Raw genomic sequence first — 57,671 nt, forward strand, 5'->3', positions numbered from 1 at the left:
ATTCTGCTGCGACGCACGATGACACCGACGCAAGGGGCGCGCATTCTCGCGCGGCGGCGTGAACAGGGGTGCGCCGCTCACTCAACGTAATCGCAGGGATCTCGATGAATCGTCGACAGACGCAGGGCCGTGTCGTGCCCGCCACCCCACGCCGGCCATTGGCCGTCGCATGCGCCGCCGCGCTCTCGCTGCTGTGCGGCGGCGTCGTCACCGCCCAGGAGCAAACGCCCACGGCGCAGGATACGGCGAAGCCGGCCGTGAAGGCCGCCACGAAGCCGGCAGCCACGCCGGCTACCGCCGCGCAGGCTCCGCAGAGCGAGAAGGAAAAACGCGCCGCCAATCCGGATGCCGCAAGCAACCTCGACGCGGTGGTCGTTACGGGTATTCAGGGCAGCATCCAGAGCGCACTCAAGGCCAAGCTCAATTCGGACAACATCATCGAGGCGATCTCCGCCGAGGACATCGGCAAGCTTCCCGACAGCAGCATCGCCGAGAGTCTGGCGCGCCTGTCCGGCCTTGCGACGCAGCGTGTCGATGGGCGCGCGAACCAGATCTCCATTCGCGGCCTGTCGCCCGACTTCGCCGGCACCACGCTGAACGGCCGCGAGCAGGCGACGATCGGCGAAAACCGTGGTGTCGATTTCGACCAGTATCCGTCCGAACTGATCAGCGGCGCCGCCGTCTACAAGACACCGGATGCGAGCCTCATCGGCCAGGGCCTCTCCGGCACCGTCGATCTGCACACGATCAAGCCGCTGGATCTGCCGAAGCGGACGTTCGCCGCCAACGTGCGCGGGGAGACCAATTCCAACGGCAGCCTCAATCACGGCTCCGGCGTGGGCGATGCGGGTCATCGCGTCAGCTTCTCGTATATCGACCAGTACTTCGACCACACGCTGGGACTGGCGGTCGGCTTCGCGCAGCTGGATTCGCCCGTACAGGAAAAGCAGTATCAGGCGTGGTGGTGGAGTCTCAACAATGGATCGCAGGGCGCGGAGAACAACTGGGGCGCGCCGCATACACCAGGCTTGCCGGACAACGTGCTTTCTCAGGAAGGCGCGCAGTTGCGTGCAAAATCGGAGAACCAGCTGCGTAACGGCCTGATGACCGTGCTCGAGTGGGCTCCGGACGACCACTATCACTCCACGCTCGATCTGTACTACTCGACGTTCAATCAGAAGACGTACCTCAATGGTGCGCAGTGGTCGAGCAGCCCTTACGACAACGTCTCGTATTCGAACGTGGGCGTGGTCCCCGCACTGCCCTATCCGATCGTTACTACCGGCCACATCGACGGCCTCAAGTCGATCCTGCAGAACGACTACACGAAAGAACACGACAAGCTCTTCTCCGCGGGCTGGAACAACCAGTACGACTTCGGCAACGGCTGGGCCCTCACGGCCGATCTGTCTTATTCCAGCGCGAAGAAGGACCTGCACGACGCCTACCTGTTCGCCGGCCTTCCGGATCAGGCGACATCGTCGACCGATTTCGCGACGCCGATCCACGAGCACTTTCCGGATTTCCGTCCCGGGGTGAATTTCGCCGATCCCTCGGCGATGTTCTTCACCGATCCCAACAACTACGGCTATGACGGCCGCGAAGAATTCGACAAGCAGAAGGACACGATCAAGGCGTTCCGCCTCGAGGTGAGCCATCCCGTGGGCTGGATCTTCAGCGACGTCAACATCGGCGTGAACTACTCCGACCGCAAGAAGACCAAGCAGGCCGACGTGTACTTTGCCTGGCTCAACGGTAACGGATCGACGTCGGCCGATTACGTGCCCGGTTTCGCGGCTCCCATCGATCCGTCCGCGCTCAGCGGCATCACCGATCTCAGCTATGGCGGCTTTCCCGGCGTCGTCAACTACGACGTATTGCAGGCCCTCAACAGCCAGTACTACAAGACCCAGCGCAACGGTCAATCGGACTGGAGTCGCAACTATTCGGTCGAGGAGAAAGTCCCTGTCGCCTACGTCAAGTTCAACATCGACACGCATCTGGGCGATATCCCGCTGCGTGGCAACGTCGGCGTGCAAGGGGTGAAGACGGACCAGTCGTCAGAGGCCCTGCAGACGAATGGTGACGCGCTCGTGGGGCGCATCTCCGATGGCGCGAAGTACAGCAAGATCCTGCCCAGCCTCAACCTCGCCGCCGAGATCGCCGACAAGCAGTTCCTGCGTTTCGGCCTGGCCAAGACCATGGCGCGCGGACGCATCGACGACGAAAAGGTCGCCACCTCGGCGGGCGTTGCGGAAGTCCTCGACGGTCCGGGCGCGGGTCAGGTGCTCTGGTCCGGCAGCGGCGGCAACCCGAAGCTCAAGCCGTATATCGCCGTGGGTGCGGATCTGTCATGGGAAAAATACTTCGGCACGGCGAGCTACGTCGCCGCCGCGGTGTTCAACAAGAATCTGCTGAATTACATCTACAACCAGACCACGCTGGATTACGACTTCTCGCGTTACGTCAACGACAACCCGACACTCACGCCGACCAGCACCATCGGCTCGTTCACACGCCCGGAAAATGGCACCGGCGGCAAGATGCAGGGCCTGGAATTGTCCGGGTCGCTGGAAGGCGGTCTCGTCACCCAGGCTCTCGACGGCTTCGGCGTGCAGGCCAATTTCTCGCTGACCAACAGCACCCTGCCGGTCAGCGCCGTGTCGAGCATCCCGGGCAGCCCGTCGACCCTGCCCGGTTTGTCCCGCAAAGTCGCCAACCTCGCCCTGTACTACGAGAAGTACGGCTGGTCGGTACGCGTGGCGGAACGTTACCGCTCGTCCTTCACCGGTGAGGCCGTCGCCCTCTTCGACCAGCTGGGATACACCCAGGTGCTGGCGGACAAGCAGACTGACCTGCAGCTCGGCTACGCCTTCGACCATGGCACATGGAACGGGCTGTCGATTCTTCTTCAGGTCAACAACCTGACCGATTCGCCGATGAAGACGCAGCAGATAGCCGCGTTGCCGAACAACGTGAAGGTCGCACGCCCGCTGGAGTTCGATACGTACGGGCGGACGGTGATGTTCGGGCTCAACTACAAGCTCTGATCTTCGCTTATCCGACGCGGTCGATCCGCGCGGCATAGCACCCGTAAGCCGCGTAATGCGCATGGATGTAGCGCACCGCGCCGCGGTTGAAGAGGCGTTCCACCGCCTCTTCAACCGCGGTACCCGGTACGAGAAGCGCATCGGCGATATGCCCTCGTTCGTCGAAGGCGCGCAAGGAAATATGCCGCGTGCGGATCACGTCGGGAACCTCGTCCACGGCGTCATGAGCGACCGTCGCGCCCTCACGGACGAAGATGGCATGGCTCGCGCGATAAGGCCCCGGCGCGGGCTGGTGAACGTAGTTCAGGAGGATCAGCGCCTCGCCCTTGCGCGCGGCGCGAAGTTCGATGCGTTCAGGGTACCCGGTGTCATCGCCGGCAATAACGCGTAAGGCGTTGCGCGCCTCGAGTGATCGGTCATCAAGGCCGTAGAGGGACTGGAAAGGTGCGGGATCGAGACCACTGATTCGAAACGACATGGATTCACTCCGGTGTGGGAATGAATCCATGGTGCTCGCGGCCTGGACTCGCCAGCCATCCGGATCTTGCCGTCAGAAGTGATACCCAAAGCTGAAGCCATACACCCACGGGTCGATATGCGCGGTACCCACCGAGGCCCCGCCGACCTTCACCTTTGAATCGATGTCCATGTAACGGGCGTCGAGCGTCAGAGTCCAGCGCGGGTCCAGCGTGATATCGACGCCACCGTGCCACGCGATGCCCCAGCTGCTGTCGAGGTCGACGTTGGCGCCCTGCAAGGCGCCGCGACCCTTCGTGTCGAAGAAGCGCGTGTAGTTCACGCCGACGCCGACGAAGGGCGACACCGGGCGACCCGCGAGAAAGTGATAGTTTACGCCGACCGTCGGCGGCAACTGCTTCACGGTGGCGGCGCGCTGGCCGCTGAGGCGGACGCTGTGCTGGAACGGCACGGCAGCGAGCACGTCGACGCTCCATTCGGGAGTGAACAGGTATTCGAGGCTCAGCGTCGGACGCGTGCTGCTGCCGACGCTGGCCTTCATGCCCGCGAGGTGGCCGTTGTCGGAGCGCGGGTCGACGACATGGGCTCCAATGTGCAGGATCCAGGGATTATCGACGGACTGGGCGATCGCACCGGTGACGGGAGCCATGCACAGCAGGCCGGCGATGGCGACGTTCTTCAGGTTACGCACGGAAAACTCCTTCATTCTGTCCCGACCGCAACCGGTCGGCAGACAAAGGTTAGGAATTCATTGCCGCGCGTTTCCTGATCGCGGTCAGTTTTTCCTGCGATCGCAAGGGCGCCGCGGAAACCATCGCCGACAGCATCGCGCGGTCGAGGATGCGCAGCGTGCGACCACTGGCCTGCAGCATACCCGTCTCCTCCATGCGCCCCAACGCACGACTTACGGTTTCCACCGCAAGACCGAGGTAATTGGCGATGTCCGCACGCGACATCGACAGCCGTAACCAGTCGCCCTGCCGCGACAACCTGCCCTGCTTCTCGACCAGACCGTGCACGAACAAGGCGACGCGTTCGACAGCCGACTGACGTCCCATCGCCACGAGATGATCCTGATCGGCGGCGACCTCGCCGCTGAGTACGCGCAACATGCGCCGGTGCAACGACGGCACTTCGGTCAGAGCCGCTTCCATCCGGGCGAACGGTACCTCGCACAGCGTGCTGCGCTCCAGCGCGATCGCCTCGGTGCGGTACGCCTCGTCGAGCAACCCGTCCACGCCAAGAATATCGCCCGGCGACCCGAAGCCGATGACCTGATGCACGCCTTCGGCATCGGCGATGGTGCTGCGCGTCGCGCCCGACCGGAGGACGTAAAGCGAGTGGAACACCTCGCCCTGACGAAACAGCGGCTCGCCCCGGACCAGCGTGCGGCGGTCCCGGGTCATGCGGTCGACGCGCGCGAGCGCCTCGCCCTCGATACCGGCGGGCAGGCAGACGTCGTGTAGCCCACAGGCCACGCAGCCGTGGCGCGTGGCGACGTCGTGCAACTCGGTCATCTCAGTTACCCCGATGCGATAGGTCGAACGGACGGTAACAGGCGCGCGCGTGTGGGGAGGCCGGATGCGCGGTGCCTGCGACGATAGGTCCTCCTACATCCGCAGCGGCACGTCGATACCCAGCAGGTCGAGGCAGCGGGTGAGCACGCGCTCGGTCAGCGCGCAGAGTGCCAGCCGGGCAGCACGCACGGCGGGATCCGGCTCCGACCGCACCGGACACTCGCCGTAGAAGCGGCTGAAGTGCTGGGCGAGCGTATACGCGTAGGCCGCTAGTACACCGGGCTGGTAGAGCCGCGCGGCTTCCGACACCGTGTCACCGAATGACAGGCAATGCAGCGCGAGGTCGCGCTCCACCGGCGCCGACGCCTGCGCGGGCCCCACGACCTCACCGGCGGCCCTGGCGAGCAACGACCGCAGGCGCACGCAGGCGTATTGCAGGTACGGACCCGTGCGCCCCTCGAACGCGACCATGCGCGCGGGGTCGAAGACATACCCCGAGAGACGATCCCCCGACAGATCGGCGAACTTCACGGCGGCGACGCCCACCTGGCGCGTGAGGGCCTCGCGTTGCGCACCGTCCAGGTCCATGCCGTAGCCGGAAGAGGAAAGGCGCTCCGCGGCGCGGGCGACGGCGTCGTCCAGCAGATCGGCCAACCGCGCCACGCCGCCCGAGCGCGTTTTGAAGGGTTTACCGTCAGGCCCGTTCACCGTGCCGAAACCGGCGTGCACCAGTTCGACATCGTGCGCGATGCCCGCCTTGCGTGCCGCGCGGAAGACCTGCTCGAAATGCAGTGCCTGCCGTTGATCGACGACGTATACGACACGCGCCAACCCGGGCACCGACGCACGAGCCTCGAGCGTTGCCAGATCGGTCGTCGCATAAAGGGCGGCGCCGTCGCTCTTTGCCAGCAGCAACGGCGGCACCGGTGAGCTGTCCGTGGGCTCGGCGACTTCAATGACTACGGCGCCCTCACTTGCTGTCGCGACACCGCACGCCCGCAGCCGGGCGACCAGCGGCGCGATCGCGTCCCGCACGTCGCTCTCGCCATCCAGAGCGTCGAAGCGCACGCCCAGCCGCTCGAAGTCGGCTGCCTGAGAGCTCAGGCTAAGCGCACGCAACGAACGCCATAACGCCGTGAGTCCCGGGTCGGCCGCCTGCAAGGCCGCCGTATCCGCGCGGGCTTCAGCCATACGGCCAGGGTCCTCCCGGCACGCTGCGGCGGCTTCGGGATAGAGCCGTTCGAGTTCACGGAGCGTGACCGGCGCGGTCTCGGGAAACGGTACCACCGCCTCGGAATCGAAGAACGCCAGGGTCGGGTCCGTGCGGCGTATCGCCGCGCTCAACATGCCCATCTGCAAGCCCCAGTCACCGAGATGCGCATCCGCATGCGTCGACCAGCCCAGTGCCGCATGAATCCGCCGCAGGCTCTCGCCAAGCACGAGGGAGCGCAAATGCCCTACGTGCAGCGGTTTTGCGACGTTGGGACCACCGAAGTCGAGCACGACACGCCGCGCACGGCCTTCATCCGGAATACCCAGCCGGTCATCCGCGGCCACGGCGTCAAGACCCTGCGCGATGAACGCGGCGGATAGCCGCAGGTTGATGAAACCCGGACCGGCAACGCTAACCTCGGCAAAAGCCGGTTCCTGGCGCAGGTACGCGGCGATGTCTTCCGCGATGGCGCGCCCCGTCCGGCCGACGAGCGCCGCGGCAGCAAGCGCGCCGTTGCACTGAAAATCGCCGAGGTCCGGGCGTGTGGCAGGCACCGCCCTGGCGAGAGCCACAGGCAGGTCGAGCGACAGGAAGGCAGCGGTAAGCAGGACGTCGATCCGCGACGCTGGGGACAGGCACATGGGTTTCTCCAGGGACGATGAAAGGCGGCGCAAGGCGCGCCGTCGGCTCAGCTCAGTGCGAGCTGGGCGATTCGTCGTCGGAGAAGGATGCGCGGGGACATGCGCTTTGTTTACACGACACGGTGGGTCTTCGCAAGCCGCGAACGATACGCTGGGTATGCTCGTTTCAGACTGATACGGAGACTTCGCAATGAACTCAACCAAGCGGCCGGGCGCACATCGCGTCGTGATCGTCGGCGGCGGCGCCGCCGGCATCGAACTGGCCACCCGGCTGGGCAAGAGCCAGGCCTTCGATGTCGCGCTCGTCGACCGCGATTCCAGCCATTTCTGGAAGCCGCGACTGCACGAGCTTGCCGCCGGCCTGCTGGGCGACGGCGAAGAGGCGGTGCCCTTTCTTGCGCACGCGCAGGCGCATGGTTATCGCTTCGAGCCAGGGGCCCTGCTGGGCCTGAACGCCGTGGAAAAAACGATCGACCTCGAAGCGGTGCACCTGCCCAACACGGACGAGCTGATCCTGCCACCGCGGAGCCTGACCTACGACACCCTGGTGCTGGCGTTCGGCAGCCGCGTGAACGACTTCGGCACGCCCGGCGTGCTCGAGAACTGCGACATGCTCGACAGCCCGGCCCAGGCCATCGCGTTACGCCGTAAGATCCTGGCCCTCGCGCTGCGCAGCGCAGGCGACCCGGAAAAGCGCATCCGCGTCGGCATCGTCGGCGCGGGCGCCACCGGTGTCGAGCTCGCGGCCGAGCTGCACCACGCCTTCAACGACATGCATCGCTATGGCGGCCTGGATTCCGCCGCGAAACTCGACGTCACCCTGATGGATATGGCGCCACGCGTGCTGCCCGCCGTGGATCCGGACACGTCGGCGTCCGCGCAGCAGATCCTGGAGCGCATGAAGGTCAACCTGCGCCTTGGCGTCGGCGTCAACGCCGTCGAGTCCGACGCTTTCCACCTGTCCGATGGCAGCGTCATTCCCTGCGACATCAAGGTCTGGGCCGCGGGCGTCACCGGGCATGACATGGTGAAGGGCCTCGGCCATTTCGAGCTGTCGCGCGACCGGCGCATCGTCGTCGATGAGCACCTCGCGGCGAAGGGCGTCGAGGGTATCTACGCTCTCGGCGACTGCGCGTTCACCGCCACGCCCGACGGAGGCAGCGTGCCGCCGACGGCACAGGCCGCGCATCAGCAGGCGACGTATCTGTCGGACGCGCTGATCAAGGTGTCGCGAGGCGAAACGCCCGCAGCGTTCGCCTTCCATTCGAAGGGAACGCTCGTCTCCCTGGGCGTACGCCAGGCGACCGGCGAATTGCCGTCGGGCCGCCATAAGTCGGTGATCCCGATGCGCGGCTGGCTGGCGAAGCTGGTGTACGTGTCACTGCAGCAGAGGCATCGCGCGACGCTGCACGGCTGGCCCCGTGCGACGGCACTGTGGCTGGCGGACTGGCTGCGGAACACGACGCTGCCGCCGGTGAAGTTGCACTGAGGCCAGCGGGCTCCGCTGGCGGAGCCGACTTCCACCTGGGCCGGGCGGCCTGGGTGGAAGCCAGTCCTGCTGGCGGTGGCCGGATCCCTCAACTCACCCGAAGCACGTCACTTCACCGCGTGCTCGAGCGCCTCGAAGTCTTCCTGCGACAGCTCGATGCTCGCACCCTTGACGTTCTCCTCGAGGTGGCCCGGATCGCCGGTACCCGGGATCGGCAACATCACCTTTGAACGCTTCAACAGCCACGCGATAGCCACCTGGCCGTCCGTCGCGCCGAGCTTCTTCGCGATCTTCGACAGCAGCGAGCCCTCTTTCGCCAGCTCACCCGCCGCCAGCGGGTACCACGGAATGAAACCGATGCCGTTTTTCTCCGCGTAGTCGAGCACCGCTTCGCTCTGGCGGTTACCGAGGTTGTAGAGGTTCTGCACCGTCGCGACCTTGAAGAATTTCGAGGCGGCTTCGATTTCCTCGACGTTGACCTCGGACAGGCCGACGTGGCGGATCAGCCCTTCGTTCTGCATGTCCCTGATCACGCCGAACTGCTCATCGCGCGGCACTTTCGCGTCGATGCGATGCAGCTGCCACAGGTCGATGCGTTCGACGCCGAGACGGCGCAGGCTCATCAGAACGCACTGGCGCAGATATTCCGGTCGGCCCAGCGGGGGCCAGACGTTGGGACCGTGACGCGTAAGGCCGCCCTTGGTCGCGATAACGAGGCCTTTGTACGGGTGCAGCACCTCGCGAATCAGATCCTCGCTGACGTAGGGGCCGTAGCTGTCCGCCGTGTCGATGAGGTTGACCCCGAGTTCGGGAAGCTTCGCCAGCGTGGCCCGCGCCTTGACGGGATCGGCCGGGTCGCCCCAGATGCCCTTGCCGGTGATACGCATGGCGCCGAAACCGAGGCGATTGACCTCGAGATCACCGCCGATGCTGAACGTGCCGCTTGCTGCTGCGTTGGGGGTTGTCATCGTATGACTCCATGAGTGGGACGAGGAAAGTCACAGACACACATTGGTACGCGATGAGACGTTTAAAGGGCGTGGTGGCGGCTCAGTCACCGTCGAGGTGCCGCGCGATGGCTTCCATGAAGGGCTCCGCATCGGCAAGGCCCCCACCCGCCCCCAGCGACTCTTCCAGCCCCTCGGCAATGTCCGCGATCGCCACCATGCCGCAGACCAGCGCGGCCCCTTTCACGCGATGGACGTGATGCAGCGCTCGCGCGAAGTCGCCCCGCTCGAGCGCATCGCAGGTCAGCGCAAGATCGTGCCGGGTCTCCTCACGAAAGGCGGCCTGCATGGCGGGCGTGGGCGAAACCGCCTGCTCCGCCATGGGCGAGACGGGACCGGCCAGCGCCGACTTCAGCGCATCCAGCGAAAGCGGCTTTCCCAGCACGATGTCGATACCGCTCTCCGCGCAGCGGCGCACATGATCGCTGCCCTGATTGGCCGAAATGGCGATAAAACGAGTGGGAGTGACGCGAGCCTCGGCCTCGCGCGCGCGCAATTCGGAAGCGATGTCGTAACCCTGCATGTCGGGCAACTCACAGTCCAGGAGAACGCCCACGAAGCGCCCGGGCACGAAACGGTCGATGGCCGCCTGGCCATGATCCACGGCTTCGGTGGCGTAACCGAGGAACTTGAGCTGGGCAACGATGATCTGCCGGTTGGCCGGGTGATCCTCGACCAGCAGCACGATGCCGCCCGGTTCACCGCACATCGACGTGTCGGCGGCTGGCGACGGTGGCGACGAGGTCGTGCGGGGCACCAGACTCGTCGGCAAGGTGACGCGGACGGCCGTACCCACGCCCGCCTCGCTGTTGAATTCGAGGGTGCCACCCAGGTTGGTCGCGATATCCCTGCAGATCGCCAGGCCGAGGCCACTGCCGCCAAGACGGACGTCGAGACGCCCACGCGCCTGGGCGAACGGCTTGAACAGCTGACGCTGCCGGTTCGCGGGGACACCGATACCCGTGTCGAATACCTCGATCAGCAGGCGACGCACCCCGTCTTCGTTTTCACCGGCACCCTGCCAGAGAGCGATTCCCACGTGGCCGCGCTCGGTGAACTTCACCGCGTTGGCGAACAGGTTTTCCAGAAGCTGCCTGACCCGGACTTCGTCGACCAGCAGCCACGGCAAGGGCCCCATCGGCAGATCCAGACGCACCGCGAGGCCCTTGGCCTCGATCGCCAGACGCTGTGCCTCGATCGCGTCACGCGCGATCGCCTGCACGTCGCAGGGCACCGGGTCAGGGGTGAAACCCTCAACTTCCGAGCGCGTGTAATCGAGGGCACTCTTCAGAAGGTTCTGCAGGTTCCGGCTGCTGACCTGTGCGATCGCCATGAGGTCACGCTGGGGACCATCCTGAGGTTCGCGTGCCATGAGGTCGATCGACGACGTGACCGCATTGACCGCGTTGCGCACTTCATGACTCATCACCGCCAGCAGCATGGTCTTCTGCTGCTCGCCGCGACGGGACGCCAGCTGCGCACGGCGCATCTGCCATAGCGCGAAGACCAGCGCGGCTATCAGTGCGACACCCAGACCCAGCTCGCCGCGAAACGCCGAGAGTACCTGCGACACGGTAGGCTGACGCAGATACGCCGTCTCGAGCCACCGCTCGATCACCGCCATGTTGTCCGCCGAGGACAGCCCGCGCATGCTCTGCTCCAGAATGGCGAGCAGCTCGGGCTCGTCGCGCTGGACGGCGACGCGGACCGACACCGCCATGTCCGGCACCGTCCCCGCCACGCGAAGGCTCATGGCGTAATCGCGGCGCACGATCGGGTAGTAGGCCACGTCCACACCGATCGCCGCGTCGGCCACGCCGCTCTCGACGGCGGCCAGCACCTGATGGATATCGGCCAGGGGAAGTCGGGTGATGGAGGGATGCTCGCGCTCGAGCCACGCCTCGTACTGGCCTCCGCCCTTGAAGGCCACCGTGCGCCCCTGCAGATGCCAGAGGTCCATTTCGGCGGGTCCGACCGTCCGCGTCACGATCAGCGTACGGCCAACATAGAAAGGCGACGACAGCAGCGCCGAGCTGCCCAGATCGGCGGTCAGCATACGATCGGCGGTGGACGGAAGCACATCGACCCGATGCGCCCGGAAGGCGGCGACCGACTCCGCCCAGGAGCGCGTGCGTACCGCCTCGAAGCGCATGCCCGCCTTACGCGCCGCAAGCGCGAGGTACTCCGTCACCAGGGGGTTCGCTTTGCCGGCACCGATCTCGGCGCCCTGCTGAGGATCCAGGGCGATACGCAGCACGGGGTGCGCTTTCACCCAGCGCGCGCGCGTCTCCTCGTCCGGCACGTCCTGGGCGACCGCCACCGCTGCGACCATGCAGCCAACCAGCATCCATGCGAAACGGCGCATCACGGCGGCTGGTTCGCCAGCGCGCGGATGTGTTCCTTCAGGCTGTGAAACTCACTGTCCGAGCGGACGCCTAGTTTCTGGTACGCCGCCGACTTCTGTGCGCTGATGGTCTTCATGCTACGGCCGAACTTCACCGCGATCTGCGTCACGCCCAGTCCGTCGAGCAGGCAGCGGACCACTTCCCACTCGCGCAGCGACAGCTGCTTCCCTGTCTTGCTTCCCGCGGCGCCCTCGCCCGGTATGCCGACACGCTGCGGAGGCCGGTAGACGCCGCCGGTCATCACCACGTCGATCGCATGGATGATCTCCGAGGGATCCTGGCTTTTCGCCACGAAGCCATCCGCGCCGGCCTGAAGCAGGTTGCGCACGATCAGGCCTTCGTCATGCGCCGAGACGATGAGAATCTTCATGCGCGGGTACGCCTTGCGCAGCAGCCGGATCAACGCGACACCATCGAGGTCGTCGAAAGCCAGCGAATAATCGAGCAGCACGACGTCAGCGGGCGTCTCGGCCAGCAAGGCACGGAAAGGCCGGCTGCTCGAAAAGCTGCCGAGAATCACGATGGAGGGGGACGTCTCCAGTTGCGCGACCAGCCCTTTGAGGACGAGCGCATGGTCGTCCAGTAAGGCCACGCGCACCGAGCCCAGATAGCTTCGCGCGGACATGAGTGGACCAGATGGGGAGAGGCTTGTAGTCATACGCCCACCGATACGTAGTGGGACCGACGGCAAGATATCGCGGCGACCGAGCCTTGTAAACGCTTGCTTCACACGTCAATCGATGTCGCGCTAGCCCTACGTTCAGGCATGGTGCCATCGGCCATTCGTCCACCCACGTAAGCCATACAGGCAAGGCGAAGGCGCGTTGCTAACCTTCTCTGGCCTCGTTTCACGGGGTTTCCGGGCCATCAGGGGAAGGACGCGTATGGACATCGTTAGCCGCAGACAGGCCGGTAGCGCCGTACACGAGGCGTCGGCCGAAGCTCGTCCCTATTCCGAAGCCGAGACCGCGCCACCACGCGCGCTGGCTACCGCCCGCATCGGCGTGGTCGGCCTCGGCTACGTCGGTCTCCCCCTGGCAGTCGAATTCGGCAAGCAATACGCAACCCTCGGTTTCGACATACATTCCCGCCGCATCGATGAACTGCGCGCCGGTTGCGACGTCACGCTGGAAGTCGACGCGGGCGAACTGGCGGCCTCGAAGCGCCTGCGCTTCTCGGACGCGCTGGATGAACTGGCCGATTGCGACATCTACATCGTGACCGTCCCGACGCCGATCGACGACGCGCGTCGCCCCGACCTCGCACCACTGCGTCGTGCCAGCGAAACATTGGGCAAAGTTCTCAAGCGCGGCGACATCGTTGTCTACGAGTCCACGGTGTATCCCGGCTGCACGGAAGAGATCTGCGTCCCCATTCTCGCCGCCGTGTCGGGCCTCGTCTTCAACAAGGACTTCTTCGTCGGATACAGCCCGGAACGTATCAATCCGGGTGACAAGACACACCGAGTGACCAGTATTCTCAAAGTCACGTCGGGTTCGACGCCGGAAACCGCCGATACCGTCGACGCGCTATACCGTTCGGTCATCACCGCCGGCACGCACCGCGCGAGTTCGCTCAAAGTCGCCGAAGCCGCCAAGGTCATCGAAAACACCCAGCGCGATCTGAATATCGCCCTGGTCAACGACCTGGCCATCCTGTTCAACAAACTGGGTATCGACACGCTCGAAGTCCTCGAAGCGGCCGGCACCAAGTGGAATTTTCTGCCGTTTCGCCCCGGCCTGGTCGGCGGGCACTGCATCAGCGTCGATCCTTATTACCTGACCCACAAGGCGCAGCAGGTCGGCCACCACCCCGACGTGATCCTGGCAGGTCGCCGCACCAACGACGGCATGGGTCCGTATATCGCCAGCGAGCTGGTCCGTCTGATGGTTCGCAAGGGCATCAACCCCGTGCAGGCGCGTGTGCTGATCCTGGGCCTCGCCTTCAAGGAAAACTGCCCCGACCTGCGCAACACACGCGTGGTCGATATCGTAGGCGCCCTCGATGGCTACGGCGTGCATGTCGACGTACACGATCCCTGGGTGCGGGCCAGCGAAGCGCGGCACGAATACGGAATCACCCCGGTCGAGGTACCTGAGGCCGGCAGCTACGACGCCGTCCTGGTCGCGGTGGGCCATAAGGAATTCATCGCATGGGGCGCGGAAGGCATCCGCGCGTTCGGCAAGCCGGCCTCCGTCGTTTACGACGTCAAGTACGTACTGCCGCGGGAAGCGGTGGACGGGCGCCTGTGACCGCGAGACGGCATCCATGAGAGTCCTCGTCACCGGCACCGCGGGCTTCATCGGCTCCCACCTCGCCCTGCGGCTGCTCGCGCGGGGCAACGAGGTGATCGGGCTGGACAACCTGTCGGATTACTACGACGTGGGGCTGAAGAAGGCACGTCTGCGACGCTTCGCGGACGACCCGGGCTACACCCATATCCACGCCGATCTCGCCGACCGCGACGCGGTGGAAGAAGTCTTCGCCACCTATCGCCCGCAACGCGTCGTCAACCTTGCGGCACAGGCAGGCGTACGTTACGCCGCCACCAATCCGCACGTGTACATGTCCAGCAATGTCACCGGCTTTCTGCATGTACTGGAGGGCTGCCGCCATCACGACGTGGAACATCTCGTGTTCGCGTCGACCAGTTCGGTCTATGGCGCCGACACGCGGATGCCGTTTTCCGAGCATCAGCCGACCGAGCACCCGCTGACCCTGTATGCCGCGTCGAAGAAAGCCAATGAGCAGATGGCGCACAGCTACGCGCATCTCTATGGCCTGCCCTGCACCGGCCTGCGCTTTTTCACGGTGTACGGCCCCTGGGGCCGACCCGACATGGCGCTGTTCCTGTTCACCAAGGCCATCCTGGCGGGCGAGCCGATCCGGGTGTTCAATCACGGGCACCACAAGCGCAGCTTCACCTACGTGGACGACATCGTCGAGGGGATCCTGCGCACGCTCGATCAGCTGCCCGGCAGGAACGAACAGTGGTCGGGCGATCGCCCCGACCCGGGCAGCAGCGGCGTCGCGCCCTACCGCATCTACAACATCGGCAACGAGAAGCCGGTGGAGCTGCTGCAGTACATCCACACGCTGGAAGAGTGTCTCGACCGAAAGGCACGCATGGAGATGTTGCCCTTGCAGGCCGGCGACGTACCCGACACCGAAGCCAATGTCTCGGCGCTGGTGCAGGCCACGGGGTACGCGCCGCGGGTGGATGTCCGCTCCGGCGTCAGACATTTCGTCGACTGGTACCGCGCGTATTACCGGGCCTAGCGCGGCGACGAAGATTTTCCAACGCGACGCGACATTTCTGGGAGATGCGCCGTGCTCATCGATTACCTCGACCCGTCGGCACCTGCCGATCTTCAGGCGGACCTGTGCGTCATTGGCGCGGGACCGGCCGGCATCGCCATCGCGCAGTCCTTCATCGGGTCGTCGATCACCGTCTGCCTCGTCGAGGGCGGCGGCCTGACGGGTGAGGATCGCAGCCAGGACCTCTACAACGGCCGCTCGGCCGGCGACATGCCTTTCGATGCCGGCACCTCGCGCATGCGCGTGTTCGGCGGCAGCTGCACCCTTTGGGGCGGCGGCTGCATACCGCTCGGCGACGACGACATGGCCCCGCGCGACTGGGTGCCCGGGAGTGGGTGGCCGCTGCGCTACGCCGAGCTGACACCCTGGTACGAGAAGGCGCGAGCCTTCTGTCACATCGACGCGTCGTACCGTTTCGGCCAGGGGTCGTTCGAGGGTCCGGTGGCACGCAAGCCGCTCGACCTCGATCCGGACGTGATGACCAACTACATCTTCGCGCGGAGTCCGATCCTGTTCGGGGAAGCCTACCGCGAGCCGCTCGGCCAGGCGGCCAACATCACCGTTCTGCTGCACGCCAACGTGATGGAGCTGCGTTCCAACGACACGGCGAGCCACGTGACCGAAGCGCGCATCGGCTCGCTCGACGGCCGCCGTGGCCGTATCCGCGCGCGGCGTTACGTCCTCGCCGCCGGTGGCATCGAGAATGCGCGCATCCTGCTGCTGTCGGACAGCGTGGCGACCCGCGGCCTGGGCAACGACCGCGATCTGGTCGGACGGTATTTCATGGATCATCCCAGCGGCACGCTCGGCAGCATCCGCTCCGACACGCCGGACCGGCTCACGCGGCCCTACGAGCGCACCATCGGCAAGGCACGGGCACCCGTGTCTCCCGAGATCGGCTTGTCGATGGCGGCCCAGAAACGTCACGAAACCCTGAACGGCCGCGTGCATCCCTTCGCGGTGGAAGGCGAGGTACCGCGCGGTATTCGCGCCCTGCGCGATCTTCGCGCCGCCTTACGTGGTCCCGTACGCGACGAAGGCTCGCTGCTCCAGGCCCGGCTCAACGCCGCGCTGCAGAACGGGCCCGGTGGCGCGGTCGCCGTCTCACCGCGGAACCTGGCGCTGAGCACGATGCGCCTCGGCCTGCATATCGGCGACATCGTCCGGGCGGCCGCCCAGAAGGCGAACGACCGCCCCACCGTCCATAGCGACCGCGTCGCCCTGGTCGGCTTCTTCGAGCAGGCGCCCAACCGCGACAGCCGGATCACCCTGGATACGAGCCGCGACGCACTGGGGTTGCGACGGGTGAGCGTGGACTGGCGACTGACCGACCTGGACCGACACACCTATCGCACGCTCACCGTGCTGACCGGCGACCGGCTGGCCCATGCCTGCGACGGCCGGTTCGAACCGGCCGCGTGGGCGATCGATCCCGCCCTGCCACCGGATGTACATGGCACGGCGCACCACATGGGTACCACACGCATGGCGAACGATCCGGCTCAGGGTGTCGTCGACCCGAACGGCAAGGTCTTCGGCGTCGGCAATCTCCATGTCGCGGGGAGCTCGGTGTTCCCCACCGGCGGCTGGGCGTTTCCGACCTTTACGCTGATCGCGCTGAGTCTGCGCCTTGCCGGTCAGTTGCGGACCTTGCTGCAAGCCTGCGAAACGGGCGGACTCGGATAGCCGGATGACCGCACTGGCCCACGCGTCCCGAAGGGACACCTTCTCCGGTCGGGTCGTCGCCCGCCTTGCCGACACGGGCTTCGATGCGCCGCGCGCCGATCAGGCCCGTGTCCTCGTGTTCGACGCCCTCGCTCTCCGCGACGACGTGTGCGATGCCACCGCCCTGCTCGACCGGACCGAACGGGCACGGGCACTTCGCTTCCACTACCCCCGCGACCGCGACGTCTACGTTCTTGCGCATGCCGTGTGGCGTATCGTGCTCGGCGAGTGCCTGCGCCTGGCGCCATCGGACGTGCCGCTGGCACGCACCGCCGATGGGCAGCCCCGCCTGCCCGGAACCGCGTTGTCGACCAGCCTCAGCCATAGCGGCGATGTGGTGGCACTGGCGGTCTCGCCGGCAGCGACGATCGGCGTCGACATCGAGACGTACCCTCCGCGCGTGGATCTGGACACGCTGATGCCGGTGTTCTGTACCCGAGCGGAAATCGCACAACTGTCGGTTCTCGACGATGTCGCGAGGCGCTGGGCACAGATGGAACTATGGACGCGGAAAGAAGCGCTGCTGAAAGCCTTCGGTGTCGGACTGCTGACCGATCCCGCCACGACACCGGCGCCCGCGACGCATCTTCTGCTCCCGCCCCCGGAGGCGGCGCACTACCCGCCATGCATCACGCGCAACCTCGAGGGCTGCGATCGCTGGGTCGCGGCCTTCGCCGCTCCGCCGGCGATCCGGGACATTCGTCTGCACACGCTGTAACGATGACGTTACACACGGCCATACGGCCTAGCCGCGTCACGACCGGAAGTGCAATCGACACTCCCGGCGCACATGCCTAGCCTTCCGTCATCGGCACGTCGACACGCGGCGTGCAAGGGGAACACGATGATTCGTTTGCTTCGACAGCCGATCGTACGCTGGCTCACCCTGATGGGTGGATGCGAGCTGCTCCTGCTTGCCGCGTCGCTCAACGTCGCCACCTACATCCGCTTCGCACCGTCACCGGACGACCTCGAAGCATCGATGCAGATGCTTACCGCACGCGCGGTGATGTTCGCGCTGGTCATCTTCCTCGGCATGGCGGCACTCGGCGAATACCGGTCCACGTTGCGCATGAGCTGGCGAGGTCAGCTGGCGAGACATGCCATCGCCTTCGCACTGGGCGGCCTGGTGCTCGTGGTCGGTTATTACGTGGTACCGCAGGCGTACGTGGGACGCGGCGTGCTCGGCATGGCGCTGGCGATGGGCTTTATCGCCACGGCCGCGTTCCGTGCGCTTTTCATGCGGCTGGTCGAGCTGGAAGCCCTGAAACGGCGCGTGATCGTGCTGGGCGCCGGACAACGCGCGGCGCAGATCCATAATCGCATGCGCCGCCGCTCGGACCGTCGAGGCTTCTGCCTGCTCGGATATGTGCAAGGGCCCAACGAAAACGTCCTGGTGCCCGCCGAACTGCTGCTCGACACGCGTGAGTCACTGGCAGGCTATGCGCGCCGTGTGAAGCTCGACGAAATCGTCGTCGGCGTGGACGACCGGCGTGGGAGCCTGCCCATGGACGACCTGCTGGCCTGCCGCCAGCTCGGCGTGCAGATCACCGACCTCACCACGTTCGTCGAGCGCGAAGCCGGTCGCGTGCAGCTGACCATGCTCGATCCGTCATGGCTGGTGTTTTCAGGCGGCTTCAACGCGTCGCCTTTCGCGCTCTTCGTGAAACGCGCCTTCGACATCGGTGCATCGCTGACGATCGCCCTGCTCTGCTGGCCGGTCATGCTGGCGGTGGTCGCCGCCATCCGCATCGAATCCGGTCGCGGACAGCCCATTCTGTACCGCCAGGAGCGCGTCGGCGAACACGGGCGCTCGTTCTGGCTGTACAAGTTCCGCAGCATGCGCACCGATGCCGAGATGGACGGCGTGGCACGCTGGGCGAAGAGCAACGACGATCGCGTGACGCGCGTGGGCCGCATCTGCCGCAAGCTTCGTTTCGACGAGCTGCCGCAGCTGTGGAACGTGATCCGTGGCGACATGAGCATCGTGGGCCCGCGACCCGAGCGCCCGCAGTTCGTGTCGGACCTGGAAACCAAGATTCGCTATTACAGCTTGCGGCACAGTATCAAACCGGGCCTGGCGGGCTGGGCGCAGCTCAGCTATCCCTACGGAGCTTCCGAAGAAGACGCTGCCGAGAAGCTGAAATACGACCTGTTCTACGTGAAGAACCACAACCTCTTCCTCGACATGGTGATCCTGATCGAGACGGTGGAGGTGGTGCTGTTCGGCCGTGGTGCGCGTTAGTGACGCGGGCGCGGGCTCTCGCTGTGCAGACCGCGAAGTGGCGAGCTGTACCAGTCGCTGACCGCGTGGTTGTCGAAGCGGACCCAGGAGGGTCCGTATTCCCAGCGACCGTCCGCGCGTTGCGTGGGTTCGCCCTCGAGTGCGATGACCTCGTCTTCGCTCATGCCCAGCGACAACGGTCCGCTGACCGCGAAGGCGGAGTTCGCCGCCGGTACGCCGGTCGTTCGAACGATGGCCGCTTCCGTGTTGTCTTCTGCGTCGGATTCGCTGACAGCGGGCATCAGCGACCAGGCGAGCACCGCGATGCCGATCGCGCCGATCGCGAGCCACCACCAGGCGCCCAGCGTTCGCGGTGGCAACGACTCCGTATCGGCGATCACCGTGGTGGCCGGCGTACCGTCCTCGATCGCGGCAGCGGGTTCCGGCGTCGCGACGGCTACGCCTGGCAGCGGTGCGCCGCCCGGCAGACGGCCATGTCGCCGGTGGAATTCCATCGCCGCGCCATATTGCCTGGTAAGCCGTTGCAGGCGACGTGCGGCCAGCGCGTCGGCATGACCGTCGGCACGGCGGTCCGGATGCCACTGTGCGACATGGCGCCGGTAGGCTTGCTTGAACTCGGCCAGCGAGCATCCAGGCTTCAGCCGGAGCCGTGTGTAGAGATCCAGAAAATCGGTTTCGTCCGCCACCGTCGAGCTCCCCTTGCTCCGCAGCCAAGAGCGTGGCGCAGCACCCACGGCGTGACAAGTACAACTTATGGAGAATACGCATGCGCCTGCCCCACAGCGCCGCCCTCCCCGCCACGCTGCTGCTCGTCCTGAGCACCGCCGCCGTCACCGCCGCAGACATGCCGCCGCCCGCCTTAGGCGCGCACGTTTTCCTCGGCCAGGGCGAAGGTCTCGGGGTCACCCCCGCGACCACCGCTCCGGTCGACACTCAGGCCAGCGGCAGCGTTTTCATCGCTTTCAACGCGGGGTATGCCAGCAACGATGCCACGCCGCGCGATACCTACGGGAACCGTTGGAAGCCCCTGGGCGGGGCGCAGACGTACGCGAACTACGGTGACCGGTTCACGGTACAGGGCTATGTCGTCACCGACGGCAAAGGCGGCGCGGCGCATTCGGTATCGATCGACAAACGCGGCGAACCCCGCGGCGAACTCTCCCTGCCCTTCGTCGAAGTACGACACGGCACACGCGTGGCTGCCGTCGCACGTTCCTACGCCGATGGCGCATTGCAGGTAGCCAGCGACACCGTGACGGTGAACGGACCCGCCACATTGCTGGCGTTCTGGTGGGGCGACGGTGGCGTCAAGCGCATGACCGTGAGTCCGGGCGACGGCTTCCAGCTGATCGATGCCTTCGTCACGTTGCCCGACGAGAGCGGTGTGCAGGGAGCGGTGGCATGGCGACAGGTGGAAACCGCGGGCACCTATCGCGTGCACTGGACCGCGGCACCGGTTCAGGGCGCGGCGTTGTGGCTGATCGCCATCCAGTGACGGCATTTCACTGTCCGGATCCGGACAGTGAAAAACGGCAAGTCGAATGTAAGCTTTCGACCCTGCTCGCAACCCGGGTCACGCCTGTCCGCAAAGGCGGCAAGAAGCGCTCCGGGGTGTCCGGAACCGGACGTTCACCCCTACAACAAAAGACCTATTTTTCTATGCGAAACAACACGATAGCCTAAGTCCTCGATACCACTGAACCGCGACGAGCCAGATGACAGGGACCGTGCAGGGAGCACGTCCACGCAAGCGACATGCATGTCGCCCCGGTGCACGGATGCACAGCGCGGAGTGTCACGAGGAATGCGAGGAATGTCGCAAGACTCGTCAGCGGTTTAGCGGTATCGAACTGGGGAACCGCAATACTTCCACGGCATGTCGTCAACGCGACATGCCGTGGTCTTTTGTGGCCGCGCGTCAGAACGACACGCGGACACCGACGTTGCCGGCCCAGCCGCGCATGCCGTAGCTGCCGACGAAGTGCTGGTAGGTGCCTTCGCCATACACTTGCACATGTTCACCGAGCTGGCTGACCGCACCCGCGGCCACACGATACGCATTACCCACACGACCCGAGCCGAAGCGGTCGCCGGTATGGAAGGCTTCGCTGGAGACGTCCACGCCCGGATCGCCATTGCTCGTATGTGTCAGGTCCAGGCTGGCATAGGGCATGAATCGCGGCTGCGCCGTCCGGGTAACACGACCGCCAAGCGTGGCGCTGGTCTGCTTCGCCGTGCCTAGCTGCACCTCGAGTCCATCGGTGTCGCTGAAGTCCCGGAAGTTCAGCTGTTGGTGCTTCAGCTGGAACCGCGGCTCCACCGTCCAGTCGCCACCGATCGCGATCGGCAGACCCGCCTCGATCGACGTGGTCCAGCCATGCGCGCGGAGATTGCCGACATCGGAGCCGCGCAGATCCGTACCTACATCGCCGCGGTACCGCGTGGCGCCGATGACGCCGTCTACCCAGAAGCCGTTGCCGTGCTGCCAGGTGATCCAGCCGGATACACCATTGGCATGGTATTTCGCGCTGCTGTTGCCATCGACCGCGTTGGGGGTAACGCGCGTGGTCCCCTTGTCGGCGGCCCAGCCCGCACGCAGCGAACCGTTGTCGCCATCCAGCGCGATCAGGCTGCCGCCGAGCTGCAGCGCGTTGATCTGCTGATCGAAGTCGTAGCCGTAACGCTGAAACGACAGGTTGGAGCTGTAGCGCAGCTGGCCACCGAGGTAGCGCGCGAATACCTCGCCCCCGACCCGGTTGTCCGATGCGCCCTGGCGGATGTCACCTAGCCGCTGGTGCAGACCGTCGTTCATCATGTCGCCATAGGTGAGCAGCGCGGCTGGGGCGGAGAGATAGGAAGGCAGCTGCGGAGCCACGGCGAATCGCTCACGCGGGGTTTCGGGGATACCGGGGTCGCCGCCGTCACCCGGAACACCGGGATCCTCGGGATTGCCCGGGTCGCCACCATCACCGGGGCCCGGACCACCCGGATCCACCGGTGTACAGCCTCCTTCGCACACCACCTGGTTGGCGAGACGGTAGTCCCAGTTCAATGGTGCACCACCCAGCTGGTTCTGCGCCGGATCGGCCTGCCCTGGGCCGAACGCGTGCAGGGTGTACTGGAATGGACCGACGGCGACATAGCCCCCGCGAAGCCTGAACGCATCGGCCCGCGAAGCGCCGCCCACCTGCACCAGTGAAGTGCCCTCGTCAGCCTCGATCACCCCGTTGCCGTTGGTGTCGGTAGCGGCACCGGCGCCGCCCGGCGTCACAACGATATCGGTCACGCCCGTCGTGGTCACGTTACCCAGGATCAACAGCCGGTCCGTCTGCTGATGGGACGAAGCCCCGCCCTCATTCAGGAGGACGTTGAGCCCGATGGCGCCGCCGCTCCCCGAGAAGTCGCCACGCACGGTCGTGCTTCGATAGGCCGCGCCGCTGACCGGCGTAAAGGATGCGCTGCCGCCGTTCAGGGCGAGCGAAGCGATCGTCGAGTTTCCCGTCGAGGCCCATGCGGTGCCCGCTGCCAGCGTCATCGTCGCGTCGCCCGTCACGCTACCGGTAAGCGTCGCCGCATTGGTCAGCGAAACGTCCGCGGAGGCACTGCCCGCCAGCTGGAAGTCACCGGCGATTCGACTATCGTCCAGCTGGATGGTCGCGTGCGTCCCGTCGTTCATGCCCAGCGCGACGCCGTTGGCACCTTCGAGCGATGCACCGTTACGCAGAATGATCGTCGGATCGACTGGCGTGTCATCCTGACTGAACACCTGGATGGCGCTGCCGCCCAGGCCACGTACCGTGGAGCCGTCCACGATGAGGGTGCTGCCGACGGAGGGCGCGTAGACAGCGCGCGTTGTCGTCACCTGCAAGCCCTGACCTTGCCCCTGCACCAGACTGCCGTCGGTCAGCGTCAGGCTGCCGTTGTACATCGCGATACCGGCCGAACCGGCACCCTGACCGATGAACCGGGTGGCCGAAGCGTCAATGACACCGTTACCCGCGATACTGGCGGCGTAGTCATTTCCGTTGATGACGCTGCGTGCGACGGACACGTGTGCCGCCATGCCCTTGCCTTCGGGCAGGTTGCTTTCCGACAGCAGGAGGCCTCGCTGGAAGCGACCCGTCGTTCCCGGGGAAATCGTGGAATCGGTGATCGTCAGGTTCGATCCGTTGTATCCATCCACGCCGACGCCCGACGCGGACGTGATCGTCGAGCGGTCGATGACGAGCGTACCGAACGTCGTATGCACGGCGCCGGCGGTCGACCCATTCAGCACACGCAACGTACCGGACGCCCGCACATTGAAGACCTCCGGCGAGGCGTTCTCGTTATCGAGCACGACGGTCTGGCCCGCGCCGACATCGCGCGCGATCGCATAGGAAGACGTCGAAAGTGCCGCGACGATAGCGGCCGAAAGCGTCGCGCGGCGCGCAACTCGGGACAAAGTGCAATGCATGGCGTTTTCCTGCTTCGGAACCAAGACAAGGAGTCGCCGGACATGAGGTCCTGGCGACGGACGCGGCGGACACAGGTCGACGCCACGAGAGAGGGCATTACAGCCACTCGCGGCCGACCTCGCTATTGGGCGTGGTCCTAAAAGTGGATGCGGTGTGGTGCGGCCCTCCCAGCCTTTCCGATCTCGTTGCGATGACCGGGCGCGGTTCCGGCGCGTGATCCGGCAAGAGTCGCATCCTTATCGCTGTACACGTCCATGTGACGTGAAGCGCGTCGGTCCTCCCAATTTAAGCTCGAAAATGCCGATTTCCGGCACACCGCGCCTACGACGTCCGGACTATCGAAGCAGCACTATACGGGCGAGTAGCATCGAAGCCGCGCCATTATTCGAATCACAGGAGTGATACAACATGCAAGGAAAGCCCACCGCAAACGCTCCGCGTCGCGCCCAGCTTATGCTCGACACCATCGCACAGCCTTCCATCGGCAATAATGCCGTGGCTGGTATCGCCGCCGCTTCGCCCCAGGACGAAAACATCGGCCTGCCCACTCTGGTGCCCGACGCGTTACCGAACGATAAGATTCCGCGCACAAAGATGCTGTCTCCTCTTCTGGTCACCTGCGAGACCTGGACCAACTCGAAGCCAAACGACCTTTACAGTCTGATGTACGGCGAGACGGAGCTTGATTCGTTCGAACTTCCTTCGAGTCCACCGTACCCCCCGACGATCGAGTTGCATGTGCCGGTGGCTTTTATGGCTGCCATCGCTGAGGGAACCGTGCAAACGGTTCCCCTTCGCATGCAGATCGAAACCCTGCTCGGCATCAAGTACTACTACAAGTTCGTTTCGCCCATCTTCGACAAGCAGCCACCGGGCGGCGATCTGCCGCCGGCGATCGATTTCGACGAGGACATCGACAATAACGGCCTGACCCTCGCCAAGTTGCTCGGTCAGCTCGGTGGTGTGCTCGAAGGTACGATCCCCAGCTACGAATTCCAGGAGAAAGGCGACACCATCAACCTCTTCATGAAGCTTCGTAGTGACGGCATTCAGATTGACGCCGGAACCGTCGTCACCACGAGTAAAAGCGGTGGCACGAAGGTCACCTACGACCGCACGGTACTCGAGAAGGTCGATGGGGCCGGTATTGTCGATTTTTACTATGCCGCGACGGACGACGTCGGCAATCAACACGGGCCGGCTCCGGGAACCCCGGTCAACATGCTGATCAGGGACGCTCCTGAGACCATTCCGGCACCGCTGATCCCCCGCTTCGACCCCGAAGAAGACAAGCTGATCACCGATCTTGACGCTCGACCCGCCATGGTGATTCAGATTCCCAGGTACACGCCAACGCCTAAGGAAGGCGATTACTTCATCGTCAGTGTCGGCGACCAAAGCGTCGTCACCAGCCCGCTGAAGGCTTCAGACATCGACAACGATCCGCTACTCGAGCTGGGTTTCCCTTACACGCTGCTGTTTCCGTCCACCAACGACGGCAGCCCGCCCGCACCGATTTTCACGGCCGATGTCCGTTATCAGGTCATGCGAAGCGGTCTGTCGAGTCCGTCCGAGATCAAACCGGTTGACTTCGATCTTTCATTGCCCGGCAATCCCGACCCCAATCCTGACCCGCTGCCGAACCCGGATCCAGGTCTGCCTGCCAATCCGAACGAGAATCTGCAACGGCCTACCCTCCGGGGTGAGAGCGGCGCGGACAACGATCTTCCGGCGGACGATGCCGAGAAGGACGCTACCGGCATCGTGCCCTGGTTCGACCTTTCCGCTACGCCGGTTGCAGCGTTCAAGGAAGACGATGTCATTCAGCTCTACATCGACGCCAAAGAAGGCGGCGCCGTGGGTGCCGCATACAAGGTTACCGGCGACGACGTCACCAAGGCTGCCGATCTCGAGATCACGGTTCAGAGTGCCGACCTCCAGAGCCATTCCGGCGCGCACCAGTTTTATTACGGTGCGACCCGCAAACTGGAGAGCGGCGAGGATATCCCGGCGTTCTCCCCGTCGCGGGCCATCACCATCAAGACCGCCGGCGAACTGCCCGGAGGAGGCACGCTCTATGCCGCCACCTTCGTGAATGCAGCGGGCAGGCGGGCCTATGGCATCAACATCGACGACGCCCGAAACGGGACACTCGTGCGCATTCGCCTGGACCAGACCAATGTCGGCGAAGGCGATACCATCACGTGGAAATTCGTGGGAACGCCGGACTTCGAACCGCCGGGACAGCCGACAAGCGACAGCGGATCGCACATCATCACAAAGAACGATCTCGTCGAAAGGGACGACAGTTCGCTTCCCAAGCCACCGGCAAAACCAATCACGGAGAAGCGTGCTTTCGTCGACATCCTGCTGGCCCCGGGCGTTCTTCTGCCCGTCAATTTCGGTCACGGTTATTTCGACTATACGATCGAAAACCAGGCCGGCACGGTAGAGGCCGTTCAGGACAACGTGCTGATGGATGTACGCACGGGAAACTGATGCGTTACGAGCGACGGTGGATCAAGGAGGTTCCATGCAAACCGAACACGAACGCCCGGACTCACCGCCGCTCGCCGACGGTGGCGCCGCCACAGACACAATCGTGCCAGATGCGGCGCTCCCGCCCCCGCTCATTCACGAGGTCGACGCCAACGGCGGTCTCGGGTACGACCTGGTGGGCCCTAACGCCGCGGGAAGCATTGGCGTGATCGTCGGCCCGTGGGATGGCTTCGCCGATGGAGACATCGCCCGTATCCGCTGGGGCGGCACGACGGGACCGGTCGTCGGGAGCCGACTCGTTAACGCCGAGGACAACGGCAAGGCCATTCCGGTCACCGTTCGTGCTTCGGCCATCCATGCCATCGGCGCAGGCATCTACGATGTAGTGCACGAAAATGTGGGCGCATCGGGCACGGTGGTTTACTCGCCTTCCCTTTCGGTCGAAGTCAAACTGAGCGTCCCGGGCGGCCTCGACCCCGACCCGAGCACCGAAACCATCAATGAGGGACTGAAACCGCCGGAAGTCCTCCCCTGGCCGCTCGGGGCGGACCTGAGCAACGTGCGCGTCGTCGTGGCCAGGTACCTCAACATCGAAGCAGGCGACAGGGTCACGGCTTCGTGGCATGGCTTCTGGCATGAGATCACGGTGTCGTCAGCGGACGCGACGGCGCCGTCGGTCGAAATAGATATACCCGAGGACGAGATCAGGCAGGTCGGCGAGGGTCCGGCGACCGTCACGTACCGCATCCTAGACCGCGTGACCAACAGTTCGAAGTGGGCGCCGCATAAGCAGGTGCAGGTGCCCCTGCCCGATCCGGGTGCGCTGCCCGCGCCTCGCGTGGAGGAAGCCGACATCGATCAGACGGTTATCGACCTGGGCAAGCTGGGTACCGGTGACGTTACCGTCCAGCCTGTCAACAACGGCGGCCTGAAGGGCGCGAGCATCACCGTGACATGGACGGGCGTGGCGGAAGACGGGACCACGCCCCGCCCTTATTCGCCGCCGCCCCAGTTGCTCACCTACGACTACCAGGTACCTGAATTCATCATCCCGAATGCCGAAGTCGCAGCGCTAGGCGGCACGGCCGGCGGCGGCAAGGCCAGTGTCGCGTACAAGCGGACCAATCCCGGGGACACGCCGGTTCAGTCGAAACGCAGGGATCTGCGTGTCATCGGCAGCGAGCTACCCGCTCCTAAGGTGGATGAGGCGATCAACTACACGATTCCCGCCGAACTTGGCGTCGCCCACTTGGTCATTCCGCCGCAGACAAGGGGCGACCGGGTCACCGCCAATATCGCCGCGCCTGTGCCGTTCACAGATTCCAAAGCCATGAGCGATCCGTCGAAACCCCCTGAATTCACGCTGACGGGAACGGCGTTCATCGCGCCGAACGCCGGCTCGCCCGCCACGGCGACCTATACGGTAACCGGGCCCAACTACTCCGCGACGTCGCTTCCCTATCCATTCGGCATCCTGCCCCCTGCGGTGCCGAACCTTCCCCTTCCCGGCATCGTCGAAGCGGTCGCTAATCAGATCGATCCGCCCGCGGCGCCCAACGGAATCACCGCCTCCATTCCGGCGTCCTCCGATATCCGCGCGAGCGACGATGTGATCGTGACTGTGGCGGGTCCAGGTGGGCAGGAGACCACCGCCGCGCAAACCGGCAACCCGTCAGGCATGAAGATCGACATCGGGCCGGCGGTCGTGGCGAAGAACCTGGCCCATGCGATCACTGTGCAATACAGCGTCACGCCCAAGGCCGGCGGCGCAGCGAAGTCCTCGCCGATCGCAAACTTCAACGTGATCGACTTCCAGCCGAACGACCCGCGCGTCAACAAGCCTGTCATCCGGCAGGCGCTAGGTACGAGCGTCCTCGATCTCAACCAGTTCGTCGGCGACGCGCTGATCGACATACCTAAATGGCCATTGATGGCCACCGGGCAGCTGTACTGGCTTACGGCGTCGACGGCAAACGGTTCGCAAGTCATTGCCACGGCCAAACCGGTCACCGGCGGGAGCGCGTTCTCGGAGCCGCTGCCGCGCCTGTGGCTGAACACCCTCTCCGACCAGACACCGCTCGTCCTCACACTGGAAGTCGCCTTCGATGGCGGCGCGCAGGCGACGGCACGAAAATTCACCTCGCTGGCCTATACGGTTCGTGCCACGGTCGCGCCACCGGCCTTCCCGGCGCCGGTCATTCCGCAGGCCATCGCGTCGCGGCTCGACGGCAACAGAACGTCCGCAGACCTGGAGGTCCCGCCCACCGCGCCCTTGCTGAGCGGTGACAGCGTAGCCGCGTCATTCGGTACCCATGCCTTGCCGACAAAGACGGCCTCGCCGGCCCTGGATCCGTTTAAGATCACCGCCGCCATGATCGCGGCGGAGCGCGGCAGGACCGTGGTGAGCACGTACACCGTCACGCGCGGCGGTACCACTTTGCCTGTGTCTGCGCCGCTCAGCGTGTTCGTCACGCCAGGAGGCGATCAGTGGGATGCGACGTTCGATTTCGACGGCGAGCAAACGCGAAGCGTATCGTCCGAGACGAAAGACCAACTCAAGTTCGACAAAGTGTTCCACGTCATGTTCGACAGGAACCACCATGTCGAGAAAGAGCAGTTCATCGGCGTCAAGCCCTACTCTGGCGCTGGCCTCGACGACTACTACAAGGGCGACATCCTCTGGATCGGACACCCGACAAACAACGAGCTTATCTTAAAAACCGTCCTCTTCAACTTGTTCGAGGAATGGACGGAAGTGCGCTTCGCGGTCAGTTCGATGGACGATCCGGTGTACATCTCGTTTCAGGATGCATCGGGCAACATGATCGGCGGAAAAAAGACGCTCAACGCGGGAAGCGGCAACGGCCAGTACGCCGAAGTGAGAAATGACGTCGTTGCCGGGAAGAAGGTCAAGTGGATAGAAATTGTCTGCAAGGACTCGATCCACGTGGACTTCTTCAAGTTCAAAAGGTGATCGACAAGACCAGGACAACCCGCCCATACGGCGGGTTGTCTTCATTGGCTTATCGGCCAAATGCCTCACCCGGCTAGCACGCTGGTTGTATAGGCCCCGCGCTTTTCAAAGCCTATAAATGATCTCGCGAATGCAGGTGCCACTGGCACTGCGGTAGTTCACGGGGGATCGCATGAAGGCCGACAGGATGGCGTGGAGCACGAGGGGAAAAGGGATGCAAGGTGGCACGCCAGCCGGCAAGGCCGGCCGTACCACTTCGACCCTGGCCGTTCGGCCTATGCCATTGCGCCGGACGTCCACCTGCGCAGGGCATGGTCATGAATGATGCGATTTTCCCCGATACTCCCGATACCACGGTACATGCGCGCTTCGTGCGTATTGCCGCGCTCTATCCGCAACATCTAGCCGTCGCTTCCGACGAACTGAGCCTGAGTTATGCCGAACTGAACGAGCAAAGCGATCGGGTCGCCGCCGGGCTGAGATCCGCCGGCGTTGAATCCGGGAGCTATGTCGCGTTACTGATGGAGCGATCGGCGGAAGCGATCGTTGCGATCCTTGGCGTGTTGAAGGCGGGTGCGGCCTACCTGCCGATCGATGGTTCGTGGCCGGAGGATCGCATTCGCTTCGCGCTGACGGACGCGGACGTCGCCGCCGTGATCGCGGATCGGCCCGGGGCGCCGGGCTTGGATGAGATTCCGGTGTTTGGTTTGCGGGATCTTGTGGGTGGCTCGGCTAGCGGTCGCGCGCAGGGCGCGCTCCTACAGGAGAGCTCGCTGGCTTATTGCATGTTTACCTCGGGGTCGACGGGGAAGCCGAAGGGCGTGGAGATCCGGCATGAGTCGATTCTTCGGCTGGTGCTGAAGTCCCATTATCTCGACTTCGACGCCCTGAAAATGCTACATGCGGCGCCGCTGGGTTTCGATGCGTCGACGCTGGAGATCTTCGGGCCGCTGCTGAACGGCGGCACCTGTGTGGTTTATGGAGACCGGGTTCCGACAGGCTGCGGCATCGCGCGCGCCGTCGAACGACACGGTGCCGAGGTGGCCTGGCTGACCGCGGCCTTGTTCAACGCGATCGTCGATGAAGATGCATCGCATCTTGCCGGGCTGCGCTGCGTCCTTACGGGTGGCGAAGCCTTATCGGTGCCTCATGTGCGCAGGGCGCTCGCGGCTCTCCCGGCGACCACGCTGATCAATGGCTACGGCCCGACCGAATGCACCACCTTCGCTACGACCTATCGCATTCCGCGTGACCTTCCGGGGGATGCCGGTGCGATTCCCATCGGGCGCGCGATCGGCGAGACCTCGCTGCATGTGTGGAACGAACAGGGTGAACCGGTGGCCGACGGGGACATCGGTGAGCTGTATATCGGTGGCTCGGGCGTCGCCAGCGGTTACCTCAACCGCCCCGAGCTGACGGCCGAGCGCTTTGTCTCATCGAAGCACGGAACGCTTTACCGCACGGGCGATCTGGCTCGCTTTCTTCCCGATGGGAATCTCGCCTTCATAGGACGGGCCGATGGGCAGGTGAAGATTCGCGGATACCGGATCGAGTGTGGTGAGGTGGAGTTCGCATTGCGTGCGTTGCCTGGGGTGGCTAACGCGGCCGTGGTGGCTCGCGAGGATGAGCCAGGGGATCGGCGGTTGGTGGCTTATTACGTGGTGGGAGGTGACCGCATCTCCGATCGCGAGCAGGCTCGCTCCTACCAAAGCCAGGGCCCGGACAGCGCCGCACGTGCTCTGCGCGACCAGCTCAGCGTCCTGTTGCCGGCTTACATGATTCCGAAGGCGTGGGTGCGGATGGATGCACTTCCGATCAATGGCAATGGCAAACTGGATCGGCATGCCCTGCCCGCCCCGGATCGTTCGCGTCCCGAACTGGCTGCCACCTTTGTCGCACCGCGTGGCGATGTCGAACGCGCGCTGTGCGATCTTTTTGCCGCGACGCTCGGCGTGGAGCGCGTGGGCCGCGACGACAATTTCTTCGACCTCGGCGGCAATTCGCTGCTGGCGACGCGCGCCATGACGCGCATCCACAACGAGTTGTCCGCTGTCCCGACCCTCGTCGGTTTCTTCGCGGAGCCCACGCCCGCCGCCGTCGCCGCGGTGATCGGAGGGCGAACCTCGCGGCACGCACTGTCGAGCCGGCTCGCCAGCGGTACGTCGACGGCAGGCGAGCCGGTGGCGATTATCGCCATGGCCGGCCGGTTTCCGGGCGCGCCCGATGTGGAGGCGTTCTGGGACAACCTGTGCGAAGGTCGCGAAACGATCCACTTCTTCGCGCCCGACGAACTCGATGCCGCGATACCTGCCTCGGAGCGCGACGATCCAGGCTACGTGCCGGCGCGCGGCGTCCTCGACGGCGTGGGCGACTTCGACGCCTCGTTCTTCGGCATGTCGCCGCGCGAAGCCGAGCTGACCGACCCGCAGCAGCGCCTCTTCATGGAACTGTGCTGGGAGTGCATGGAACGCGCCGGCTATGTACCGGATGGGCAGGAGGCACCCGTCGGCATCTTCGGCGGGATGCACAATGCGACGTACTTCCAGAAGCACATCAGCGGCCGCCCCGACCTGGTCGAAAAGCTCGGTGCCTTCCAGGTGATGCTGGGCAACGAAAAGGATTACGTCGCCTCGCGTGTCGCGCACAAACTCAATCTCACCGGGCCGGCCATCAGCCTCAACACGGCCTGCTCCACGTCACTGGTGGCGATCGTGCAGGCGTTCGACGCACTGCGCGCCGGTCGCTGCGGTATGGCGCTGGCCGGCGGTTCGTCGATCGCCTGCCCGCCGAACAGCGGTTACCTTGCGCAGGAGGGCTCGATGCTTTCGCCCGACGGCCATACGCGGACGTTCGATGTGAACGCACAGGGCACGGTGTTCAGCGATGGCGCGGCGGTCGTTCTACTAAAGCGGCTGTCGGACGCGGTGCGCGACGGCGACCCCATTTACGCCACCATTCGCGGCGCGGCGGTGAACAACGATGGCGCGGTCAAGGCCAGCTTCACCGCACCCAACGCCGCTGGCCAGGCAGCCGTCATCACGATGGCGCTTAACGACGCCGGCGTGGCCGCGCGTGATATTTCGTACATCGAAGCCCATGGTACGGCCACGCCACTGGGCGATCCCATCGAGATCGAAGGACTCACCGAGGCCTTCCGGCAGACCACGAACGATACGGGCTTCTGCGCGATCGGGTCGCTGAAGAGCAACGTCGGCCACCTGGTCATGGCCGCCGGGGCGGCCGGCGTCATCAAGACGGCCCTGGCGCTGAGCGAGCGTCGTCTCCCGCCGTCGCTGCATTTCACCGCCCCCAATCCCCGGCTCAATCTCGCGGCGTCGCCGTTCATCGTCAACGATACGCTGCGGCCGTGGCAGAGCGCCGGTCCGCTGCTGGCCGGCGTCAGTTCGTTCGGCGTGGGCGGGACGAATGCCCACGTGATCCTTGGCGAAGCGCCGGCGCGTGCACCGTCGGATGCCGCGACCGGCCCGCAGTTGCTGACCTTGTCCGCGCGCACGCCGGCCGCCCTCGCCGCGGCTGCGGCGCGCCTGGCCGACCACATCGCCATGCATCCGGACAGCAATCTCGCCGACACGGCCTGGACATTGGCCAGCGGCCGCAAATCCTTCGGACAGCGTACGCACGTCGTCGCGGTGTCGCATGGCGAAGCGGAAGCGCAGCTTCGTGACGTGGCAGCCGCCGCGATCTGCCGTACCAGCAGCGATCCGTCGCCCGGCGTCGTATTTCTGTTCCCTGGCCAGGGCTCGCAGTACGCCGGCATGGGTCGCGAACTGCATGCGACGGAGCCAGTGTTTCGCGCGGCACTGGACGAGGTCACCTGCGCCTTGCGCGACGAACTGGGCTTCGATCTCCGGGAGCGGATGTTCGACGACGATGCGGATGCCCTGAAGGCGACGGCACTCACGCAGCCTGCGACGTTTGCGCTTGAATACGCGCTCGCCCGCCTGTGGATGAGCCTGGGCGTCCATCCCGTCGCCCTGATCGGGCACAGCGTAGGCGAGTTCACCGCGGCCGCACTGGCAGGTGTGATGCCGCTGGCCGAGGCCGCGCGCCTCGTCGCGCGTCGCGGGCGAATGATGCAGGCGTTGCCCGCAGGCAGCATGCTTTCGGTTCGTCTGGGAGCGGCGGAACTGCGTGCGCGGCTTCCGGGCACGTTGTCCCTTGCGGCGGAGAATGCGCCTAACGCGAGCGTCGTTTCAGGGCCCTCCGGCGAGATCGAGGCGTTCCGGGCCGGGCTCGACGTGGAAGGGATCGCTTGCCGCCTCCTGCACACCTCGCACGCGTTCCACTCGGGCATGATGGATCCGGTGCTCGATGCGTTTCGTGCGGAGGTCGCGGCCGTGCCGCTTTCCTCGCCCACCATCGCTATCGTGTCGACACTGACCGGCGTCCCGCTGACCGACGCCGAGGCGACCTCACCCGACTACTGGACGCGTCATCTGCGTGAGAGCGTGCGGTTCTCGCCGGCGCTTCTGCATGCACTCGAAGACACCTCGGCGGCCTTTCTCGAAGTCGGTCCCCGGCCGAGCCTCGCGGTGCTGGGTCGCCAGCATGCACAGGCACGCGGTCGCACGATCGTTCCGAGTCTGGGGGATGGCCCTTCCGATGAGCGCGCCGCCCTGCTTGGCGCCGCCGGTGCGCTGTGGTGCGCGGGAGTAACGGTCGCCATCGCGGCGCTCGACCACCGTGCGCAACGGCGGCGTGTGCGTCTGCCGACGTATCCGTTCGAACGGAAGCGGCACTGGGTGGAGGCGCGGGTGGCGGCCTCGGTGACGGCGATCGCGGCGGGGGTGTCGCTTTCGCAGGTTGCCGCCGGCATGGCAGGCATCGCACAGCCATCCGACGCACCGCCCCCCGTAGGAGCGCGCCCCGTGCGCGACCCGGACACCACCTCGCCAGACCAGTCAGATCACCACGACATCGTCTCGCCCCAGTCCCTGGAGCTCTCCATGCCCAATTCGCCCGTATCCGCCCGGCCCCAGCGCCTTGTCAGTGAGCTGCTCGCCTTGTTCGAGGATGTGTCGGGGGCTGAACTCGAGGGCGTCGATCCTGCGTCGAACTTCGTCGAGATGGGGCTCGACTCGCTGTCGCTGACCCAGGTGGCGTTGCAGCTGCAGAAGACATACGCGTTGAAGATCACCTTCCGCGAATTGATGGATGGGTGTTCGTCGTTTGAAAGTCTGGCGGCGCATATCGACCGGTTGTTGCCGGCTGAGGTAGTGGCGGCGCCCGATGCAAAGGCTGTTGCAGGAGCCAGCGCGGCTGGCGACGGGTCTGGCGGCAATCTGGCCGGCTTTGCCGGATCGCCAGCGGGGCTGGCTTCTACCGGAGCGGCGGCGCTGAGCTCCACCGGGGCTGGACTGGTGCAGGACATCATTGCCCAGCAGATGCAGATCATGCGGGAGCAGTTGGCGTTGCTGGCGGGAACCGCAGGCCCTGTGGCAGGGCCACCCCCGGCTCCTGGCAGAGCGCAGGGACCGACCGAGGCAACCGTAGCGGCCAACGACGGCGAAGAGGCCGCGCTTGCGCACACCACATACGACGTCAGGAAGGCGTTCGGCGCCATTGCACGGATTCACCACGGTGGCACGGAGCTCAGCGCCCGGCAGCGTGCGCGGCTGGATGCCTTCATGCGCCGGTACATCGAGCGCACGAAGGCGTCGAAGGCCTATACGGAAGAACACCGCCCGCACCTGGCCGATCCGCGCGTGGTCAACGGATTCCGCCCGCTGTTGAAGGAAATCATCTACCAGATCGTGATCGAGCGCTCCAAAGGCGCCAACGTCTGGGACCTCGATGGCAATCGCTACGTCGATGCGCTGAATGGCTTCGGCATGAACCTGTTCGGCTGGCAGCCGGACTTCGTGCTAGACACCGTGCGCAAGCAACTCGATGAAGGCTATGAGATCGGCCCGCAGCATCCGCTGGCCGGCATCGTGGCGAAGCAGGTCTGCGACCTCACCGGCTTCGATCGCGCGGCGCTGTGCAACACCGGTTCCGAGGCGGTCATGGGCTGCGTGCGCGTGGCGCGCACGGTGACTGGCCGCGACACCCTGGTCATCTTTACCGGTTCGTACCACGGCATCTTCGATGAAGTGATCGTCCGCGGCACGAAGAAGCTGAAGTCCGTACCGGCCGCACCGGGCATCCTGCGCAACACCTCCGAACACGTGCTGGTGCTCGACTACGGCACACCGGAATCGCTGCGGATCATTCGCGAGCGTGCTCATGACATCGCCGCGGTGCTGGTCGAGCCGGTGCAGAGCCGTCGTCCGGACTTCCAGCCGGTGGAGTTCCTGCAGGAGCTGCGCGCGATCACCGAAGAGGCAGGCTCGCTGCTGATCTTCGACGAGGTGGTCACCGGATTCCGTGCCCATCCGCGCGGTGCGCAGGCCGTGCTAGGTATCGATGCCGATATGGCGTCGTACGGGAAGGTCGTCGGTGGCGGTTTCCCCATCGGCGTCATCGCGGGCAAGCGTCGTTTCATGGATGCGCTGGATGGCGGTCACTGGCAGTTCGGCGACGACTCGACGCCGACCGTCGGCGTCACCTATTTCGCGGGCACCTTCGTACGCCACCCGCTGGCCCTCGCCGCCGCACATGCCGTGCTCACGCATCTCACGAAGGAAGGCGGCCAGCTGCAGGCCACGCTCAACGCGAAGGTCGCCGCCATGGTGGGCGAGCTCAACGCGTTCTGCGCAAGCGTCGGGGCACCGGTGCACGTCGTGCACTTCGCCTCGGTGTGGAAGACCACGTTCACCGAAGACCACCCGTTGCAGGATCTGCTGTTCGCGATGATGCGAAGCCGCGGCATCCACATCCTCGACAACTTCCCCTGTTTCTTCACCACCGCGCACGGTGAGGCGGACTTCGCCGCCATTGCCACCGCGTTCCGCGAATCGATTCTCGAAATGCAGGAAGCCGAATTCCTGCCCCGCCGCCGCGAGACCGCGTCCTTCGATGCCGAGCGTCCGCCCATAGCGGGCGCACGCCTGGGCAAGGACCCCGAAGGCCGTCCCGCCTGGTTCGTTCCCAACCCGGACGCGCCGGGCAAGTACCTGAGGGTGACCGCATGACGCCCAATGAGCTGGCCGCCGCCACAGCGGTCGACTACGATCCGTTCGCCGCCGCGCCGCTCTCGCACGTGCTGCCGACGACCGAGCCCCAACGCGAGGTGTGGCTGGCATCCCGGCTGGAGCCGGAAGCCTCGCTGGCGTACAACGAAGCGGTCTCGCTGACCTTCAAGGGCCTGCTCGACGTGCCGGCCCTTATGGGGGCACTACAGGCGGTGGTCGACCGTCATGAGGCCCTCAGAGCCACACTCAGCCGGGACGGCGAGGAGCTGTTCGTGGCCGACCACACGACGCTACCCATCGCGAGCCACGACCTTTCGCCGCTGCCCCCGTTCGAGAGCGACGCACGTTTACAGGCGGCATTCTCGCGCATCGTTACGACACCCTTCGATCTCGAACACGGCCCGCTGGTCAGGGCGGAGATCTTCCGCCTTGCCGCCGACCGCCATCTGCTGACCCTCGCCGCACACCACATCGTGTGCGACGGCTGGTCGTTCGGCGTGATCGTCCGCGATCTCGCCGCGCTTTACGCGCAACGCCTCGGCAAGGGCCCCGGCCCGGCACCGGCGGGCGCGTTCTCGAACTTCGCGTTGGCCGAGGCGGCGCACGGCGGCAGCGGCACGGCTCGCGAGGACGAACAGTACTGGCTGGGCCGCTTCGCCGGCACGCTTCCCGTACTGGACCTCCCCGTGGACCGGCCCCGCCCCCGCCGTCGTACGTTCACCTCACGGCGCGAAGACCGTCTGCTGGACGCCATGGACGTGGAGGCGATCAGGCGCCTGGCTGCGACACACCGGGCCAGCTTCTACGCCACGCTGATCGCGGGCTTCGCCGTCCTGCTCCGCCGCATCGCGGGGCAGGACGATGTCGTGATCGGCATACCATCGGCGGGTCAGGCCAGCGAAGGGCTGGATACCCTGGTGGGTCACTGCGTCAACGTGCTCCCCCTGCGCGCCCGGATCCACGATGCCGCGAGCTTCGCGGACGTCCTCGGCAACGTGCGCGGCGACCTTCTCGATGCATTCGATCATCAGCGCTATACGCTGGGCAGCCTGCTCGCCCGGCTCTCGCTGGTACGCGATCCGTCCCGGCTGCCGCTGGTCTCCGTGCTGTTCAACCTCGATGCGCAACTCGACGAGACCACCGCGCCGTTCCCGGACCTTCGTTTCGACGTGGACGCCATTCCCCGCGAGTACGAGAACTTCGAGCTCTTTGTGAATGCCGTGCAGGTCGAGGGCGGACTCCGTCTGGAGTGCCAGTACAACGCCGACCTGTTCGACGCAGCCACGATACAGGGCTGGCTCGACGCCTATGCCACCTTGCTGCGTCACGCGGCGCATGCGCCCACGACCGAAGCGATCGCACTGCCGGTCGTCTCCGACGCCGTCTATCGCGAGCTCGCCGGTCTGCAACCGGCACCGACGCCGTTTCCGGAACTGCGTCTCGCGCACGAATTCTTCGAGCAGCAGTGCGACCGCGCGCCGGAGCGCATCGCCGTACGTCACGCCGACCGTACGCTGACCTATGCGGCGCTGGAGTCACGGTCCAATCGCATCGCCAACGCACTTCGCGCCCGCGACGTCGGTCACGGTGCCCTGGTCGGGCTGTCGCTCGGCCGCGGACTCGACATGCTGGCCTCCGTGCTGGGCGTACTCAAATCCGGTGCGGGCTATGTGCCCCTCGACCCCGCCTTCCCCGCCGAACGCCTGGCCTTCATGGCCGAGGACGCGCGGCTTGCCGCGTTGGTCGTCGATGACGAAACACCCCTGGCGTTCGAGTTCGATGCACGCCGCGTCATCGCACTGAACAGCGACGAGGTGGTCCACGCGTCGTTCGACCGCCCCGCACGCGACCGTCGCGCGGGCACACCGGATTCCGTGGCCTATGTGATCTTCACCTCCGGATCCACCGGACGGCCGAAGGGTGTGCGCGTACCGCACCGCGCGGCCGCGAACTTCCTCACCAGCATGCAGCGTGTGCCGGGCATCGCGCCGGACGACCGTCTGGTCGCCGTGACCACCCTGTCGTTCGATATCGCCTTCATGGAAATGATGTTGCCGCTCACCAGCGGCGCCGAAGTCGTCATCGCCGGTCGCGACGACGTGCGCGATGGCGGACAGCTGCGGCGCCTGATCGAGGACTGTGACGCCACGATGATGCAGGCCACGCCCGCCGGGTGGCGACTGCTGGTCGACGCGGGATGGCACGGGCGTCCCGCTTTCCGTGCCGTTTCCGGCGGCGAACCGCTGCCCGTCGATCTCGCCGAGGCGCTGCTGGACCGCTGTGGCGAGGTCTGGAACGGCTACGGCCCGACCGAGACGACGGTCTACTCCACCTACTGGCGTGTCTCCGATCCGCGCGAGGGAATCTACATCGGCCGCCCCATCGCCAACACCACGGTGCATATCCTCGACGAGCGCGGCCATCATTGCCCGCTCGGCGTGCCGGGCGAAATCCACATCGGCGGCGCGGGCGTTACCCTCGGCTATCTCGACCGCCCCGAACTCACCGCCGAGAAATTCATCGCCGATCCCTGGTCGGAGGCGCCCGACTCGCGTATGTACCGCACGGGCGATCGTGGCCGGTGGACAGCGAAAGGCGTCCTGGAACATCTGGGTCGTCTCGACTTTCAGGTGAAGGTGCGCGGCTATCGCATCGAGCCCGGCGAGATCGAAAGCGTGCTTGCCGACGTGCCGGCGGTGGCCCGCGCCGTCGTCATCGCGCGTGAAGACCGTCCCGGCGACGTACGCCTCGTGGCCTACGTGGTGGGCCGCGACGGCATCGTCCCGGAGGAGGAATCGCTACGGTCGTACCTGCGCTCGCGCCTGCCCGACTACATGCTGCCCCAGCACATCCTCGTGCTGGACAGCGTGCCGCTGCTGCCCAACGGCAAGACCGACCGCAAGGCGTTGCCGCCGCCGATCGCGCACTCCGTCGCGACACCGGGTGCGCGCGTCGCGCCGCGCAACGACGACGAGCGACGGGTCGCCCTCGCGATGGAAGCGGTGCTCTGCCTGCCCGACCTCGACGTGCGCGACGACTTCTTCGCGCTCGGAGGGCATTCCCTGCTGGCCGCGCAGCTCACGGCGAAGCTCAACCGCGAGTTCGGCGTGAGCCTGTCGTTCCGGACTCTGTTCGACGCTCCCACGATCGAGCAACTTGCCGCCGTCATCGGATCGCAGGTCGCCAGCGGCTCGGCGCCCGCCGCGGAGCCGATCGGCCACCGCAGCGATCAGCACCACGCGCCGCTGTCGCTGATGCAGCGCCGCCTGTGGGCGCTGGAGCGCATGCATCCCGGCCGGGTCACGTATAACGCGCCATCGGCGCACCGGCTTCGCGGTCGTCTGGACGAACATGCCTTCGACATGGCTTTCCAGGCCCTGATCCAGCGGCAGTCCAGCATGCGGACGGCGTTCCGCGACGTGGGCAACGACATCGTCCAGGTGATCGAGCCGCAACTGACGTACCCGTTGTTCCCGGCGGAGGATCTGAGTCACCTGCCGGACGAGGAGCGCGAGGCGACGCTGATGGCGCGTCTGCAGCAGCTGACGGACACGCCGTTCGACCTCCGCCGCGCACCGCTGTTCAGTGCGCGCCTGTTCCGCCTGGGCGATACCGAGCACGCGCTGTTCTTCATGCCGCACCACATCATCTGGGACGGCTGGTCGTTCGACATCCTGTACAACGAATTGTCGGCGCTGTATCGCAGCTTCGTGGCCGGTCTGCCCTCGCCGCTGGTCGCCCTCCCGGTGAGCTACGGCGACTTCGCCGAATGGCACGCGCACTGGCTGGAGTCCGCGGCGTTCCAGGCGCAGCTGGGCTTCTGGCGCGAACGTCTTGCACAGATGGGCGACGTCCGGGCGCTACCGACCGACCATCCGCGCCGGCCCGGCATGTCCGGACTGGGACGCACCGAGTGGATCCGCGTGTCGCGCGCCGAGACCGACGCCATGCACGACGTGGCACGGCAGGCCGACGCCACCCTCAACATGACGCTGCTCGCGCTGTACTTCGCGATGCTGTCCAGCTCGGCCGGGCAACGTGAACTCGTGGTCGGCACACCGGTCCGTGGCCGTAACCAGACCGAGGTCGAATCGGTCATGGGCTATTTCAACAATCTGCTGCCGCTGCACGTGTCGGTCGATCCCGCGCTGTCGTTCCTCGAGTTCGTCCGTCTGGTCAGGCGCAAGGCGATCGAGGCCTTCGGCCATCCGGACGTCCCGCTGGAATACCTTCAGCGTGAGCTGAAGATCGGACAAGGAGCGGGCGCCACGCTGTACCAGGCGCTGTTTTCGTTCCAGGACGCCCGCCAGCGTGCGGTCGACTGGGGCGGGCTGGAGCACGAGCAGATCCTGCTCTTCCAGAGTGGCGCCACGGAAGACCTCGGCCTGTGGTTCCTCGAGAGCCACGCCGGCATGGTCGGCGGCGTGACCTACAACGCCGACCTGCTGCAGGCCGCCACGGCGCGGCTGATGCGCGAGCGGTACCTCGACATGATGCGTACGGTCGCGGCCGATCCCGCCATCGCGGTCGGCGCACTCACGGCCGCGACCCCGGCCGAGCGCGAGCGCATGCGTCACTGGAACGCGACGGATACCGACATCGTCCTGCCCGTCGACCTGTATGGCATGGTCGCGGCGGCGGCGAAGACGAACCCGGACGCCGTAGCGATCGTCCAGCATACGCGCACGCTTCGCTACGACGCGCTGCTGGAGCGTGCTTCACGGATCGCGGCGCTGCTGCACGAGCGGGGTGCGCATGCGGGCGAGGTCGTGGGCCTGTGCGTGAATCCGGGTGCGGACCGCGTGGCGGCCCTGCTCGCTATCGGACTGACCGGTGCGACGGCGCTGCTGCTCGATCGCGCCGACCCGGCGGCCCGCCTGAGCGACATCCTTGCCGCCGCACGGGCCACGGTGATGGTGGGCGACGTGGCGCTCGAGGCCATGCTCGACTGGCCGCGCGCCTGTGCCGTGTGGCTCGACCTGCACGAGGGAGAAGCGGACGTCGCGACGTGGGACGTTGCGCCGTCTGCCGTGCGGCCCTCGCCCGACGATGCGGCGATCGCCTTTTACGCTCCGGATGTCGAGGGGAAGGCACGCGGTGCGGCGTTGTCGCATCGTGCGCTTGCCAACACGCTGCAGGCACTGGCCGGCACGTTGGGCGTGCGTCCCGGCAAGCGCATCGCCGGCGACGCGTCGCCTTCCGATGCGATGTCCGTCGTCGAGCCCCTGCTCGCGCTCGCCCACGGTGCCACCTGGTTCGAGCAGGATGCCCACGATCTCGCTCACGGACGCCTGGATGCCATGGACGTCTTCATCGCCACACCTGAAACCTGGCACGCACTCGTGCGCCAGGGCTGGTCCGGCGATCCGGGCATGCGCGCCGTGGTCGCCGGGGGCCTGCCCACCGCCGAACTGGCCACGCATGTCGCGGGCGCCACCGCCGGCCTGTGGACCCTGTTCGGCGACGCCATGTCCGCGCCCGTCGCGGCATGCGGCCAGGTGGAACGCGCGGCCGACGCCCTGCACGAAGGCCGGCCGCTTGCCAACAGCGAGGCGTGGATCCTGGACGACGGCGGCGAACCCTGCCCCATCGGCGCGACGGGCCACGTTGCCATCGCCGGCCTCGCGCTCTCCATGCCATTCGGCCACCGCACGCAGGCCGGTCGCCAGCCAGCCGACGGTCGGCTGGCCCGGACGGGATACCGCGGACGCTGGCTGGCCGACGGCCAGTTGCAGGTGCTCGACCGGGAGGACCGTCGCGTTCGCCGCCATGGTCTCGACGTCGAACCGGCGGCCATCGAAGCACTGACGCTCGCCCAGCCGGGCATCGTCCGCGCCATCGCCGTGCCGCGTCGCGACCGCGACGGTCTGACGCGCATCGACGTATACGCACTGGCTGCTCCGGGCTACTCGCCGGACAGCGACGACCTGCGTGCCTCGCTCGCGACGTCCCTGCCGGCGTCCTCGATGCCGGCTCACATCACCATGCTGGACGCGCTGCCGCTGTTACCCACCGGCGAACCGGATATCGCGTCGTTGCCGGTGCCCGCCGACGGTACGCCCGGTGGACACACGGTGGACAGCGAACCGCATACCGAGAGCGAGCGTCTCCTCGCCAGTGTCTGGCGGGACCTGCTGGGCGTGGGCCGCGTCCGCACCAGCGACAACTTCTTCGATGTCGGCGGCCACTCCCTGCTAGCGGTCGACATGGCGCAGCGCGTGCAGAAGCTGAGCGGTATCCAGCTCAATCTGCTGGACATCGCCAACGGCACCCTCGGCACGCTTGCCGCCGAACTCGCCATCGCCAAGCCCGCACCGGCGATCACGGCAAAGCGCGGCCTTTTCAGTCGCCTGCTCGGACGCACCACGCCATGACGCATCTCGCCTGGATCGTCTGCTGGACATCGGCCATCCTGCTGGTCCACGTCTTCGTGGGCTATCCGCTGTGGGTCTGGTTGCTCTCGCGCCTGCGCCCGCTCCCGGTGGCGAAACGCGGCATCCTGCCGACCGTGAGCATCGTCGTCGCCGTGCACGACGGTGCCGGGTTCATCCGCGCCAAGCTGGCCAGCCTGCAGCAACTCGACTACCCCGCCGAGCTGATCGACATCGTGATCGCCTGCGACGGTTGCCACGACGCGACCGTCCTGCTCGCGCGGCGTTCGACGGATCCACGGCTGACCGTGCTCGATTTCCCGAACCGTCGCGGCAAGGCCGCCTGCCTCAACGACGCCGTCGGGCTCACGCGAGGCGAGGTGCTGCTGTTCACCGATGTCCGCCAGAAACTCTCGCCGGTCGCCCTGAAGGAGCTGGTCGCCAACCTGGCCGACCCGACCGTCGGCGCGGTGGGCGGCGAACTGCACATGGAGAACGTGCGCACCGGCTTCGCCCAGGGTGTGGATTTCTACTGGCGTTACGAGAAAGGCATACGCCATGCGGAGGCCTTGTCCGGCTCGACCGTCGGCGTCAGCGGCGCGCTGTACGCCATGCGTCGCCACCTGTTCCGGCCGCTTCCCGCCGGTACCGTGCTCGACGACGTGCTGGTGCCGATGCGGGTCGCCGCTCAGGGCAAGCGTGTGGTGTTCGAACCCAGGGCGATGGCCTGGGACCAGCCATCGCAGGGAACGGAGGACGAGAAGCGCCGCAAGATCCGTACGCTCGCCGGCAATTTCCAGCTGATCCAGCTGGCGCCGTGGCTGCTGCTGCCCTGGGCCAATCCGCTGTGGTTCCGCTTCGTCAGCCACAAGGTGTTGCGGCTGCTGGCGCCATGGTTGCTCGTTGCACTCACCTGCAGCACCGGCCTGCTGGTGACACGGCATCCGATGTACGCGGTTGCGTTCGGCGGACTGGTCGTCTGTGCCGCCATGGTCGCGCTCGCGAAGTTCCGCCCCCCCCTGGGACGCTGGTTTCCGCTGCGTATCGCGCTGGCGTTCTTCTATCTCAACCTCTTCGCGGCGCAGGCGCTCGTTGCCTTCGCCCGTAACCGAAGGCTGCACTTATGGTGATCGATAGGCCCCTTCGTGGCGCACCCGGTATCCGGGGCAGACTCGGCGAACTCTGTTACTCCAGTGGCCTGCTGCATCCGTTGCAACGCGTACGGGCATGGTGGCAGCGCGACCTGCGCATCCTCGCCTATCACCGGGTGATGCCGCTGCCGGATCCGGATACCTACGAGTTCGACCTCGAACTGATCAGCACGCCGCCTGCGGAGTTCCGCGAGCAGATGATCCGGATCAGGAAGTTCTTCCGACCGATGCGGCTGACCGACATCGCCGCCGCGCTCGACGCTGGCGAGGCCTTGCCGCCGGATACGGTGGCGATCACCTTCGACGACGGCTACGACGACAACTACCGCATCGCGGCACCCATCCTCGATGAGGTGGGCGTGCCTGCGACCTTCTTCGTATCCACCGGACATCTCGATACCGGTCGCCCGTATGGATACGACTGGCTCGTCCACATGATTCTGGTGACCCGCGCGCCACGCCTGCAGTTGCCCGAACTCGGTATCGACATCGCCCTGCCGCCGGATCGCGCCTCCCGTCGACGCATCGCCGGCAACGTGCTGCTGCGCATGAAATGGCTCGACGCCCTGGGTCAGACCGCGATGACCGAACGGCTCGAGCAGGAATGGAACATGCCGTCCGCCGACGCGCGACCGCCCGACTGCCGTCCGATGACCTGGGACCAGGCCCGGGAGATGGAGGCCAGCGGCCACGAGTTCGGTTCGCATGGCGTGCATCACCGCATGCTGGCCCGGCTGCCGGAAGATGAAATGGAGCGCGAGATCCGGGCCTCGAAAGCGACGCTCGACCGCGAGCTGCGCCACCCGTCGATCCTGATGTCTTATCCGGTCGGCGGCGATCGTGCCTACAACGAAGCCGTGATCGCGGCCACACGCCATGCGGGGTTCCGGCTCGCGTGCAGCTATATCTGCGGCACCAACCCGGAGCCCAGCGAGAATCGCTACGCCCTGCACCGTCTGCCGGTGGAAGCGAACATGGGACCGGGCTGGTTCGCGGCGATGCTCGCGCTGCCGCAGCTCATGAGTTACCCCACCGCCGCACACGAAGCCACCGGACCACAGGCGCAACCATGTTCCCTCTGATCCTGGTCTATGTGGTGCTCACCATCATCCGGCCGCAGGATTACGTGCCGGGGCTGGATCTCGTGCCGATCCTGCCCGTGGTACTGATGCTGGCGTTCGGCGCGTGGCTGATCTCACGCGACAAGACCTTCCAGGCGCCGCAATTCATCATCCTCCCGGCCTTCCTGCTGATCCTGATGGTCTCGGAAGTCGCCAACGGATGGACCGGTGGCGCGGTCGACGAGCTCGCCAGGTTCGGCCCGGCCGTCATCGCGTTCTTCGTCCTCGGTGCCGCATGCAGCACGCAGAAGCGTGTGCGGACGGCGATGACCGTGTTCGTCATCTGCGCGGCGGTGCTCGCGCTGCACGGCATCGAACAGGCGAAGACCGGCATGGGCTGGACCGGCATCCCGATCGGCGAAGGCGGCCGCATCCAGTATGTCGGCATCTTCAACGACCCCAACGATCTCGGCCTGCTCTTCGCCGCCACGCTGCCGATGGCGATGTTTCTGGGCCGACCCGGTGCGGGCACGATGCGCCTTGTCTGGCTCGGTGCCGCCGCACTGCTTCTGTACGGGATACTGCTGACCAATTCGCGCGGCGCGATGCTTGCCGTGCTCGTCGTGGCTGGCTGCTACGTCTGGTACAAGCGCGGCATCGCGGTGGCCGGCGTACTCGGCATCATCGGCCTCACGGTGATGAAGCTGCTGTCATCGCGCATGGACGAGCTGGATGCCGGCGAGGAGTCCGCGGCCGGTCGCGTGGATGCCTGGTACGCGGGACTCGAGATGTTCCGCGACAACCCGATCTTCGGCGTCGGCGCCGGCAACTTCACCGAGTACAACGAGCTCACCGCTCATAACTCGTTCGTGCTGGTCATCGCGGAAACCGGGTTCGTCGGCTTCGTGTTGTGGCTTGCCTTCGTCGGGTATGGCTTCTGGATGATGTTGACCATCGTGCGGCATGTGCGCGTGCCCGGGAAGGACGCGACCGTCGAAGCCGACTGGGCAACCGAGCGGCAGATGGCGCTGACCTTGCTGCTGTCGCTGTGCGGCCTGTTCGCCTCGGCGTTCTTCCTCAGCCGCAGCTACATGATCGTCATGTACCTCATCGCCGCCATGGTCGCCGGCCACTACGTGGGTGCGCGTCGCCGCTGGCCGGAGCTCCCCTTCTTCCGTCTGTCCGACGGCGGCTGGCGTTGGGTCCCCGCTGCGATGGGCACCATCGCGGGCTTCTTCGTCCTCGTTGCCGTGCTGCTGAGGACCGTATGAGCGCCATCTACGAAAACCTGCTTCGCCGCGTCGTCTGGCCCGCCTACGAAGGCGGCCTTCGGGGGCGGGATACCCCTGGACATGTGCGTGCCTACGAACGTGACCAGTGGCTCACACCGGAGCGTCTCGAGGCCTTGCAGATGGGCCGGCTGCGCTCGCTGCTGGACTGGTGCTGGCACGAGGTGCCCTACTACCGACGCCGCTGGACCGAGATCGGCATGCGGCCGGGCGACATCCGCAGCATGGCCGACTTCGCGACGCTTCCCGTACTGACCAAGGGGGACATCCGCCACCATGCGGACGAACTGAAGGCGAGTTCGCTGAAAGACACCCTCGGCTACAAGGCGACGGGCGGCTCGACCGGCGAACCGCTGCGCTTCGGCTTCACCCGCGAGAGCAACGACCGCCGCGTCGCGGTGATGTGGCGTGGCTACGGCTGGGCCGGATCGCGCATGGGACGGCGCACGCTGTTCCTCTGGGGTGGAGCGGTGGGCAGCCCCTCGACGGCGCACCGGATCAAGGACCGGATCTATAACGCGGTGTTCGCGCGCAAGCTGCTCGACAGCTTCCACATGAACGAGACCAACCTCGCCTCCTACGCGGAAGCCATCGACGCCTATAAGCCGGAAGTACTCGTCGGCTACGTCGGCCCGCTGGTACGTCTTGCCGAATGGCTGCTTGCTACCGGGCGACATATCGCGCGGCCTGCTTCGATCATCGGGGCGGCCGAGGCCCTGCACCCGTTTCAGCGCGAGATCATCGAACGCGCGTTCGGCGCACCGGCCTTCAACACCTACGGCTGCCGCGAGTTCATGCTGATCGCTTCCGAGTGCGAGCACCGCGACGGGCTGCATGTGAATGCGGACCACCTTGTGGTGGAGACCCTCGTCGATGGCCATCCGGTCACCCACGGCAGCGGCGAAGTAGCCATCACCGACCTGTTCAATCGCGGCATGCCCTTCATTCGCTACGTCAACGGTGACATGGCGACCCACGCCACGCGCCGCTGCCCCTGCGGACGCGGCCTGCCGATGCTCGCGTCGGTCGACGGCCGCAAGCTCGACGCCATTCGCACCCCCGCCGGTCACGTTCTGCCGGGCGAATTCTTTCCGCACATGCTCAAGGACGTGCCGGGGCTGCAGCGCTTTCAGCTGGTACAACGCCGTCTCGACCGGCTCGATCTTTCCATCGTGCGTGGCGATGGCTTCGACGACGCCTCGCTCGCCTATATCCGTCATGAAGTGGGCAAGGTCATCGGCGACAGCGCCGAACTGCACTGCCATTTCGTCGACGACATTCCGCTCACCCGCAGCGGCAAGTTGCGTGTCACCGTCTCGGAGCTTGCCTCGTGAACATCACGCACTTCGTCGAGAACCTCAACCGCGGCGGCCTCGAACGCATGGTCATCGACCTGGTGAAGGCCCAGCATCGTCAGGGTGACAAGGTCCAGGTGGTCTGCCTGTTCGAGCGCGGCTCGCTGGCCGGCGAGCTCGACCGGCTGAGCATTCCGGTACATGCCTGCGGCAAGAAGACGGGACTGGACCTCCGTGCGCTCGCGTGCGCACGGCAGTTCATCGCCGGGCACTACACCGAGGTGCTGCACACGCATAACGCGGTAGCGCACTACCAGGCGGTGCTGGCCAGCGCGGGTATGGGCATCCGCCAGGTGGTGAACACGCGTCATGGCATGGGCGGTGCCAACCGTAAGGGTGGCCGCCGCGAATGGTTGTTTCGCCGCGCCCTGAAGGCAACCGACGCGGTCGTGGCGGTATGCGAAGCCGCCCGCCGCGACGCGGTACGCCGCGGCGTCGCGCCGGCCAGGAAAACCTGTGTGGTGCCAAACGGGATCGTCGTCGAAGGGTTCGACGTGGCGTCCGATGCCATGCACGAACGCCTGACCAACCTGTTGAAGATTCCCGACGCCACCCGGATCATCGGCACCGTGGGACGGCTCAACTGGGCGAAGGATCAGGCCAGTCTGATCCGCGCGTTCCGCCTGGTGCGCCACAAGCGACCCAATACCGCGCTCGTGCTGATCGGCGACGGCGAGCTTCGCGAGACGTTACGCGCCTGCGCCTACGATGAAGGCGTCGCCGGCTGCGTGCATTTTCTCGGCGACCGCGACGACGTACGCGAACTGCTCCAGGGCCTGGACCTGTTTGTGCTGCCTTCGATCACGGAGGGCTACTCCATGGCCTTGCTGGAGGCGTGCGCCACCGGCCTGCCCATCGTCGCCACCGACGTCGGCGGCAACGCGGAGATCGTCAGCGACGGGGCGACGGGGCGCATCGTGCCCGCCTGCGATCCGCCGGCACTGGCCGAGGCGATGCTCGGGCTGCTCCATGAATCGCAGCGCGCGTCGCGTCTGGGCCGTGCCGCGCGCGACTGGGTCGAGGCGCATGGCTCGCTCGATGCGATGGCGGCACGCTATGGCCGGCTGTACTTCGGCGACTGGGAGGCCGTGACATGAAAGTCCTCGCCCTGACCAACCTGTTCCCCACCCCGTGGGATCCGCGGCGCGGCACGTTCAACCGGCAGCAGTTCCAGCGCCTCGGCGAGCGTCACGACGTGGACGTGCTGACCGCGGTGGATTTTCGTGAGCGTATGGCGGGGCGCCAGGGCGAAACGCGGGTGTCGGGGATCCGCGAAGACTGGTTCACCTTTTATCACCCGCCGGGCTTCGGCCGCTTCCTCAACGCGTTGTGCTTCTTCGCCTGCGTCATGTGGCAGCGCGGACGCGAGATCCGTGCCGCGCGCTATGACGTCGTCCTCGCCAGCTGGGCCTTCCCGGATGCGGTAGCCGGCGCGTGGATGGCGCGCCTGCTCGGTATTCCGTACGTGGTCAAGGTGCACGGCAGCGACCTCAACGTGCAGGCGGAGGCGCGTCTCCGGCGTCCGCAGATCCGGCAGGCCCTGCGTGGCGCGGCCGGCGTCGTCGCGGTCAGTCGCGCGCTCGCCGCGCGCGCGGTGTCGCTGGGCGCGCATGCCAACACCGTCGAGACGCTGTACAACGGGGTCGACACGCGGGTTTTTCATCGCGGCGATCGCACCGCCGCGCGGCTTCGGCTGGGGCTGCCCCCCGAGGTACCGCTCGTCCTTTACGTCGGCAACCTCAAGGCGACGAAGGGCTGCCACGATCTGATCGACGCCTTCCCGCAGCTGGTCGGGCGTCATCACGACGCACGTCTGGTCTTCGTCGGCAGCGGTGCGAGCCGCGCTCACCTCGAAGATCGCGCGGCGTCGCTGTGTTGCGCCACCGCCGTGCATTTCGAGGGCGCGGTAGACCACGCAGCCACCGCCGACTGGTTCCGTGCGGCGGATGTCCTCTGCCTGCCCAGTCACAACGAAGGCGTTCCCAACGTGATACTGGAAGCGATGGCCTGCGGCACGCCCATCGTCGCCACCCACGTGGGCGGCATCCCCGAAGTGGTCCCCGGGCACGCGGGTATCCTCGTTCCACCTCACCAGCCGCACGAACTGGGTACCGCACTGATCGAAGCCCTGGAACGCCACTTCGACGCAGCCGCCATCGCCGACCATGCCGCCACGTTCCGCTGGGACGAAAACATCGACCGCCTCGAGCGCATCCTCACCCACGTCGCCCATGTGGGAGCGCGCCACGCGCGCGGCCCCCACCTCGCGGCACGCGCCCACCCTCGCCACCCGCCGACACCATGATCCGAAAACCCAGAAAACTCGAACTCCTCGGGCTTCTCCCCGAAACCCTGGTGATGACCCGGACGCGCGACGCCTGCCTGCGCTACCTCAGCTTCGACGACGGCCCCGAGCCAGGCCACACGCCGCGCCTGCTCGACACCCTCGCGAAGCACGGCGTCAAAGCCAGCTTCTTCCTTGTCGGCGAGAAGATCGAGCAGTACCCGGAGATCGTGCAGCGGATCGTCGCCGAGGGCCACATGATCGGCAATCACTCGTACAGCCACTGGTCTTTCAGCAACATGACCCTCACGAAACAGCTGGACGAGGTGTATCGCACCGACGCACTGCTGCGGCTGTTCGACGACCGCCCGCATCACCGGATGCGCCCGCCCAGTGGTTACGTGGGCGCGCAGTTGCTGCTGCACTTCGCGCGGCGCAAGCGCAATCTGGTCTACTGGTCCTACGACAGTCTCGACTATCAGGACGCCCCGGTGGAAACCCTGATCGCCCGCCTGCGCAACGACCCGCCCGCGCCCGGCGACATCGTGCTCATGCACGACGACAGCGACAAGGCGGCCGAGGCACTCGACGTGATGCTGCCTGAGTGGCTGTCGCAGGGCTTCGGCTTCGCGGCGCTGGAAGGGTCGGCACCATGAACATCCTCTATCACCACCGCACGCGCGGTCGACACGTCGAGGGAGTGCACATCCGCGGCATCGTGCAGGCGTTGCGTGAGCTCGGGCACGACGTTTCAGTCATGTCGTTTCCTGGGGCCGATCCCGAGCGGGAGGTCGAGGACGCCTCGCCCGGTAAGCGGGGTCGCATCGCCACGCTGGTGACGCGACTGCCTGGCGTCGTCTTCGAGATGTGCGAGCTGCTTTACAACGTGGTGACGTGGTTTCGTATGGCACGCGCCTGGCGCAAGGCGCCGCCCGCACTGATCTACGAGCGCTACTCCCTGTTCCTGTTCGCCACCGTCTGGCTCGCACGCCGGCGCGGCATCCCCCTGGTGCTGGAGATCAACGACTCGGCGCTGGTCGACCGGGTACGCCCGCTGACGATGACGGGGCTGGCCCGGCGTATCGAGGGCTGGTGTCTGCGGCGTGCGACGGGACTGGTCTTCATCTCCACGTACTTTCGTGACGTCGCGCGCGGCGCATACGGCGCCATCGCCCCCAGCGTGGTCTCGCCCAATGCGGTCGACCTGCCACGTTTCGATCCTTCGCGCTTCGATGTCGCCGCACTGCGCGCCTCGCGCGGCCTGACCGGCCGGGTGGTGTGCGGCCATATCGGCGCCTTCGCCCACTGGCACGGTGTGGATGGCTTCGTCGAAGCCATCGCCGGGCAGCTGGATGCCGTGCCGGAACTGGCGCTGGTCTTCGTCGGCGATGGCAAGACGCTGCCCGCGGTCCGGGCGCTGATCGCGGATCGCGGTCTGGCCGACCGGGTATTGCTGCCGGGTCGGGTACCGCACGACGAGGTCGCCAGCTGGATCGCCTGTATGGACTATGCCGTGCTGCCGAATTCCAATCACTACGGGTCTCCCATGAAACTGTTCGAGTTCATGGGTATGGGTGTCGCGGTGGTCGCGCCCGACTATGCGCCGGTGGCGGAAGTGATCGCCGATGGCCGCACGGGCTGGCTGTTTCCGCACGGTGACGCCGCCGCCTGCGTCGAGCGCGTGCTCGCGCTGGCGCGCCATGCCGACGAACGCCAGCGCGTGGGCGACGCCGCCCGCGATTACATCGCCAGCGAGCGGCAGTGGCGCAACAACGCCGAACAGCTGCTCACCCTCGTCCCGGCCGGAGCCTGAACGTGATCGCCATCGCCCTGCTCGTCCTGCTCCTGCTGGTCGCGGCGGCGGTCACCGTGGCCATCCGCGCACGCAACATGCAGTACTGGCTGTGGGGCTATCTGACCCGGCGCAAGCCGCCGAAGGTGCAAGGACCGAAACACGTGCTGTTCTGCTTCGTCGACCATTTCGAGCCGAACTGGGGCCGTGTGGACATGGATACGCAGCGGCGTCGCGTGGACCGCTGGTGCAGCGATTATCGCGCGCTGGCGGCGCGCCATCGCGACGCGGACGGACGCGTGCCGCAGCACAGCTTCTTCTACCCGGAAGAGGAATACGTCGAGGAGCATCTGGACAAGCTGCAGTCGCTTTGTGCCGATGGGTACGGTGAGATCGAAATCCATCTGCATCACGACAACGACACGGAAGCCAACTTCGTCGCCACCATCGACCGCTTCAACCGCCTTCTGCACGACAGGCATGATGCCTTGCCGCGCGATCCCGTCACCGGCCAGCTGCGCTTCGCCTTCATCCACGGTAACTGGTGCCTGGACAACTCACGCGCCGATGGCCGTTGGTGCGGCATCGACAACGAGCTGATCCTGTTGCGCGAGCTGGGTTGCTACGCGGACTTCACCCTGCCCTCCGCCCCCAGCGACACGCAGACGCGGATGTCCAATGCGATCTACTACGCCACCGACGACCCGCAGCGCTGCAAATCGCACGACACCGGCGTGCCGATGCGCGTGGGCGGCAAACCGAGTGGCGACCTGCTGATCATCCAGGGGCCGCTGGGCCTCAACTGGAAAGACCGGCGCTTCGGCGTCATCCCGCGTATCGAGAACTCCGATGTGCGCAAAGGCTGCCCACCGACGCCCTCGCGTGTCGATCAATGGGTCGACACGGGCATCCACGTCGAAGGCCGCCCCGAGTGGGTATTCGTCAAGGTGCACACCCACGGAACCCAGGAACGCGACATGGACACGCTGCTCGGCGCTCCCGCCGATGCCATGCACGACCACCTCGAGGCGGTCTACAACGATGGTGTGAACTACGTCCTCCACTACGTCACCGCCCGCGAGATGTACAACATCGCCAAAGCCGCCGAAGCCGGTCTCACCGGCGACCCCGGTCGCTATCGCGACTTCGAGCTGCCGAAGCCGGGCAAGCAGCCGGTCGCCCACGAGACCGCCGCAACCACCGTGTAGGAGCGCGCCTGCGCGCGACCATCCCACCCCCGACAGGCCGCCCCCACGGCTGAAATTGTCTAACAGCCGCGCCGTCCAGTAGCATCGCAATCCATGCATCTCGCCACGCCACGCCTGTTCACCCGACTTCGCCGCCATCGCGGCGTGTGGGTGCTCGCGCTGGCCGTGCTGCTGTTCAAGCTGACCATGGCGACGTTCTGCCTGCTCGACGGACCGACGGCCGCGTCCGTCGACACGGCGGGTGCCACGATCGCCGTCGCCACCAGCGACACCGCACCGGGCGATATCTGCGTTCTGAACGAAGGCGGCGGCTGCCACTGCAGCTGCGCCCATAACGTGGCCGTACCCTCGACGATGCCCGCCCTGCTCGCTGGCGTGCCGCACGTACACGTCACCGCGACGCTCCGTACCGGTGTGACGCCGACCTACGAGCGCTCCCCGCTCCGCCCCCCGATCGCCTGACGAACGCCACCGTGCGATGCCGACCGCCTGAGCGGTCGCGTCGATTCGCGTCCGTTCTTCCGGAGATCCATCCATGTTTTCTCTACGCATCGCGCTTTCCGGCGCCGCGTGCGTGTGCCTGTGCGCCGCGGGCCACGCGAGCGCTCTGCCACTCGACCGAGCATCGCCCGCCGTGCGTGACCGCATCCACGCGTTGTGGGCCGACAACCCAGCCATCCAGGCGGCGGACGCCCAGCGTCGCGCCGCCGAAGCCCGTGTCCGCGCCGCGGCGCAGCCCGTCTACAACCCTACGCTGTCCCTCGAGGGCGAGAACGCCGACGTGGATCGCCGCACGGCATCGGCCAGCCTGTCGCTCGATCTGAGCGATAAGCGACGCGCCCGGGTCGACGAAGGCGAAGCCGCCTTACGCGTCAGCGAGGCCGCCTACGCGCTGCGCCGTCGCGATATCGCCGCCGAATGGCTCAAGGCGTGGGCCTCGGCCGAATTCGCACGGCGGCAGCGCAGCCTTGGCGAGGAACGCGTCGTGGCGATGACACGCTTCGACCATCTCGCCGCCGACCGTCTGCGTGTCGGTGACATCAGCGCACCGGAGCGGGATCTGGCCGCGCAGGCACTGGCCGAGGCGCGCATCGAACAAGCCGCTATCGAGGGGCAACTCGCGGCGGCGCTGGCCTCCCTGACGGCTATCGGCGGCGAACGAGACGACGGGCGGGCGGGCGGATGGCCTGCGCTACCTGAAGCGCTGCCCGCCAGCCCCGATCGCATCGATGCACAAGCCCTCGACGACCGCCTCGAACTGCGGCGGGCCCGTGCCGAGCAGCAACGCCTCGATGCCGCCGTCACCGTGGCCCGCCGCGCGCGGCTGTCCGATCCCACGATCAGTCTCACGGGCGGGCGGGTCCGCAGCGGTAGCCGGAGCGATCCGGTCATCGGCATCAGCGTCTCGATGCCGCTGCCGGTGCGCAACACCGGCCGCGCAGAGGTGATGGCGGCGCAGGCGGAAGCGGATGCCGCGCTCGCCGATCGACAGGCGACCGCATGGAAAGCGGAAGCGACGCTACGTCAGACCGCCATGACCTATCGCGCATTACGAAGCACCGCGGAAACACTGCGCAAAGCCCGAACGGGAGCCCTGGGCGAGCGCGCCGCGCTACTCGAACGCCTCTGGCAGGCCGGTGAACTCGACACCTCCGACTACCTCGTCCAGCTCAAGCAGAACCTCGATACCGCGCTGTCCACGCTCACGCTGGAAGCGCAGACCTGGCAGGCCTGGTTCGACTACCTCGCCGCCGCCGGCCGTCTTCCCGAGTGGATCGACGGCCCCGCAACGGATGCCACCCCATGAATCGCCCCCTTCTGAAGATCGCTTTCGCGCTCGCAATGGCACTGTCCCTTGTGCCCGTACGCGCCGAAGAAGCGGCAAACCCGCTGAAACTCGACGCGCGCGCCATCGCCGATGCCGGCATCGTCGTCGACACGCTTCGCTCCCGCCAGTTGACCGACACCCTCACCGCGCCGGGCGAAGTCAGGGTCGACGCCTATTCCACCCTGCTCGTCTCGCCACGCGTCGCCGTCCAGGTCGTCGAGCGAAAAGCGAAGCTCGGCGACGTGGTCGCCGCCGGCACCCCGCTAGTGGTGTTGTCGAGCATCGAGGTGGCGGAAACCCAGGGCCGCCTCATCGTCGCCAGCCAGGACTGGGCACGCGTTTCGGCACTGGGTCCCCAGGCCGTCTCCGGACGTCGCTACGGCGAAGCGAAGATCGCACGCGACCAGGCTCGCGCCGCGTTACGTGCCTACGGACTGACCGACGGACAGATCGCCCGCATCGTCGCGCGGGGCTCGGCCGCCGCGGACGGCCAGTTCGAGCTCATCGCACCGAAGGCGGGACGTATTACGACCGACGACTTCCTCGTGGGCGAGCGCATCGAAGCGGGGAAACCGCTGTTCACGCTGGTCACCGAGGACAGCGTCTGGGTCGAGGCGCGTCTCTCGCCCGCGGCCGCGGATGCGATACGGCCCGGCGCAGCCGCAACCATCGTCGCGCACGGAACGGAACGGCCCGGCAGCGTCATCCAGCGCGCGCATCGGACCGACGAGGCCACACGCACCACCAGCGTGCGCCTTCGTGTCGACAACCGGGACGACCTGCTCCACCCGGGGGAACTCGTGGAAACGCGTATCGCCACTTCGGCGACCGCCAGCGTTCTCGCCGTGCCCGCGGAAGCCGTGGTGTTGCTGAAAAACGAACCGACGGTGTTCGTGCGCGGCAAGGAGGCCGGAACGTTCGAGCCCATGGCGGTGGACGTCGGCGAAACACGCGACGGCTGGACCGTCGTGCGCCGTGGCCTGACCGCGGGAGCCGCTTACGTCAGCAAAGGCGCCTTCGCCCTGAAAGCACGCCTCCTGCGCTCACAACTGGGAGACGACTGATGCTCGTCCGTCTCGTCGAACTCTCCCTCCGTTACAAACTGCTGGTGATCCTGGGCGTTCTGGCGATCGCCGCCCTTGGCGTCGCCTCACTGAGGCGGCTCCCCATCGATGCCTTCCCCGATGTCACGCCGGTGCAGGTCAACGTCTACACCGAGGCCTCCGGACTGGCCGCCGAGGACGTGGAGCGCCTGCTGACCACTCCTGTGGAAGCGGCCCTCGCGGGATTGCCCCGCGTGGAAACCATCCGCTCGGTGAGTCTGTTCGGGCTGTCGTACGTCGCCGTCTACTTCGATGACGACACCGACATCTACTTCGCCCGCCAGCTCGTGAACGAACGGCTGCAACAGGTCGCCGCCCGTTTACCCGATGGCTATGGCAAGCCCGAGATGGGTCCGAATACCTCGGGCCTGGGACAGGTCTTCTGGTACACCGTCGAGACCGACGACGGCAGCGCATCCGACATGGACCTCCGTGCGTTGCAGGACTGGACCGTCCGCCTGGTGCTGCGCACGGCACCCGGTGTCGACGACGTGACATCGTGGGGCGGGCAGGAGCGACAGTTTCAGGTCCGCGTCGATCCGATGCGCCTGGTCGCGCACCGACTCGCACTCAGGGACGTGATGCAGGCCGTCGAATCGAACAATGCACAGGTCGGCGGCAACGCGATCGACATCGGCCGGGAGCAATACCTCGTGCGAGGCGTCGGTTTGCTGCGCAACGCGGAGGACATCGGCTCCATCGTGCTGAAGAGCGACGATGGCACACCGGTGTACATCCGTGACGTGGCGTCCGTCGTGGAGGCAGGCGCACCCCGGACCGGCGCGGTCACGCGCGATGGCAAGGAGGTCGTCCTGGGCCAGGCACTGGCGCGCATCGACGAAAACGCGAAGAGCGTGGTCGACGCCGTCAAGGCGAAGCTCGATACGGTGCGTCGCGCGCTGCCTCCCGGCACCGTCGTCAAACCGGTCTACGAGCGCACGGATCTCGTGGACGCGGCGGTCGGTACGGCATCGCGCGCCTTGCTGGAAGGCGCCCTGCTGGTCGCCGTCGTGCTATTTCTCTTTCTGGGCGAGCTGCGAAGCGCCCTGATCGTCGTTGCGACCCTGCCCCTGGCGATGCTGATCGCGTTCATCGGCATGGAACGGTGGGGATTGTCCGCCAACCTCATGTCGCTCGCGGGGCTGGCCATCGGTATCGGCATGATGGTGGACGGCGCGGTAGTCATGGTGGAGAACGCTCTCCGCATCATGGGCGAGCGTGCCGCGCAAGGCGACGCGGTGGACCGGGGCGCCGCCGTGCTGCAGGCCGCTCGCGAAGTGGCGACACCGGTCGCCTTCGCGATCCTCATCATCATCGTAGTTTTTCTTCCGCTGTTCGGGCTGCAGGGCCTGGAAGGAAAGATGTTTCGTCCGATGGCGTTCAACATCGGCTTCGCCATGGCGGGCTCGCTGGTGCTCGCCCTGACGCTGGTCCCCGTCCTCGCCACTCTGCTTCTGAAGCCGGGACCGGAGCGGGATACGAGGCTAGTCGGCTGGCTCAAGAGCCACTACGAGCATCTGCTGCACTGGTCGCTCGACCACCGGCGCATCGTCCTGGGCGGCGCCGTGGTCGTGCTTCTGGGCACATTCGCCCTTATCCCCTTCCTCGGCAAGGAGTTCATGCCCAACCTGCGCGAGGGCGCCATCATGTGGCGGATCACGTCGATCCCTTCGGCCTCTCTCGAGGAGTCGATCGACCTTTCGCGTCAGGTCGCCGAGCGGATCAAGGCCAACGTACCCGAGGTCGAAACGACGCTGGCCATGATCGGACGCGCCGAGAAAGGTGAAACCGCGGACGTGAACTACATGGAGGTCTACACCCCGTTGAAGCCCGCGTCGGCATGGCGCGATGGCCAGACGCTCGAGTCCATCGAGGCGGCGATGCAGGAGGAACTCGCCGAGGCCCTGCCTACCGCGGTCGTCAGCTACACCCAGCCCATCCAAATGCGCATCGAAGAGCTGATTTCCGGCGTCCGCGCCACCCTTGCGCTGAAGATCTACGGTGCCGATCTGGCCACACTCGACCGGCTCAGTGCCCGGGCGCGCGACGTGCTGGCGACGGTACCGGGCGCAACCGACCTGGCGCTCGAAGCCAACCTCGGCAAACCGCAGCTGCGCA

Annotated in this window: 34 protein-coding genes (1 of these 34 cut by a window edge); 25 read left to right on the plus strand and 9 right to left on the minus strand. The window is 66.2% G+C overall.

The features are described from left to right. Positions 1-104 precede the first annotated feature (104 nt). The gene (locus tag J2X57_RS02255; RefSeq protein ID WP_309863295.1) at positions 105-3,050 is read left to right on the plus strand and encodes a TonB-dependent receptor; all 2,946 of its coding nucleotides are present in this window, start codon (positions 105-107) and stop codon (positions 3,048-3,050) included. A 7-nt stretch (positions 3,051-3,057) separates the two neighbouring features. Here J2X57_RS02255 and J2X57_RS02260 read toward each other — a convergent pair whose 3' ends face one another. From J2X57_RS02260 to argS, 4 genes are all read right to left on the minus strand, one after another. Next, positions 3,058-3,528, minus strand: a complete 471-nt coding sequence (locus J2X57_RS02260) for a DUF1203 domain-containing protein (protein WP_043693842.1) — start codon at positions 3,526-3,528, stop codon at positions 3,058-3,060. A 72-nt stretch (positions 3,529-3,600) separates the two neighbouring features. Then, a complete protein-coding gene (locus J2X57_RS02265; RefSeq protein WP_309863298.1) occupies positions 3,601-4,218 on the minus strand; it encodes an OmpW family outer membrane protein in 618 nt (205 codons plus the stop codon). Positions 4,219-4,267: 49 nt separating this feature from the next. Then, complete coding sequence (locus J2X57_RS02270) at positions 4,268-5,044, minus strand: cyclic nucleotide-binding domain-containing protein (RefSeq protein ID WP_036113479.1); 777 nt, start codon at positions 5,042-5,044, stop codon at positions 4,268-4,270. Positions 5,045-5,137: 93 nt separating this feature from the next. After that, the gene (gene argS / locus J2X57_RS02275; protein ID WP_309863304.1) at positions 5,138-6,898 is read right to left on the minus strand and encodes an arginine--tRNA ligase; all 1,761 of its coding nucleotides are present in this window, start codon (positions 6,896-6,898) and stop codon (positions 5,138-5,140) included. 190 nt (positions 6,899-7,088) lie between these two features. Between argS and J2X57_RS02280 the strand changes: the two genes are divergently transcribed. Beyond that, positions 7,089-8,387, plus strand: a complete 1,299-nt coding sequence (locus J2X57_RS02280) for an NAD(P)/FAD-dependent oxidoreductase (RefSeq protein ID WP_309863307.1) — start codon at positions 7,089-7,091, stop codon at positions 8,385-8,387. Between the two features lie 107 nt (positions 8,388-8,494). On the opposite strand, the gene J2X57_RS02285 is transcribed toward J2X57_RS02280, so the two are convergent. The 3 genes from J2X57_RS02285 to J2X57_RS02295 form a co-directional block, all read right to left on the minus strand. Then, on the minus strand, positions 8,495-9,355 hold the full coding sequence (locus J2X57_RS02285; RefSeq protein WP_309863310.1) for an aldo/keto reductase: 861 nt from the start codon (positions 9,353-9,355) through the stop codon (positions 8,495-8,497). 82 nt (positions 9,356-9,437) lie between these two features. Beyond that, complete coding sequence (locus tag J2X57_RS02290; RefSeq protein ID WP_309863315.1) at positions 9,438-11,759, minus strand: ATP-binding protein; 2,322 nt, start codon at positions 11,757-11,759, stop codon at positions 9,438-9,440. Further along, the gene (locus tag J2X57_RS02295) at positions 11,759-12,424 is read right to left on the minus strand and encodes a response regulator transcription factor (RefSeq protein WP_036113486.1); all 666 of its coding nucleotides are present in this window, start codon (positions 12,422-12,424) and stop codon (positions 11,759-11,761) included. The genes J2X57_RS02290 and J2X57_RS02295 overlap by 1 nt, the downstream gene beginning before the upstream one ends. Before the next feature lie 358 nt (positions 12,425-12,782). Between J2X57_RS02295 and tviB the strand changes: the two genes are divergently transcribed. The 5 genes from tviB (at position 12,783) to J2X57_RS02320 (ending at position 19,087) form a co-directional block, all read left to right on the plus strand. Then, on the plus strand, positions 12,783-14,051 hold the full coding sequence (tviB, locus tag J2X57_RS02300) for a Vi polysaccharide biosynthesis UDP-N-acetylglucosamine C-6 dehydrogenase TviB (RefSeq protein WP_309864366.1): 1,269 nt from the start codon (positions 12,783-12,785) through the stop codon (positions 14,049-14,051). 16 nt (positions 14,052-14,067) lie between these two features. After that, positions 14,068-15,078 carry an NAD-dependent epimerase gene (locus tag J2X57_RS02305; protein ID WP_309863322.1) on the plus strand — a complete coding sequence of 337 codons (1,011 nt, stop codon included), beginning with the start codon at positions 14,068-14,070 and terminating at the stop codon, positions 15,076-15,078. Between the two features lie 51 nt (positions 15,079-15,129). Further along, positions 15,130-16,803, plus strand: a complete 1,674-nt coding sequence (locus J2X57_RS02310; RefSeq protein WP_309863325.1) for a GMC oxidoreductase — start codon at positions 15,130-15,132, stop codon at positions 16,801-16,803. Positions 16,804-16,807: 4 nt separating this feature from the next. Then, positions 16,808-17,560, plus strand: coding sequence for a 4'-phosphopantetheinyl transferase superfamily protein (locus tag J2X57_RS02315; RefSeq protein ID WP_309863327.1), 753 nt, complete (start codon positions 16,808-16,810; stop codon positions 17,558-17,560). Between the two features lie 126 nt (positions 17,561-17,686). After that, positions 17,687-19,087 (plus strand): TIGR03013 family XrtA/PEP-CTERM system glycosyltransferase, encoded by a 1,401-nt coding sequence (locus J2X57_RS02320; RefSeq protein WP_309863330.1) that lies wholly within the window; start codon positions 17,687-17,689, stop codon positions 19,085-19,087. Here the strand turns inward: J2X57_RS02320 and J2X57_RS02325 are convergent. Further along, complete coding sequence (locus J2X57_RS02325) at positions 19,084-19,773, minus strand: J domain-containing protein (RefSeq protein ID WP_309863333.1); 690 nt, start codon at positions 19,771-19,773, stop codon at positions 19,084-19,086. The two genes, J2X57_RS02320 and J2X57_RS02325, sit on opposite strands and share 4 nt — an antisense overlap. A gap of 80 nt (positions 19,774-19,853) precedes the next feature. Here J2X57_RS02325 and J2X57_RS02330 point away from each other — a divergent pair, with 80 nt between their 5' ends. After that, the gene (locus tag J2X57_RS02330) at positions 19,854-20,582 is read left to right on the plus strand and encodes a hypothetical protein (protein ID WP_309863336.1); all 729 of its coding nucleotides are present in this window, start codon (positions 19,854-19,856) and stop codon (positions 20,580-20,582) included. A gap of 423 nt (positions 20,583-21,005) precedes the next feature. Here the strand turns inward: J2X57_RS02330 and J2X57_RS02335 are convergent, their stop codons facing one another. Further along, positions 21,006-23,543 (minus strand): autotransporter outer membrane beta-barrel domain-containing protein, encoded by a 2,538-nt coding sequence (locus J2X57_RS02335; RefSeq protein ID WP_309863339.1) that lies wholly within the window; start codon positions 23,541-23,543, stop codon positions 21,006-21,008. Between the two features lie 409 nt (positions 23,544-23,952). Between J2X57_RS02335 and J2X57_RS02340 the strand changes: the two genes are divergently transcribed. From J2X57_RS02340 to J2X57_RS02420, 17 genes are all read left to right on the plus strand, one after another. Continuing rightward, complete coding sequence (locus J2X57_RS02340; protein ID WP_309863341.1) at positions 23,953-26,043, plus strand: hypothetical protein; 2,091 nt, start codon at positions 23,953-23,955, stop codon at positions 26,041-26,043. Positions 26,044-26,077: 34 nt separating this feature from the next. Further along, on the plus strand, positions 26,078-29,017 hold the full coding sequence (locus J2X57_RS02345; protein ID WP_309863344.1) for a hypothetical protein: 2,940 nt from the start codon (positions 26,078-26,080) through the stop codon (positions 29,015-29,017). 317 nt (positions 29,018-29,334) lie between these two features. Next, complete coding sequence (locus J2X57_RS02350; RefSeq protein WP_309863346.1) at positions 29,335-36,111, plus strand: polyketide synthase; 6,777 nt, start codon at positions 29,335-29,337, stop codon at positions 36,109-36,111. Beyond that, positions 36,108-42,485: a non-ribosomal peptide synthetase gene (locus tag J2X57_RS02355; RefSeq protein ID WP_309863349.1), complete on the plus strand. Its 6,378-nt coding sequence runs from the start codon at positions 36,108-36,110 to the stop codon at positions 42,483-42,485. The genes J2X57_RS02350 and J2X57_RS02355 overlap by 4 nt, the downstream gene beginning before the upstream one ends. Further along, positions 42,482-43,612, plus strand: a complete 1,131-nt coding sequence (locus tag J2X57_RS02360; protein WP_309863354.1) for a glycosyltransferase family 2 protein — start codon at positions 42,482-42,484, stop codon at positions 43,610-43,612. Before J2X57_RS02355 ends, J2X57_RS02360 begins: the two co-directional genes overlap by 4 nt. Beyond that, positions 43,606-44,715 carry a polysaccharide deacetylase family protein gene (locus tag J2X57_RS02365; protein ID WP_308847088.1) on the plus strand — a complete coding sequence of 370 codons (1,110 nt, stop codon included), beginning with the start codon at positions 43,606-43,608 and terminating at the stop codon, positions 44,713-44,715. The genes J2X57_RS02360 and J2X57_RS02365 overlap by 7 nt, the downstream gene beginning before the upstream one ends. Beyond that, on the plus strand, positions 44,703-45,965 hold the full coding sequence (locus tag J2X57_RS02370; RefSeq protein ID WP_309863362.1) for an O-antigen ligase family protein: 1,263 nt from the start codon (positions 44,703-44,705) through the stop codon (positions 45,963-45,965). Before J2X57_RS02365 ends, J2X57_RS02370 begins: the two co-directional genes overlap by 13 nt. Further along, complete coding sequence (locus tag J2X57_RS02375; protein WP_309863365.1) at positions 45,962-47,317, plus strand: phenylacetate--CoA ligase family protein; 1,356 nt, start codon at positions 45,962-45,964, stop codon at positions 47,315-47,317. The genes J2X57_RS02370 and J2X57_RS02375 overlap by 4 nt, the downstream gene beginning before the upstream one ends. Beyond that, entirely contained in the window at positions 47,314-48,435 is a 1,122-nt protein-coding gene (locus tag J2X57_RS02380; protein ID WP_309863368.1) for a glycosyltransferase, read from the plus strand. Before J2X57_RS02375 ends, J2X57_RS02380 begins: the two co-directional genes overlap by 4 nt. Further along, the gene (locus J2X57_RS02385; RefSeq protein WP_309863372.1) at positions 48,432-49,643 is read left to right on the plus strand and encodes a glycosyltransferase family 4 protein; all 1,212 of its coding nucleotides are present in this window, start codon (positions 48,432-48,434) and stop codon (positions 49,641-49,643) included. Before J2X57_RS02380 ends, J2X57_RS02385 begins: the two co-directional genes overlap by 4 nt. A 53-nt stretch (positions 49,644-49,696) precedes the next feature. Continuing rightward, entirely contained in the window at positions 49,697-50,278 is a 582-nt protein-coding gene (locus J2X57_RS02390; RefSeq protein WP_239739801.1) for a polysaccharide deacetylase family protein, read from the plus strand. Then, on the plus strand, positions 50,275-51,435 hold the full coding sequence (locus tag J2X57_RS02395; RefSeq protein WP_309863375.1) for a glycosyltransferase family 4 protein: 1,161 nt from the start codon (positions 50,275-50,277) through the stop codon (positions 51,433-51,435). The genes J2X57_RS02390 and J2X57_RS02395 overlap by 4 nt, the downstream gene beginning before the upstream one ends. Before the next feature lie 2 nt (positions 51,436-51,437). Then, complete coding sequence (locus tag J2X57_RS02400) at positions 51,438-52,622, plus strand: hypothetical protein (RefSeq protein WP_309863378.1); 1,185 nt, start codon at positions 51,438-51,440, stop codon at positions 52,620-52,622. Positions 52,623-52,715: 93 nt separating this feature from the next. Beyond that, on the plus strand, positions 52,716-53,084 hold the full coding sequence (locus J2X57_RS02405) for a hypothetical protein (protein ID WP_043693781.1): 369 nt from the start codon (positions 52,716-52,718) through the stop codon (positions 53,082-53,084). Between the two features lie 73 nt (positions 53,085-53,157). Beyond that, entirely contained in the window at positions 53,158-54,429 is a 1,272-nt protein-coding gene (locus J2X57_RS02410; RefSeq protein ID WP_309863382.1) for a TolC family protein, read from the plus strand. Next, complete coding sequence (locus tag J2X57_RS02415) at positions 54,426-55,514, plus strand: efflux RND transporter periplasmic adaptor subunit (protein WP_043693778.1); 1,089 nt, start codon at positions 54,426-54,428, stop codon at positions 55,512-55,514. The genes J2X57_RS02410 and J2X57_RS02415 overlap by 4 nt, the downstream gene beginning before the upstream one ends. Then, positions 55,514-57,671 carry the 5' portion of a CusA/CzcA family heavy metal efflux RND transporter gene (locus tag J2X57_RS02420; protein WP_309863387.1) on the plus strand. It continues 929 nt past the right edge of the window, so only the first 2,158 of its 3,087 coding nucleotides appear in the window; it begins with the start codon at positions 55,514-55,516; its stop codon lies beyond the right edge, outside the window. Before J2X57_RS02415 ends, J2X57_RS02420 begins: the two co-directional genes overlap by 1 nt.

The sequence above is a fragment of the Luteibacter sp. 1214 genome, assembly GCF_031455395.1.
Taxonomy (GTDB): domain Bacteria; phylum Pseudomonadota; class Gammaproteobacteria; order Xanthomonadales; family Rhodanobacteraceae; genus Luteibacter; species Luteibacter mycovicinus.

Coding starts and splice junctions, on each gene's coding strand:
- J2X57_RS02390 (WP_239739801.1), top strand. CDS start 49,697: ATGACCCGGACGCGCGACGCCTGCCTGCGCTACCTCAGCTTCGACGAC.
- J2X57_RS02290 (WP_309863315.1), bottom strand. CDS start 11,759: ATGCGCCGTTTCGCATGGATGCTGGTTGGCTGCATGGTCGCAGCGGTG.
- J2X57_RS02335 (WP_309863339.1), bottom strand. CDS start 23,543: ATGCATTGCACTTTGTCCCGAGTTGCGCGCCGCGCGACGCTTTCGGCC.
- J2X57_RS02340 (WP_309863341.1), top strand. CDS start 23,953: ATGCAAGGAAAGCCCACCGCAAACGCTCCGCGTCGCGCCCAGCTTATG.
- J2X57_RS02285 (WP_309863310.1), bottom strand. CDS start 9,355: ATGACAACCCCCAACGCAGCAGCAAGCGGCACGTTCAGCATCGGCGGT.
- J2X57_RS02305 (WP_309863322.1), top strand. CDS start 14,068: ATGAGAGTCCTCGTCACCGGCACCGCGGGCTTCATCGGCTCCCACCTC.
- J2X57_RS02260 (WP_043693842.1), bottom strand. CDS start 3,528: ATGTCGTTTCGAATCAGTGGTCTCGATCCCGCACCTTTCCAGTCCCTC.
- J2X57_RS02295 (WP_036113486.1), bottom strand. CDS start 12,424: ATGTCCGCGCGAAGCTATCTGGGCTCGGTGCGCGTGGCCTTACTGGAC.
- J2X57_RS02280 (WP_309863307.1), top strand. CDS start 7,089: ATGAACTCAACCAAGCGGCCGGGCGCACATCGCGTCGTGATCGTCGGC.
- J2X57_RS02405 (WP_043693781.1), top strand. CDS start 52,716: ATGCATCTCGCCACGCCACGCCTGTTCACCCGACTTCGCCGCCATCGC.
- J2X57_RS02395 (WP_309863375.1), top strand. CDS start 50,275: ATGAACATCCTCTATCACCACCGCACGCGCGGTCGACACGTCGAGGGA.
- J2X57_RS02355 (WP_309863349.1), top strand. CDS start 36,108: ATGACGCCCAATGAGCTGGCCGCCGCCACAGCGGTCGACTACGATCCG.
- J2X57_RS02330 (WP_309863336.1), top strand. CDS start 19,854: ATGCGCCTGCCCCACAGCGCCGCCCTCCCCGCCACGCTGCTGCTCGTC.
- J2X57_RS02255 (WP_309863295.1), top strand. CDS start 105: ATGAATCGTCGACAGACGCAGGGCCGTGTCGTGCCCGCCACCCCACGC.
- J2X57_RS02370 (WP_309863362.1), top strand. CDS start 44,703: ATGTTCCCTCTGATCCTGGTCTATGTGGTGCTCACCATCATCCGGCCG.
- J2X57_RS02350 (WP_309863346.1), top strand. CDS start 29,335: ATGAATGATGCGATTTTCCCCGATACTCCCGATACCACGGTACATGCG.
- J2X57_RS02270 (WP_036113479.1), bottom strand. CDS start 5,044: ATGACCGAGTTGCACGACGTCGCCACGCGCCACGGCTGCGTGGCCTGT.
- J2X57_RS02315 (WP_309863327.1), top strand. CDS start 16,808: ATGACCGCACTGGCCCACGCGTCCCGAAGGGACACCTTCTCCGGTCGG.
- J2X57_RS02345 (WP_309863344.1), top strand. CDS start 26,078: ATGCAAACCGAACACGAACGCCCGGACTCACCGCCGCTCGCCGACGGT.
- J2X57_RS02410 (WP_309863382.1), top strand. CDS start 53,158: ATGTTTTCTCTACGCATCGCGCTTTCCGGCGCCGCGTGCGTGTGCCTG.
- argS (WP_309863304.1), bottom strand. CDS start 6,898: ATGTGCCTGTCCCCAGCGTCGCGGATCGACGTCCTGCTTACCGCTGCC.
- J2X57_RS02365 (WP_308847088.1), top strand. CDS start 43,606: ATGGTGATCGATAGGCCCCTTCGTGGCGCACCCGGTATCCGGGGCAGA.
- J2X57_RS02415 (WP_043693778.1), top strand. CDS start 54,426: ATGAATCGCCCCCTTCTGAAGATCGCTTTCGCGCTCGCAATGGCACTG.
- J2X57_RS02360 (WP_309863354.1), top strand. CDS start 42,482: ATGACGCATCTCGCCTGGATCGTCTGCTGGACATCGGCCATCCTGCTG.
- J2X57_RS02385 (WP_309863372.1), top strand. CDS start 48,432: ATGAAAGTCCTCGCCCTGACCAACCTGTTCCCCACCCCGTGGGATCCG.
- J2X57_RS02320 (WP_309863330.1), top strand. CDS start 17,687: ATGATTCGTTTGCTTCGACAGCCGATCGTACGCTGGCTCACCCTGATG.
- J2X57_RS02375 (WP_309863365.1), top strand. CDS start 45,962: ATGAGCGCCATCTACGAAAACCTGCTTCGCCGCGTCGTCTGGCCCGCC.